Source organism: Geoalkalibacter ferrihydriticus DSM 17813 (assembly GCF_000820505.1).
Taxonomy (GTDB): Bacteria; Desulfobacterota; Desulfuromonadia; order Desulfuromonadales; family Geoalkalibacteraceae; genus Geoalkalibacter; species Geoalkalibacter ferrihydriticus.
The window spans coordinates 684,643-740,815 of record NZ_JWJD01000001.1 but is presented as its reverse complement, the minus strand read 5'-3'; the positions used below and the strand labels follow the sequence as shown (position 1 = coordinate 740,815).

Genomic DNA, 56,173 nt, shown 5'->3' with positions numbered 1-56,173 from the left:
CGCCGAATGCCGCACCTCGATCCCCGGCGTCTTCGCCGCCGGCGACGTGCGCAAAAAAATTCTCAAACAGATCGCAACAGCCGTCGGCGATGGCGCGGTGGCCGCCATCATGGCGGAGAAGTATCTGATGGACGAAGAACAATAGCCCATTTTACCGCCGAGAACGCGAAGGCCGCCGAGAAAACCCGAGAAAAACTATTGGTGCCAGGTGGTTCCTTCTTGGCCCTTCGCGTCCTCGGCGAGCTCAGCGGTGCAGGGATTTTTGCAGTTTTGCATTGAATTCATCTACTCAGCATGGGGGGGAACATCATGCTCGCCAAAGTTTTGTCCGGGGCGCTGCTCGGCATCGATGCCTATCCGGTAGACGTCGAAGTCGATATCGCCCAGGGTCTGCCCCAATTTTCCACTGTGGGGTTGCCCGAAGGCGCGGTCAAGGAAAGCAAGGATCGCGTCATTTCCGCCATCAAGAATTCCGGCTACGAATTTCCCGCGCGGCGCATCACCATCAACCTGGCCCCCGCCGACATCAAAAAAGATGGCGCCGCTTTCGACTTGCCCATGGCCGTAGGCCTGCTCACCGCCACCGGCCTGATCAAAGAGAACGCTGCGAAACGCTTTGTGATGATGGGCGAACTGTCCCTGGACGGCCGCATCAAGCCGGTGCGCGGTGTGCTTCCGGTGGCTGTGGCCGCGCGCGACTGGCAGACCCAGGGGCTCATTCTGCCCGAGGAAAACACCCCCGAAGGCGGCATTGTCGAAGGTCTCAGGGTCTATGGTGTGCGCGATCTCGGCGAAGTGGTCGCCTTTCTCAACGGCGAACGCCAACTTTCGCCCTGCTCCCTGCCGGTCCCCGAACTCTTTGCCCAGGCCCGCCAGGGAGCGGAAGACTTTGCCGAGGTGCGCGGGCAGGAGCACGCCAAGCGCGCTCTGGAAGTCGCCGCTGCGGGTGGCCATAATATTCTGATGGTCGGCCCACCGGGCAGCGGCAAGACCATGCTGGCGCGCCGCATTTCCACCATCCTGCCCGACCTGAGTTTCGCCGAGGCGCTGGAAACCACCAAAATCCATTCGGTAATGGGCCTGCTTTCGGAAAAGCAGGCGCTCATTGCGCGGCGCCCCTTTCGTCATCCCCACCACACCATTTCCGACGCGGGACTCATCGGCGGCGGCAGTTATCCGCGCCCCGGCGAGGTGAGCCTGGCGCACAACGGCGTACTGTTTCTTGATGAACTCCCGGAATTCAAGAAAAACGTGCTGGAAATGCTGCGCCAGCCTCTTGAAGATGGCCAGGTGACGATTGCCCGCGCCGCCACCAGCCTCACCTATCCCGCCGATTTCATGCTGGTGGCGGCGATGAATCCCTGCAACTGCGGTTTTTACGGCGACACCCTGCAACAATGCTCATGCACGCCGCTGATGCTCCAGCGCTACAAAACCCGCCTTTCCGGGCCGCTCCTCGACCGCATCGACCTGCACGTCGAAGTGCCGCGGGTGGCGCACAAGGATCTCGCCGACCCACGCGACGCCGAGCCCTCATCGGCAATCCGCGCCCGTGTCGAAACAGCGCGCACCATCCAACGCGAACGCCTCGCGCCCTTCGGCCTGCACTGCAACGCACAGATGCAAGCCCGCCATATCCGTAAATTCTGCGCCGTTGACGAGGCCGGCCACAAGCTGCTCGAAATGGTCACCGATCGCCTGGGCCTTTCGGCACGCTCTTATGCCCGGATTCTGAAACTTGCACGCACCATCGCTGATCTCAGGGCCGACGACACTCTCACCCAAGCACATCTTGCCGAGGCCATTCAATACCGCAGTCTGGATCGCCGGACGGGGTGAACAGCGGGATATCAGGCGCGAGGCCAACTAATTAACCGTAATTGTTGCGCTTGTGGCGCAGGGCGTGACGATATCGTTTAAACATGGCGGCTAAAGAGTCTCAAAAAAACCTTACACCGACGAATTTAATGGCTTGCTTTTCAAAAGTCGGCCGTGCTAGCATTCGATCACTTAACTAAGTTTGTGTAAGTTTTTTCGTTCAACAGATTGGCGAGGTGTCAGCTGGAACCAAAAGCACAAGCCTGTTTGGGCCTGTGTTTTTTTGTTTTATGGACGAAGCGGGATTTGCACGACACAAGACTTCCCCGATGGGAGCATGGAGAAAAAAATGGTAGAAGGCACAGTGAAATGGTTTAACGACGCAAAAGGTTTTGGTTTTATCGAGCAGGACAACGGACCTGATGTATTCGTCCATTTTTCCGAAATTCAAGGCGATGGCTTCAAGTCTCTCGCCGAAGGCGATCGCGTGAGTTTTGAAGTGACCCAAGGCCAGAAAGGCCCTCAGTCAGCCAACGTACGTAAGATCTAAGTTAAATTCTGTTTTTAATTGCAAAAGAGCCCCGCGAAAAATCGCGGGGCTCTTTTTTTTAATCAAATTCATCAACCCCGCCACAGGGTCCAAGCCAAATCGTTTTTATCCGTACTCTGAGTAAACTTTGCGTTGCATGTCTGACACTGATAATCCTGCTCCTCGAATCCGCGTGGTTTTTTGCCTTTGAAAATGCGCGGATCATCGATCTTCACCAAGGAATCATGCGGCTTTCCGTTGCGCGACTTCTTTGCCTGCTCTTCACACAGGGCACAAATTTGCATATTCGTCTTCTTTCCATCGGGTTTGCGCTCCCCCTGCCCAGCCGTTAACCTTCAGCCGGAATGCCGGAGTTATTTGCAGCGCATGGTTTTCTTGCCGTCCTCAAAAAGAACCTCGACCTTTTGTGACCCGACTACGCGCTGGACCAAACCAAGACCGAAGAGGGGATGATTGATGAGCGCCTTGACCTTGTACGCATCGGTCATGGAATAGACACGCGCCGCATCGCTGTTCATGCTCGGACGCAGAGTTTCCCACTCCTTGCGCTCAGCATCCTTGGGGTTGGCGGAACGGCGTGTGGCAGGCTTTTTGGCGACGCTGGGCGGCCGGTACTTATGTTCACGCGCGCAACTGTTGCACTGCACCGTAAGCGGACCCTCTTCAGACAGGGTAAGGATGACATGACCGACATTTTTGCGGCATTTCGTGCAGCGCGCTTCGATCGCATCGCCGGGGGAGAGCGTGGTACTTTCCATGGATTGACTCCTCTACTTGATCAAGCCGGAATTTGTCCGATGATAAACCAGGGAGATCGCTGGAATCTTCGAACAAACGCGACAATTGACATGCCGCAAACAAGCGGCGCGTGGTTTGAATCTCTTCTTTTCCGTAACGCCATCTCCGTACGGGCTAAAGGGCGGTGTTGGTTTAGGGAGGACTCTGGGTGGGATAGGATTAAACTATAATACACGTTTCACCAAATAAAAGATACTCGGTACGGGCCGTGCATACGAAATTTGATTTTCCGCGAGAATCTACCCCTCCATAAACGCCTTTGCTTTTGCGGATTATTTTTTCATTTAATAGATACGCTAGGCCTATAAACTCTCCCCCTGAGAGATTTTTTTTTGCACAAAGCCCAACACGCAGTATAATAATCCCTAATGTAGAAAGGTTAAAGGGCCGACAGATTGCTATGGGAAACAGCGGAGAGGCAAACACTGAAGGTTAGGCACGAGGGAGACATTGATGAAGGAGCCGGAGAAAAATGCCATGGTTTGCAATATTGTTGATTGGTTGCGGGGCGTCGAAGAAAGAGCTGCCCTTTTTTACGCCGAAGCCGCTGCCGCCTTTGCCGAGGACCTGGAGTTTTCCGCTTTTCTCTCCCGCCTGGCAAAGGAGGAGGACGACCATTTCAAATTGCTCAATCAGGCGGCAACCCAGATCACTCAAGGAGCAATTGCAGATAGCTGCTTCTGGGTCGACGAAAACCTGCAGCAAAACGCAGAAGCTCCCTTTGTTCGTGGTCGATCGTTGCTAAAAGACAATCAATTATCCAAAGCGGCCCTGATCGGAATTATTGCCGAAGCCGAATTCTCAGAATGGAACGACATCTTTCTTTATGCCATAGGCACCCTTAGAAAGTGCGGCCGAGAGTATCAGGAGGCGGCCGCAGAGCTCGACCGGCACCGGCTGGAACTCGAACAGTTCATTCTTTCATCGCCAGGGGGCGAGGCGCTGCTCGCGAAAACCGGGCGCATGCACCCGGTATGGACAAAATGCATTCTGATCGTGGAGGATGAGCCGGCGGTTGCCAACCTCATTAAGGCCCTGGTTTCCAGTCACGCAGAGGTGGTCCTAGCCAAAGACGGTGCAGAAGGCATCGCTCGCATTCGTGAGAGGTACTTCGACGTGATCGTATCTGACGTGGAAATGCCCAAAATAAACGGCATAGATATGTACCAGCAAGCATTGACCATAGACGCAAATCTCAATAAGCACTTCGTGTTTTTCACGGGAACCCGCAAGCCGCAGCATCATCGTTTTTTCCAGTCGGAAAACGTAATCATGCTTCCCAAGCCCACGTCCCTTGACCGATTGCGCAAAGCCATCAAAGAGGTCGCTGAGAGCGCTCGACCGGGCACGCTCAACTAAAACTCTTGTCCGTGAGGTCCAGGCAAAAGGATAAACCGCCTAGTACCCCGTGCACCTGATCCGCCGAATTTTTAGGGAAAATCCTGCACCGAGCCAGATGAGAAAAATGCAAATAGAAAAAACCGAGGGTGTAGAGAAACAGCAATCGCACCCAGGCCCATATTGCGGCGAATTTGCTGCCTGGCTCTTGAATCGAAATCATGCTATGAACATCCGAACAATATGATAACCCTTGATCGCCGGAACACTGACGACATTTTGCAGATGGAGAGAACATGAAGCGCTGGGTAGCCTATTTTCTCCTGACGCTCGCGTGCCTGCCGACGCTGTCACCGACTTTCGCCCAGGCCAAGCAGCGCCTGGTCCTGGCGACCACCACCTCGACCCAGAATTCGGGCCTGCTTGAGGTGCTGCTGCCGCCCTTCGAGCAGAAAAACAACGCGCGCGTCGCCGTCATTGCGGTCGGCACCGGGCAGGCCCTGCGCCTCGGCGAGGCCGGTGACGCCGATGTGCTCATGGTGCATGCCCGCGCCCGGGAAGAGGCCTTTGTCGCCGCCGGATACGGCCTCAAGCGCCACGAGCTGATGTACAACGACTTCGTCATCCTGGGGCCCCCTACCGATCCCGCCGGGGTGCGCGGCATGAAAGATGCGACGGCGGCCCTGGCCCGGATTGCCGCAAGCGGCGCAAGATTCATCTCGCGAGCCGACCAGTCCGGCACCCATGTCATGGAAATGGATCTCTGGCAGCAGGCCGGCGTGAAGCCTAAGGGTCGCTGGTACATCGAAGCGGGCCGCGGCATGGGCGAGGTCATCCACATGGCCACCGAACTCAGCGCTTATGCCCTGGCGGATCGCGGCACTTACCTCGCCTACCTGGGCAAAACCGATCTCGTCGTGGCCTGCGAAGGCGACGCGCGTCTGTTCAACCCCTACGGAGTGATTGCCGTCAACCCGGCGCGCCATCCCCACGTCAAGATCGAGCTGGCCGAGAAATTCATCGCCTATCTGTTCTCCGACGAAGCTCAGAGCCTGATCAAGGGGCTTGAGCGAAACCAACAGCAACTCTTCTTTACCTATCCCTGAGGCTCCTCGCCCCGCGCCGGGAAAACCGTCTCCCAAGCGGCGAACCCAATCCTGTCGCCAATTTTCAGGGGCACTCGCCTTTGCAAGGATTGCTGCAACGAATCCTGCGACGTCGCAACGACGTCGCACTGAATTCCCGCCGCGCCATCGCCCTGCCCCCACATGCATAACATATTGATTTATAATATTTTTCAATTCTTCTGAGCTCTCCTTGCATTTGGCACGTCCTTTGTTATTAGAGATGAGTGCAAGGCCTGCACAAGGCCCAGGAAACTCTCACCGGAGAAAGGAGGATGGATCATGGCAAGATGGGATCTTTTCAGGGAAATGGACATGCTGCGTCGGGAAGTGGATGAGGCCTTCCGCAGTTTCGGCATGGGGCAGGTGCTCAATCCGGCATTCATGCCCGGCATCGGCACTGGTGATTACCCGCGCATCAACCTCAGCGAGGATGACAACAGCTTCTACGTCGAAGCCCTGGTGCCCGGCCTTGAGCCGCAGGACATCGAGCTGAACGTCATGCAGGGCACCCTGACCCTGGCGGGGGAGCGCAAGGAGGGCGCCACCAACCAACGCACCTGGCATCGGCGCGAACGCGGCACGGGCAAATTTCTGCGCACCATCGAACTGCCGGCGGCCGTCGATAGCGAGAAGGTCAGCGCCGAATATCACAACGGTGTGGTCGCCATCACTCTGCCCAAGGCCGAAGCTGTGAAACCGAAAAAGATTTCGGTGCGCGCCAACTAAGGACACCTTCAAGAACTGAGAAAGGAGGATTGCATCATGGCAGACAAAGGAATGGTCACCCGTGAGGATAGATCCCTGGCCCGCGAAGGCGTACGCGCCCCCGACACCTACGTGCGGCCCGCGGTCGACATTTACGAAACCGATGAGAACCTGACTCTGGTCGCCGATCTGCCGGGCGTGGCCAAGGAGGATCTCGACATCAATCTGGAGCGCGGCATCTTGACCATCAAGGGCTCGGCCAAGGGCGGTGCTCCGGGCGAGGCGGTTTTTCGGGAGTTCTCCCTGGGCAACTACTTCCGTCAGTTTCAGTTGCCCGATGAGATCGATTCGGAAAAAACCGCAGCCGAACTAAAAAAAGGCGTGTTGACCCTGACCCTGCCCAAGTCGGCGGCGGCTAAACCACGGCGTATCGAGATCAAGCACTAAACCCTTTGCACCGCTGAGGGCGCCGAGAACGGGGAGACAATCGCAGAGAAAAAAACAGATTGATCCCGAGATTTTTCTCTGCGAACTCTGCGTTCTCGGCGGTGAAAAAAAACAACGCGTTGGGTCGCCATCAAAGAACATCCGAGGAGGTGATCTTATGGCACTGCAAGAAATGATGCCTTGGAGAAAAAAAGACCTGTCGCTGAACCGCCGCGCGGGCGACGGCCCTCTTCTGGACGGTCATAAAAAAAGGGCCGCCCTGCTTTGCGGGGCGGCCCTAAATCGTGCAAAAGTCACAAGGTCATCAACGACCGACGTTACTCGATTTTCTGGAAAAACCTGTAGAAGTCCGAATCGGTACTGATCACCAGGCGCGAATTGTCGCTGACCGATTTGCGATAGGCCTCAAGGGAGCGCACAAAGGCGTAAAATTCGCGGTCGCGATTATAGGCATTAGCGTAAATATTGGCGGCCTGCGCATCGGCTTTACCGCGGATTTCCTCGGCACTGCGGAAGGCCTCCGACTCAATGGTACGCAGTTCGCGCCCCATCTGACCAAGAATATCGGCGCGCTCGCCTTCACCCTCGGATCGATACTGGGCCGCCACCTGTTTACGCTCGGAGATCATCCGCTCGTAGACACGCTGACGCACCTGCTCCACGTAGTTGATGCGCTTGATCTGCAGGTCAATGAGTTCAATCCCGTACTCAGGCGTGCTCTGCTGCGCCTCTTCAAGCAGTTGCGCAAGAATTTGCTCGCGCCCGGCGAGGGTGTCGGCATCAACCTTTTCGCCCTCGACCTCGAACACCTCTTCTTCGGCGCCGCGCGGCGCGACGTAATCGGTGCCGCGCACCAACTCGACCAGCAAATGCCCGGACACCGCATCACGCACCACCGAGTCGAGAATATCGTCGAGGCGACTCTGCGCACCGCGCTCGTTGGCCACGGTGGTATAGAACAGCAGGGGATCGGTAATGCGCCAACGGGCGGTCACGTCAACCCAGATGTAGCGCATGTCCTTGGTGGGGATCTGGTTAGGATCGCCGTCCCACTGCATGATGCGGCGCTGAAAGCGGTGCACATCCTGCACCAGGGGGATTTTAAAATGCAGGCCGGCCTGGCGCACTTCGCCGACGGGCTTGCCGAACTGGGTGACCAGAGCCTGCTCGCCCTCGTCCACAACAAACAGGCTGCCCTTGGCCAGGACAAAAGCCACCACGGCGACAATGATCAAAAACTCCTTTTTCATCGGGTTCCTCCTTGGCGCGCCTGACTCAGGGGCAGCAGGGGCAAGGGGCTGGTCATCCCGTTCCCATCAATCACGTAGATCTCCTCCAGGATCGGCAAAATGCTCTCCATGGTTTCCAGATAAAGGCGCTGCCGGGTGACCTGCGGCGCGTTATGGTATTCGGTTAGCAGGGCGAGAAAACGCGTTGCTTCACCCTCGGCACGATTGACACGCTGGACGGCATAGCCTTCGGCTTCGAGAATGCGACTGCGCGCTACGCCGCGCGCTTTGGGCACCTCGCGATTGTACTGCTCGCGTGCCTGCAGAATCATGCTTTCTTTCTGCTGCTCGGCCTCGTTGACCTCGTTAAAAGCGTCGCGAACCGGGCCCGGCGGATTAACGTCCTGGAAACGCACGGTGACGATCCGCACGCCCATTTCGTAACTGTTGAGAATTTGCTGCAGATCCCGTTGGATCTCCAAGGCCAGGGCCGCGCGTTGCACGGTCAACACGTCGGAAACATTGGAATTGCCGACCACGCGCCGCACCACCGCTTCGGAGATGTCGCGAATGGTGGTCTCAGGGTTGTTGACCTTGAACAGGTACTTGTAAGGGTCGGAGATCTGAAACTGCACCATCCATTCGACGTCGGTGACGTTGAGATCACCGGTGAGGGTCAGGGATTCTTCTTCCAGGCGCCGCGGCGAATAGGTGGTGCGCACGCCGGCCTCCTGGGTCCGGAAACCGAACTCCTCGCGCAGCACACGCCCGGTCTTGACCAGGAAGACCTGGTCGATACCGAAAGGCAACTTGAACTGCAGGCCGGGATCGGTCATGTGTGTGAACTTTCCGAGCCGCAGCACCACGCCCGTTTCCTCGGTGCCGACCTTGTAGAAACTGGTTGAGGCCGCCCACAGAACGAGCAGCAGCACCAGGCCGCCGACGATCATGTTGGTCGGTGGTTTCTGCCCCTTGACGCGGTTGAACATCTCCACGACTTTTTCTTCCACTTGCGATTCTTTTTTTCCCCAGGGTCCGTTTTGCATCTCATGTCCTTACGGCGGTGGAAATCATTTGCGCCGGTGCTCCGCCTCTCGCAACGGCAAGTGGTGACTATAGCACAGAGAGCCAAAGGTTAAAATCTGTTTCGGGACGGCCCCTTTGAATTTCTTTTCTGGCCACACGCCGGAAAACTGCGTTAAGATCAAACCGTCAACCATCGTTATAAAAAAGGACAGCCTATGCTGACAGCTTCCGCCAATGAGTCCACGCCCGTCACCGTCCGCATGTTTGGCGCCCTGCACACCTTGCGCCGCAGCCGCGGTCTGCCTGCCACCATCGAACTCGAGGTGCCGCCCGAAGGCATGACCGCCCTGGACATCGCGCGGCAACTCGAATTGCCGCCGGAGCGCATCGAAGCGGTATTCTGCAATCACCGCACCTACGATCTCAACCACCGCGTTCATCCGGGCGACCGTATCGCTTTTGTGCCGCCCGGCGTCCCCGGGCCTCACCGCTTTTATCTCGGCATTCACCAGGCCGGAAAGAAATTCCACGCCGACGACGCCGAATAAAGTCATCAACTTTCGCCCCAAAAACCCAAATCTGCCCGCCTTTTTCACTGGGGGCAAAAAGGGGGCGGCGCTGGTCAAGCGCGTACCTACTTTTGCGCTCTTCGGAGGTTTCATGGTCCAGGAAGCACCCTCATCCGCCACTCGCTGGTGGTATTTTCTCGCCATTTTGTGCATCATCAGCGGCTTTGCCGTGGAAATCTATGCCGTGATCGTCAACAGTTGGGCGGTGTTTCGCGTCGGTCTGGCCATTTTCCTGTTGTCCATCCCCTGCGCCGCCACCGGTTGGTACCTCAGGCACCGCAACAACATCCGTCCACCGCAGTAAAATTCCTCTGATCATCCCTACCTCGGCCGCCAGCTTTCGCTGCCCGCCGCTCGATGCCTGGGCAAATGCGGCAGACGGACATCAACGCCGGCAGGTTCTCCTGAGCCGACAGAGCCCTTCCTATACCACTCCACCTTGACAACCTCCTTGTCTCTGCTAAACAGAAACAGGTCTTACACCTGATCTCTAACATCACCCTTCGAATAATCGTAACTGTTCAGCAGCCACCTCAGGGTGCAGCACTGTCGGACGTCGCAGCTGACTTGTTACGAATAATCAACCATGAAAGGGAGTTGCGACGATGGCGGAAAAACCCCTGGTGTTTCTGGTGCACGGCATGGGGGCCCATCCCCCCGGCTGGTCGGCCGCGTTCGTCAAAATCCTGCGCAAGGCGAGCAAGAGCTACGCCTTTTTCCAGGAGCGTCACCTCGCTGACCTCATCGAGTTTCACGAAGTCTGCTATGACCAGATTTTTCGCAATACCCTGGCCAACTGGGAAGAAAACTCCCGGCGCATTCTGCAGCTGGCCGCGCCCATGGACCGGGAGATGGTCGAGAAGGCGCTGGGCTGGATGGAGGGGCTTGCGGAGGAACAGGACAACTTTGTGTGGTCGCATGTCGCCGATGTCGCTCTGTGGAAGCTGGCGCCCTATCTGAAAAAAATGGTCAAGACCGAGGTGGCGACGCAGATCACCGGCCGCATCCATGAGCGCCTCGCCGCCAGTCCGGTGAAGGATGTGTCCTGCGCGGTCATCGCCCACAGCCTGGGCACCTCGGTCACCAGCGAGACCCTTATGGATCTGGCGCGCGGCAGCTGGACGGAAGGCGAGCAGGGCTTCGATCCGCGCTTCTTTCGTTTTGAATGCCTGCACATGATCGCCAATGTCGCCAGGATTCTCGAAACCCCCGCCTATCCCGTCTACCCGGGACCCGTGCGCCCCGGTCCGGCCGGCGAGGCCAACAGTTATTGTCGGCATTACTACAACTACCGCCACGACCTCGACCCCTTCACCCGGGTGCGCACCTTTCGCCCCGACTGGGATGAGCGCTCCTATCACGACAAGAATGTTTCGCACATTCACGCCCTCAACGTCCACGGCATGGAGCACTACGCCCTCAATCCCCTGGTCCATATCAGCATCCTGCGCAGCCTGTGCGGCTACCGCTGCATCAGCGGCGCCGAAGAACGCGACGCTCTGGCCGGGTTTACACAGATCAAGGGCATCAGCAAGGCCCGCATCGAAGAGCTCAGAGCGCATGCGCGGCAGGCGCAAGAAGCCCTGGGCGAAGCGCCCGACGTGATCGACATCCTCAAGGGTGTGGCCCTGTATTTCCGCGGCATGGGGGGGGAACGACCATGACTGATCCGTCTCTGGCGAAGAAAAAGGCGACATATTTCTGCTGGCTGCACTGCCTGACGCTGGCTTGCTGGCTGCTGCTCGCCCAAGCCGCCTTTGCCGCGGCGACTTTTGAAACCTGGTGGGAACAGAGCCAGGCGCAACGCAGCGAGGAGCGCCAACGGGCGCTGGAGCGCGCCGAGGTGCTGGGGCTGAGCATTATATATGAAGAAATTCATGCGGAGATGCGCGACCTGAGCAAGGATTCGGAACTCAACCAGCGCGAACGAGACTGGACCGCATCCTTTATGCAGGCCATGGAACTCTGTTGGACGCCCGACGGGCCGGCCGCGGGCGCGCTGCTGCACGCTCTGGAACATCAGGATCGGCACTCTGCGCCGGCCGCAATCGCGCAGGATCTACGCCGCAGCTTCCGCGAACATTTCACCTGCAATCCCTATGATCCGGCGCCCAGTCAGGTCGATCCAACCTTCCTCATCTTCGAACAGCGCCCGGATATGGAAATCCGCATACAGCCCGAAGAAACCAGCGAGGTGGCACAAACCCTGTGGCTCAATGCAGAAATTCTGCAAAGCCTGCTCAACCAGGAAAACCTGGTGCTCATGCAGGACACCAGCGCCGCCATCGCCGCCGCCAACCGCCGCTGGCAAAACTTTCAACGCCATGCCCTGGCCGATCAGTTTCCCTGGGAAACCCTCACCAACGGCTGGCTCGGCGAGCGTTTCGAGGCGCTCGGCGGCACCCTCGCCCATCCGCCGCGCACCCAATTGCGCCTGATCCATCCCCTGCCCCTGGCGGCGGTGACCCTCGAAGGAAAGACCGCCTTCAAGCCGCGCCTGGGTGTCGAGGCCCTGGGCCTGCGCCGCTACGAAAAGGAAACCTATGCCGCGCATTGGGGAGTTTCGGCACTGCTCATCATGCCCGGCGACCGCCAGGAGAATCTGGGTTATGGTGCGCTGCTGCTGTACCGCAAGGCATCGATCGGGATAGGCTGGCAGGATGATGAAGATGGCCGCGACGGCCTGGTGGTGGTGCTCGGCATCGATCTCGCCGAGCTGATCAATAACAAAGGCCGCAACCTGCGGCAGAAAGTCCAGCAGGTGCGACAGAGTCTGTATGAGGTCGGGGAGCGCATCGGAAATTGACGGCGAACCGCCCTGAGCCCCTTCAGGTATCAGGGCGGCCCTTTTCCTTTCAGAAAAACTCGCGCAGACTTTCGTCAATACCCATCAGGGTCTGATACCAGAACTCGCGCGCCGCCTCGCCCTGATCCGCGTCAAACCTGGCGAGCCATTCGCCCAGACGCGGATCGCTCACCTCACCGCCCTCATGCTTGCGTTTGAGAAAAGTGTGCAGAAAATCGATATTGCGCTGCGATTCCCAGAAAATCGGGCTGTTGCGGCTGTGGATGCGGCCCGCGAGAACCTCGATGCTGCGCTCGAATTGCTCCTTGCAATCGTAGAGTGAGCCCATCACCTCGGGCAGCATTTCTTCGGCCCAGCCGCGATGAAAGCGGCACATCCCCAGGTTGTCGAGGATCAGTTCCTTCTTCATGCGCTCCGCGCACATGCGCCCCAGGGTGCGCGGCGCGATGAAGTCGTCGCTGTAGATCATGTAGTACTTGCCCGCGATGGCCATGGGCGCCAGCACCCCGGACACCCAGTACTGGTTGGGCACCATCCAGCCGCGCCGGTTGAAGCCGACGTGCAGAAGGCGCTCGTGCAGCACCGTGCCGCGGGCGCGCGACTGAATGCGGCTCCACTTGCGCACCCCTTCGCGGAAATCGAGCAGGCCGCGCCGCGCGAGAATCGCTTCGATGAGCGCGCAAGCCAGGTCGGCGTTGTGCAGGGAATCCTCGACCACATCAAAATCCGCCATATCCCAGCGCGGCAACTTTGTCACGCCAAGTTCCGCAGGCGTGAGCAGCCCTTCGTCGAGCAGATCCATCAGCCAGGCCAGCACGCCGCCCAGGGAAATTGCGTCAAAGCCCATGGCATCGCCCAAGCGGTTGAGCTTTTCGGCGGCACGCTGATCGAAGATGCCGCATAGCGGCCCGAGGGTCTGGTAGGGCTCGTAATCCTTTTTGTAGACACCGTTCATTTTCTTGCACACCGCAACGCAGGGTTCGCCGCAGGTCGCCTGCTGCTTTTTCTGGATGGTCTCTTCGTTGAACTGCTTGAGGTAATGATCAAGGATGAAGCGCTGGTGCAGATCGCGGCGCTGCTCATCGCTCCAGAAAATCGTGCGGTAGTTGAAGGCCATGATTTTGCCGCCCATGCCGGCGTAGTTGACGCCGAAGGTGCCGCCGGTGTCGAATTTTTCGTCGAAGCGGTACTTGGTGGTCACCTCCATATCCTTTTGCATGAGGCGCAGTTTGTACTTGTTCTCGAACCACTCATCGACCACTTTGCGGTCACGGAAATCCTCATCCACCAGAGTGCCGCCGTAGATGACGGCGACGATGCCGCGCTCGCGCACCAGGGCGCTGCCGAAGCCGCCGCGCCCGGCCCAGGTGTCCACATGACTGATCTTGCCCTTGCTGATGGGCACCGAGAGAATGGCACCCATGTCGGTGTGCAGGGCGGCCGGGCCGGTGGCCAGGATGCGCGGATCTTTTTCGTAGCGGTCGCCGAACATCGCGTAGACATGGTCGGTAAGAGCGTAGGCGCCTTTGCGCCCGGATTGCCAGATGGCCTCCACATCGACGGGCACCACTTCGACCTCGATCTCTTCTCCGTGGTTTCGGTTGAGATAAAGCACCGAAGGCACCGGCGCCTTGCCCACCAGGCTGAGCATATTGATGCCCAGATTGTCGAACACCAGTCCCGCGCCGCCCATGGAGCTGATGTAGTAGCCTTGCCAGCAGGGCGAATAGCCCGTGACCACCATGCGGTTGGAGCCGGGAAACACCGAACCGGCGAAAATGCCGACACCGAAGTTGAGGCTGCGGTATTCGGCGGTCAGGTGAATGCCGAGATCGACGGGACCGAAATAGCGCTCGAAGCCGTACTTTTTCGTTTTATAAAAACCACTGGCGGCGTCGACGAGCAGCACGCGTTGAAACATGTCCATAAAGAATCCTTGGATTGGAAAAAAGGCAGATTGACAGAGGTGAAAGTTTATCGCGCTGTCCGAGTAAGGCAATTGGCATTGCCTGCTTTCTTTTTCGCATTTACGTTTCTCCGTCCGCCTTAAGCATGATGATCTGAAAAAGGGAACAAAAAGGGATGTTTCACACTACCTGCGGATTCTGCCCCTCTCACCCCATCCCGCGCGAAATCCGCGCCAGCCGCTTCAGGGCCAGCGCCACCAGCAAAGTGGCGGACAGGGTAAAGCACAGCATCTTGGTCGTGGTGGCAAGGCTTGCCATGTGCATCCAGAAGTCCTGCACCGGCTCCTGACGCAGCACCCGGTGCAACTGATGCCAGTGAACCAGATTTTCGGTCCAATCGGCAATCACCGTCACCGCCAGGGGCGCGAGCAGCCACGCCAGGCGGAAAGGGCGGCCCAGCCAGCCCCAGATCAAAAAAAGGGAAACCAGCAGCGCACCGCCATAGACCAAGGGAAACACAAGATCGACTTCGAGAAAACGCAACTCGGCAAGCTGTCCCTCAGCGCCCAGCCAAGCCCAGTAGGCTTGGGCCTGCTCCGCATTGTAACCGCCCAGGCGAAAATGGAGAGGCACGGATTCGGGGGCGCTGGTCTGGGGGAACTGATCCCGCGCCGTGAAGAGCAACATCAGGTAGCCGCCGCCGAAGAACAGGACCACAGGCAGGGCGAGGGCGACGAGAATTTTGATCAGGGGGACGGTCAAAATCGGATACTGTCCTTTGCTTTGGTGTTGCGGGTCCGCCGTGGGCTCGTTCAATCACGGCGCCCCGTCAGCGGCGGAACAGGCGACATGCTTTCATTAACAAAATGCCTCTGCCGTAACTATGCCGCGCGATGGCAACTTGTCAAATTACGAAAAGGAGCTCACTTCTGCAAACTTTTGGTTACATCGATCAACAAACTCGCGGTAAGACGCGAGCGCTCGACCATGCCGACGAAACGCTGCGCCGTTTAAAGATTGCCCGCGCAGGGCACCGCGTCGCTGTAAATGCTGCCGGCGCATTTATACACCGGGCCCAGGGAAAAGCCCTGAATTTTTTAATTTCTGAAAAGCGTCCATCCATCAGGATCCAACTGTTCAATGAAAACTCGACAAACGACCCTTCAATCTTGCATGGTAAGATTTTGAAGGAGAGCCATCATGTCCACTTGGCCGAAACGTCCGATCATCTACGAGATCAACACCTGGGTCTGGCTCAATGAATTGGCGAAAAAACAGAGGAAGCCGGTGACCCTGGCCACCGTCCCCGGGAAGGAATGGGACGCGATTGCCGCGCTTGGCTGCGATGCGGTCTGGTTCATGGGGGTCTGGGAGCGCAGCCCCGCCGGCATCCGGGCCTCCATGGAAAATCAGGGGCTGCTCGACGACTTCCAGCGGGCTCTGCCTGACTTCACCGCAGAAGACAATGTCGGCTCTCCCTACTGTGTCCGCAATTATGTGGTCGATTTCCACCTGGGGGGTGCGGAGGGATTGGCGACAGCCCGCAAGGAACTCGCGAAGCGGGGCCTGCGCCTCATTCTCGACTTTGTCTCCAACCATGTGGCCCCCGACCATCCGTGGGTGACGCAACAACCCGACTTTTTAATCCAGGGCAACTACGGCGACTTGGTGCGCGAACCAGGTGCATTCATCGCTGCCGGGAAGGGCGTCTTCGCCTGCGGCCGCGATCCGTTCTGCCCGGTTTGGCCCGATGTCCTGCAACTCAACGCCTTCAGTCCTGAGTTGCGCACGGCGGCCATCGAGACGGTTTCCTCCATCGCAGCGCAGTGCGACGGGGTGCGCTGCGACATGGCGATGCTGATGATGAACGCTATCTTCGCGCGAACCTGGGGCAACCGGGCCGGTGTCAGCCCGGCCGGGGAATACTGGCCGGAATTGATCGGCGCGGTGCGTACCGACCACCCCGGCTTCCTGTTCATGGCCGAAGCGTATTGGGATCTGGAATGGGAACTGCAGCAGCAGGGGTTCGACTTCTGCTACGACAAGAAGCTTTATGACTACCTGGAGCAGGGTCCGGCGGAGGCGGTACGAGCCCACCTCGGCGCCGAATGCCCCTATCAGGAGCGGCTCGTCCGCTTCATCGAGAATCATGACGAGCCCCGGGCCGCCGCGACCTTCTCCCCTGAAAAGGCGCGGGCCGCTGCCGTGCTCGCAACGACGCTACCAGGGGCCGTGCTGCTCCACGAGGGGCAGCTCGAGGGGCGCAAGATCAGGCTACCAGTCTTTCTGCGTCGGCGCCCCGACGAGTCGGACGATGTAGAGTTAACCGCATTCTATCATCGACTGCTGCCGGTCGTTGCCGCAGAGCCCTTCCGCAGCGGTGAGTGGCGGCTTTGCACCATCGATGGTTGGCCGGACAACGACAGCTGGCGCAACCTGGTCGCCTGGGGTTGGCGCAAGGGCAAGGAGCGACGACTGGTTGTGGTCAACCTTGCCGGGATCGCCTCCCAGGGAAAGCTCAGGGTGCCCTGGAAGGATCTGCCGGGGAAGTCCTGGCAACCTGCGGAGCGTCTTGATAACGGCGATTTCGTGCGTTCTTGCGATGAAATGCACGGCTCTGTGATCTATGTAGAGCTGCCACCCTGGGGCTATCACCTGCTGACCTGTGCCGCAGGGTGAGCCCTCACTCAAAAAACGCGCGCCGACTCTCATCGATGGCGGTCACAGGGAGTTCGGCGAGGGCTGCGACAGCCTCCTCGGCTTCATCGGACGGCAAGGGCACAGCCAGCTTGCGGATCACCGCCACCGTCAGTCGTTCAGAAACGCCGCCCCAGGCTCAAGTGGAAAGAGACATCGGGGGCGGTGCCGAGCACCAGGTCTTCGCTGGCGGCCAGATCGAGGGACCAGTGGCGCGGCAGGAAAAAGGTGCCGCCGAACACCAGTTGCGCCGAGGGAGAATTGATCTGCTTGCGGCAGCTGTCACGGAAAAAGGCGGTGTGCCCGTCGACCTGCGCCTTGAGGGCCAACCAGTTCCGCGCCTTCCAACCCAATCCGAGGGTGGCAAACCCAACCCATTCACGCTGAATCTGGGGCAATACATCGCCGCGCCCCAATCGCAGAACACCGGCGGAAGCATAGAGAGTGAGATTCAAAGCGCGCAAGGATTGCGCATCCGTACCCGCCAGACGTACATGCACGTCGGTGGCGCCGCTGCCGTGCAGGCGCGCGGCGTCGCCCGTGGGCAGCTTAACGCCGCCGCGCAGGGCAAGGGCGCGGCGGCGGTGCTCTGTCGCAACCACCAGTTGATAGGCCAGCAGCAGGGTCACATCCGAAAATCCAGCACCGCTGCGGTCCATTTCAAGGTACGTCACTCCGTCACGGTGATAATAGTAAAGCAGCTCGTCGCGCGGAACCTTATCGCGGCCGTGGTCGCGCGCGCCGGAGAGGTCGTGGAACTCATCGACCACGGCGTCTAAAACCCCGCCGTCATGCGCCACCAGGCCCACATCCAAGCCAAGTTCCCAGCGCGGCGCCAGCCCCTGGCGCACAGCCAGAGTCAACCGATAGGTTTCGCCGTCGAAGAATGCGTTGGCATGGTCCCGCACACTGCCGCAGAAGTGATTGGCGGCTTCGGCCACCAGGCGCAGGTCGGTGGCCCCCGGCGCCACCAGAAACCCGCCCTCGGCCGGCGGCAGCCCGAATATCTGCACGATGGGATGCAGATTGCGGGAGAAAAAGGGTCTGATTTCATCAGCATGCACCGGCTCGGCAGACCAGGCCAGGCTCAGGACCGCAAGCATCAGGCACAGTCGTGTACTGCCCCGTCGGCGAAAATTTCGGGCCATCCAGAATGCGCAATTCATGCGCTTCTCCCTGATCCGCCCTTAGCTTTCCCGAGCGAATACCAGCTGTTGGAAAACGGGACAGAAACGCAATGACCGGCCCGCAACCTGTGCCGTCTGAGCTTTACCTGAATCTTTTCATCTCTGTGTCAACCTGACAGATGTCACCCAATTCGGGGCCGGAACAACCCGCCATTTCTAATTAACAAAGCCCCTCAAGCGCTAACTATGCCGCAGGATCGGTGCTTGTCGAATGAGCCCTCTGACTCTTTCGACCGCCGCCGAACTTGTCACACTGCCTGGCGCGTGCTATATCCTCTCATAAGCATTTAAAAGGGCCGACCATGTATTCCGCCATTGAAACCAATCAAGATCAATTGCGCTCTCTGTGCCGCGTGCACCGGGTTCAGCGCCTCTCCCTCTTTGGCTCTGCCACCTCGGACAATTTTGATCCTTCCGTCAGTGACCTCGACTTTCTGGTTGAGTTCCAGCCTCTGTCCCCCAGGGAACGCGCCGAGCATTATTTTGGCTTGCTGGAGGATTTGGAAGCCTTATTCGGTATGAACATCGACCTGGTTGAACTCTCCCCCATCCGTAATCCCTATTTTCGCCAGGCTGTTGAAAACAGTCGCGTGGATCTTTTTGATGCAGCTTGAAATTCTAAAATACCTCTATGACATCCGACATGCCTGCCAACTGCTGAAACAGTTTACCGATGCTAAAGATTTGTCCGACTATCTGGCGAATACCATGTTGCGCTCTGCCGTTGAGCGCCAGTTCGAAATCATCGGCGAGGCCCTTAATCAAGCGCTGCGCCGCGATCCATCCCTGGCCAATCACATCAGCAACAGCGGCAGAATCATCGCCTTTCGCAACCGCCTGATTCACGGCTATGCATCAATCTCCGACGAGGTCGTCTGGGGCTTACTGGAATCGCAGCTGCCGATTTTGACGCAAGAAGTCTCGCAGCTTCTCGAGAAATCCAACTGATTCCAATCACTTCTGCAAACTCTTCGTCACATCGATCAACAAGCTCGCGGTGAGGCGCGAGCGCTCGACCATGCCGACGAAACGCTGCGCTTCATCCACCGCCGGCAGGCGCTCGACGCCGAGGGCCTCCATCTGCTGCAAGGCCTGGAATTTGTCCGTGCCGGTGGGCACCGCATCTGTGGCGGCGATAAAACCGGGCAGCCGCACCAGGGCCTTGGTGTCGGACTGGTTGAACCAGCGCGCCAGATCGTCGGCGCGAAAGGGCGCATTGGGGTTTTGCAGCAGCTCGGTGAGGGCGCGGGCGTCGGCAATGCCGAAAAAGCGCCCGTCGGGGTGTTCGATGAGCAGATATTTGAGAAACGGCTGGCGGGTCAGGGCCACGAAATATTCCTCGATGGCCGACCCCCAGTAGCCGCCGTGGCCGAGGCGAAACAGCAGCCCTTCGGTCTGGCGCTCCAACAACTGCGGGATCTTACTCACCGCCTCCTTGGGATCAAGCCGCACAGGCTCCGCGGGCACCCCGGTTAAGGGCGCCACCTGCAAGTCGATACTCTGCTCTGAGGCCTTGACGAAGGCCGCCTCGATCTTGAGGCCGCCCTCGCCGATCTCAAAAGTCTGCAACTTGCCGGTCACCAGCAGAAACAAGACCACCGGCACCACCGCCACGATGATATCCGTCGGTTTGACCTCAAAGCGGCTACTCTTGGCCCGTAGCAGCACCAACACGGCGAGAATGGCGATGAAACCGCCGACTGACAGAATGATGGTGGTGTCCATGGTGAGGCTCCTTTAGCTGTTGAATTATTTCGCCTTCAACCCAAGATTACCACCTTCTTCAGGGTGCGCAGGCATCCGGAGCTTCACCCGAATGCCCTCTCCCAAAAGCTGCGGAACTCCTCCTCGCCCACCGGCTCCTGCTTAGTGCTGACGCGCGCCACCCGTGCCGCCGAGGCCCAGGTGGGAATGGACGAGAATTGGGGACGTTGTTGCGCAGTTGCCTTAACTGGGACGGCCTACCCTCTTCAATTCCTTGCGGGCAAGTCCGAATCTATCAGAGAAGACGGAAAATCCCCTTTGGATCACGACCTCGTTTTCTGTGGGCGAATCCTTGGGTAAGGGAATGGAACTCACGCATCACCCGTATTACGCGTGGGACGAAGAGGCAACGCCGCAACAACGTCCCTTACACAGATGTGGTGGCGAAAAAGGCGCAATGCCCTTTTCGCCACCTGTGATTCATGATTTCAGCGGCAAAATGGCCGGACTAAGCATCGAAAAATAGGGTCAAAATGTCTGAAATCAATTCAGATTCAAGCACTTACTCAGGTCCGACCCCGCGCATCCGCGCGCCCCGGGTTAAGCACCGGGAAATGCAGACAAGCCTCCCGTTATCAATTTAAGTCTAGCCACTTGCGCGGGGTCGCCCCCGGCTCACAACTGCAGCGCCGGTCAACTTAATTTCCTAGGAGCGTCCCCCATTCCTACAGGCCGGTGTTGGGGTCCGTAACTCAACCCAACCTACCCAACCTACGCAGGCTACGCGTGCTCGATACGGCGATCAGAGCGACGGATATTGGCGATTAGTGTATCCATGGCGGTCGCGGCGGCTGCGGGTGCCATGGTGGTCGTGGACCTGGTCGGATATTTCCCTTAGGCAACCTTTTTCCGCCGACACAGGCCACGCATGCCGTTTCGCAGATTATGCCAAGTGCTCTGCCACGTGTAGACGAAACACACTTAAGGAAGCATCTTCCCCAAGAATCGTTGGGATCGTCCCAGAAGCTTGTGGCACAAATGAGGCTGCAGAAACCCGCGTAGATCCCGCCGCAGCAGATGCAGGTTGTGCATGCAACGCTTGCTAAACCGGATGGGTCTACTGAGTTTGATGGGTTAGACGCCGCGTACTCATACGCATTCAAAACATATAGCTTTCTCTGCGACGTGGAACTGTCGCTATTGTTCGTAATTTTTATAAAAGAGTGCAAAGGCTGGAATCCTCTGGCCTGCTTCTTGATCTCTAAGGCTTTGTCAAGAATCGGATCCCTCTGCAAAAACCTCCCCTTCTCACAGTCGTAATAGCGCGCCCGGTAAAAATACAGCCCCGTCTCCTCGTCCAACTGTCGCCCGGTGAACATCCAGGGGTTTTCAATGGCGCTGCGCGGCGTGCCCCAGGCATTTTCCGCCACGGGGTTAAAGGCGCCGTCGCTGATGCTGACGCATCCATAGGCGTCGTAGGTGTAGCGCTCGACGACGGCGGCGGCGCTGTTGGTGACGGCGGCGACGGACCAGAGGGTGTTCTGGTGGTAGAAAAAGAGTTGGTCGGCGCGGCGCATGACCAGCACCTCGTCGACATAGTTGCCGTAGATGTACTCGGCGAGGGTTTGCGCCAAATCATCCTGCTCCTCGATCACCCGGGCATCGTCATGAAAATACAAGGTTTCATCCATCACGCCGGATAGGTCGGTCTGTTTGGCCACACGGCGGCCGAGGGCGTCGTACTGATAACTGGCGACGATTTGACCGTCGCTGTTGCGGGTGACGCGCAGCAGGCGGTTCTCGTCGTCGTAGACATAGGTGTGGCGCTCGTCCTCGATGAGGTTGCCGTTGGCGTCGTAGGCCAGAGCCAGGCCGTCGATGGCGATCAGTTCGTTGACCTGATTGTGGCTGCGGTTCTGGGTGAGGCCATCGGTGGTCTTGCTGTTCCAGTTGCCGAGCAGATCCAAATCATACGCGGTCTGGGTCGCGGGCACCGGTACGGCGGCGCCGACCAGATCGCCGACCTGGTAATCCACCAGCCGGTAAATGGCGTCGTAGCCGTAAGCTTCGGAGCGCGGCGGGTTGTGCAATTGCTCTTCGAAGCGCTTGTTGCCTTCCTTGTCATAGTCATGGCGGAAGCCGGCGATGAGGGCCGCTCCGGCGCCGTGGTTGAGTTGGGTGATCCAGTTGTTGGCGTTGTAGCTGTAGGTCGCGAAAGCGCCGTTGACATAGCTGCGGGACACGACCCGATTGCCGGGATCATAGGCGTATGTGACCAGGGGCGGCGGCGAGGCGAGATCGTTGATCTGCTGCAGGCGCCCGCGCGGGTCCAGGCGCTCTTCGATGAGCAGGCCGCCGGGATAGGTCAGGGTGCGCGTGCGTTCGGGGATGTCGTAGGCGTACTGGATCACGCGCCCGTTCTGGGTGGTCTGGGTGACGCGATTGGCCCCGTCGTAGGCAAAGCTCACCAACCACCCGCCCTTTTCCGCGCTCAGCATGCGCCCGGAGAGGTCATAGGTGAACAGGTCGGGGGCATCGCCGGGATAGCTGCGCTGAATGAGGAAATAGAGGTCGTTGTAGGTGTAGGTCGTGGTCTGGTTTTTCTGGTCGGTGCGGGTCACCAGGTTGCCGACGCAGTCGTAACCGAAGGTGCGGGTGCCGCCATCGGCGTAGGTTTCGTGAGTCAGTCGGTTGATCGGGTCGTAGACGTAGAGGGTGGCGTTGCCGCGGGCATCGATGAGGCGCACCAGGTTGCCGACGCCGTCGTATTCAGAGCGCGTCACGCCGCCGATGGCGTCGATGGTTTCCACCCGGCGATGGACGGCATCGTAGACATGGCGGGTGAGCTTGTTCTCGCGATCGCGCATCGTCATCAGATTGCCGAAGGCGTCGTAGGTGTATTCGGTGGCCTCGCCCATGGCGTCCACGATGCGCACCGGCCGATGGAGCGGGTCATACCCATAGGAGGTTTCGTTGCCGTTGCCGTCGGCCTCGGACAAGCGATTGCCGACCGGGTCGTAGTTGAAGGTCGCGACGATCCCCTCAAGATCTTCACTGCGCACCACCCGATCCAGAGCATCGTAGAGGTAGCTGGTGATATTGCCGTTGGGCTCCGCAATCGACGTGATATTGCCCACTGCGTCGTAGCCGGTCAGGGTGGCTTCACCCGCGGCATTGGTTTCCACGATGAGTTGATGCAGGGCATCGTAGCTGAAGGTCGTGGTGTTGCCGTTGGGCTCAATCAGGCTCAGACGGTTGCCCTCGGCGTCGTAGGTGTAGGCGGTCACCGCGTCGTCGGCATTGATGACGTCCTCGGTATCTCCGACCTTGCGGATCTCCTTGAGCAGCCGACCAAGATCGTCATAGCGGAAATAAGTGACCTTGCCCAAGGCGTCGATCTGCTTGGCCGGCAGGCTCGAACCGAGGGGCGCTCCCGAACAGGCCGTGCAACCGGGACCATTGAGTTCGGCATAAGCGATCCGGGTCTCGCATCCCAGCGGGTCGGTTTCGAGAATCTGCCGGTTGAGGCAATCGTAGGCGAAAGTGGTGGTGTGGTTTTCCGCGTCGGTTGAGGAAACAAGATTACCCACCCCGTCGTAGGCCATGGCCGTTGTGTGGCCCAGGGCATCGGTGGTTTTGATCAAGCGGTTCTGCGCATCGTAGGCGAATCGGGTGCTATTGCCGTTCTGGTCCGTCAGGCGAATGCGGTTGCCGTTGCCGTCGTAGGCTTGGGTTTCGACCTGCCCGAGGGCGTCGGTGATCCGGATCAGCCGGCCGCGCAGGTCATAGGCGTAAGTGGTGGCGTTGCCCTTGGCATCGATGACCTGGGTGCGGTTACCCGCCCCGTCGTAGGCATACTGCGTGACCTGACCCAGGGGGTCAGTTTCCGTGATGAGCCGATTCAGCGCGTCGTAGGCATAGCTGGTGACACGCTCCAGGGCATCTGTGTGAGTCAGCACATTTCCAGCCAGGTCATAGGTCAGGGTAGTCACATTGCCCAGGGCGTCGGTGATTTTGATGCGGTTGCCAAAGGCGTCATAGTCGTGGCTGGTGGTGTTGCCGTTTCGGTCCGTTATCGTAAGAACATTGCCCCTGGCGTCATAGGTCCAGAGGCGGTCGTTGCCCAGGGGATCGGTTTCCCTGACCAGATTGCCGCGCGCATCGTATTCCCTGGTGGTCACCCGCCCGTCGGCATCGGTCAGGCTGGTGAGGCTGTTGAAGATCGGTTCGTAGGTATACTCCGTCAGGTTGCCCTGGCAGTCTGTCGTCCTGATGAGGTTGCCGCGGCTGTCGTAGGCGTAATGCGTGACATGTCCCAGGGCGTCGGTAACACTGGCCAGGCGCACGGTGAGGGGATCGTAAGTGTAACTCGTGGTCGCGCCGTCGGGGGCGATGAGCCTGGTGATGTACCCCTGCCGGTTGTATTCGTAGCGCCAGAGGTTCCCGCGCGCATCCTTTTTGGTGGTGGTGCTCGGCACCATTTCTATTTGCAGGTCACGGGCCAGGGCGGTGCTATCGGTGGCCCAGTTGACGGGATTGCTCAGGTGCAGGATGGACCTGCCCTCGCCGTCCCTGATTTCGACGGGCTTTCTGTTCCGGTAGATGTAAATCAGTTCCCGTCCATCGGGATCGACCTTCCCGGTCAGTTGCGAAAACATGTTGTATGCATAGCTGGTGATCCGGCCGTCGGGATCGGTGATGCGCGAAAGGTTGCGGCCCGTGTCGTCGTAGGCGAATTCCGTCCTGCGGTCCAGGGGATCGATCACCGCCCTGAGCTTGTTCACCCCGTCGTATTCGAATTCCAGGCTGCGGCCGTAGGGGTCGACAACCTCGACCAAAGTGCCCCCGGCATAAACCAAGGTTGTGGTGTCGGCGTTGCGGTCGGTGATGCCGGTCAAGCGAAACACCGGGCCGCCGACCATGAAGGGGGTGTCTGGGATGAAGGCAAAATTGAGAACCGTACCGTCTTCCCTGGTCAGGGTAAATGAGCCGTCGGCATTCTGCGCGAGGGTTTCAAAATAGCCCGTTATGGGGGTGAAAGTGCCTCCGGGGCCGCGCCGATATTTGACGACCCGCCCTTCTTCGTCGCTGCGAAACATATGGCCGCGCTGACTGTAGAGAAAGGTGTTGAAGCTGTGCGTCCAGCCGTATCCCAGCACCGTGTCGACCCGACCCCAGGAGGAATCGGCATTGGCGCTTTGGTAGGTGATTCCCAGGCACAGCGTCGGAAGGCAGGCGATATCCCTTCGCTCCTGCAGATTGCCCTCGGTAAAGCTCAGCGCACTATCACCCTCGAATTCGCAGGTGCAGGGGCCGACGGACGGGCAGCATGGATTTGAATCGCAAGCCGGTGGAGGGGGCGCGCCCAGGTACTTTGCAAAGCCCGGCCCGGCAAAGGACAGAAGCAAAAATCCCGTCAGGGCACAAAGGAAAAAACCTCCCAGGAAAAAGCCGTTCTTTCTTCCCTCCACTTTGGCCTTTCGCCCTCGCTTGAACAATAAAGCCCCGATCAAACCCGCCAGCAACAGAATAAAAGTCGAAGGCTCCGGCACGTTGGCGGCATAGGATTCCGAATCGCCTTCGGCATAAAGAAAGTACGGGGTGTCGTAGTCAAGGGTCAGCGTGGAGAACAAAACATCCGAGATGGGGCTGGAATCGATGGAATTGGGGCCTATTTCAAGAAAGTCATAGAAAAAGAGCAACGGCGCCCCATCAAGTTCGAGCCCGAAAATGGTTTCGGTTTTTGCGAACACCCCGAATTCATCGGTGAATACGAACATGGACCCCAGAAGGCTTGCGGAAAAATCAACGTCGACCGTCCCTTCGCCCCCGGTAATCATAAAAAAACCCGAGGTACCGCCTCGCCCTAACGATTCGGCATAGCCGACATCAGTACCCGGAATATGAACCCGGCTTTGGGCCGCACCGGTGTTACCTGAGCTGCTCCCTTGGCCAGAGGCCCAGGTGACCGCCGCGGAGGAAGCCGCGCTGTCCTCGGAAAAGCCAAAACCAAAGTCCATCTCGCCCAGGCTGTTGGAGGCCCAGGCAAAGGTTTCCATGAACCAGGGATCGAGTAAGGTCAAATTGCCGGCGGCGGGAGAGATATTAAAACTGAAAGAGAGAGAACTCTCGGCGATGGCCGTCGCCCAGGTGGGTTTGGGAATGAAACAGAAAAATAGCAGCCAGGTAAGCAGGAAAAACTTGAAGAAACGACTTGGCGCGGTCATGCGACACCTCCCTCGGCAAAAGTGAACGATATACCTGCGTCTGCAATGAGCCCCTGCTCATCATCAGAAACGGCAGGTCACTGGCCAAAGCCGCCGGGAGAGGAATTGAATTTTTCAAAAGTGCCAGAGGCGGAGTCGTGAGCTCAGCCCGTCATCAACGCGCCCTGTCGCTGCTCGGGCGGCAAACCCCCAGACTTTCGCCTATGGATTTTCGGAACATGACAACTTAAAGAAAGTGCAAGCAAAAAGATGTCCAAAAAATTAAACGCCTTATTTTGGGCTTTTTTAAATATATACAGGGAAAACTGTTAATGAATCCGACAAAGGGTTTGGTCTCAAGGAAGGCAAAGCTCGGTGGACTGTGTGGGAACAGACTCAATGTATACGGCTAGTTTCCGCTACTTCTCGGCGCCAAAAAAGCGGGTTTGCCCCGGTTGGGTTTTCCGACGCGTTGTCGGGATTTCTTACAAAGGGTTCGATATCGAATTTATTCTTTGCTAGAGAAGAGGATTTTTATATCCCCAGATATTCCAATGAAAGATTGAAGCCCTGCCCCTCTTTGCTATGCTTGCAAGGCATGGATGTGAACAAAAAAACCGCTTCGGAGGACAACATGAAAAAGCTTCTGCTTTACTGCCTGCCCCTTCTCTGTTTTATTCTTCCGCCTTTAACCGCTATGGCCGAGCCCACCGCCGTCACCGTGCGCGTCATTTCCAACGACGCCAAGTTTATCGGCACCGGCATGGGCGGCATTCGCGTGATCCTGCGCAACGCCGACACCGGGGAAATCCTCGACCAGGGCCTCATCGAAGGCTCCACCGGCGATACGCCAAGCCTCATGCGCGAGCCGCGCAAGCGCCACGAAGCCCTGTCGCGCGAAGGCGGCGCCCACTGGGTGGGGCAGATCGACATCGCCGAGCCGACCCGCGTCGAGGTGCAAGCAAGCGGGCCGCTGGCGGCCGGCAGCAATCAGCAGACCACCACCCTGACCTTCTGGGCGCTGCCCGGGCAGGACATCGAAGGCGACGGCATTCTGCTCAAATTCCACGGCTTCACCGTGCATCCCATCAGTCCCGGCCCGCACCAGAATTTCGCGCCCGGCGACGAGGTGCAGGTGGAGGCCCATGTCGTGACCATGTGCGGCTGCCCGGTGGAACCCGGTGGCCTGTGGGATGCCGATCGCTTTGAAATTAAGGCCCTGGTGCGCACGGCGCAGGGTGTGGTCAAGGAATTCCCCCTGGAATTCACCGGCACCACCAACCGTTTCGCCGGCAGCTTCAAGGTCGAGGAGATGGGCTCGTACAAAATTTTTCTGACCGCCGCCGATCCGCGGGAGAACAACTACGGGGTCGGCATTACCAGCATCGTGGTGCGTTAAACATTTTTCTCAAGGGAGGACAAAATGAAGGACGGATTTTTTCGGATAGGCATCCTGCTGACGGCCCTGGTGCTGCTATTTTGCGCGACAGCGGCAAGCGCCGACGACAAACAGTCGCTGCTGCTTATTCTCACCAGCGGCGACACCCAGACCCAGGGCATGGCCCTGGTCTTGTCCAATGAGGCGCAGCGGCAGGAGGCCGAGGTACGGGTGCTGCTGTGCAGCGAGGCGGGAAAACTGGCCCTCAAGGAACATGAGGCGCCGACCCTCAAGCCGCGCGATGTTTCGCCCAAGCAGATGCTGGAGAACCTGATGCGGGGCGGTGCGAAGGTCGAGGTCTGTGCGCTGTTCCTGCCCAATCTAGGTAAGGCGCAAGAGGATCTGCTGGAAGGGGTGGGCGCCGCCAAGCCGCCGGAGATCACCAAGTTGCTGCTCGACAAGAAGGTGCGGCTGTTGAATTTTTAAAAAATCTAGTTTCCAGGGATAGACAGGATAAACAGGATAAAAACAGGACAAAATAAGATTCTGTCCATCCTGTATATCCTGTCTATTTGCCCAAAGGATTTTTTCAGGACAGGGCGCTCATCAGGTGGTCATGCCCAGCTCAAGCATGCCCAGGTTAAGAATCGCCAGGCCGAAGCCGATGAGAATCAGGCCGCTGACCAGGCGCACCGCCAGGGGATAGGCATTGACCAGGCGTATTTTCTGGCGCACGGCCTGGGAGGCATAGCCCGCCAGCAGCATGGGGAGGGCAAATCCCAGGGAGTAAAACGCCAGCAGCACCATGCCCGAAGCCACCGAGCCCTGGGTCGCCACCAGGGTCAGCACCCCGGACAGCATGGGGCCGACGCAGGGAATCCATACCAGCCCCAGGGTCAAGCCGAGCAGCAGACCCGACCAGCGGCCCTTGCCGCCGCTGCCGATGCGGCTGAAGAAATGCAGGTTCTTGAATAAGTTGATGCCGAACAGCATCAGCACGCCGAAGGCGATGATGAGTACGCCCGCCACCTTTTCGAACACCGGCATGGCCGGCGCGATTGCGCCGCCAAACACGGCCGTGGCGGCGCCCATGGCGATGAACCCCAGGCTCAGACCGAAAACGATGAGCAAAGGGCGATGCCGATGATCCTCGGCACTGCCCGTCATCACGATGGGGACCACCGGCAGCACACAGGGTGAGGCGATGCTCGCCAGACCCGCCATCACGGCCATGGCGGCGGAGGCCAGAGACAAATCCAGAGGCGTCATGGCGCTAATTGACGCTGTGAATCAGGTTGCGGATTTCCCCGGCGCTTTTGACGCCCGGCGCCAGACGCCCCAACTCGCGTCCGGACGCGTCGGCCAGCAGCAGGGCGGGCAGGCCGCGAATGCCGTACTGGCCGAAAAAGGGACGATCCTCGGGCACGGTGGTCTGGACATAACGTAGCGCCACGCGACCATCCAACTCCGCGCCCATACCGTCCAGAATCTGCGCCTGCATGATGCAGGGGCCGCCCGTGGGATCGAGGAAAAAGACCAGAACCTTGTCGATGTCCTGGGCGTTGGCGGGCACCAAGCCCGCGCTGCCGGAATTCTTGCCCTCGGAGCAACCGACGGCCACCAGACAAACCAGAACCAGGAATATTTTGCGCAACATCAGAACCTCCTCAAAAAAAAATATTTAAACCGCAATATATAGAATTACCCATAGAAGGTCAACCCCTCTTCCCACCAAGGCCAAGGACATGAACGGTCATTTCGACCTGCTCGCGCCCATCTACGACCGGCTGCTGGGCCCACCCAATCCCGCCGTGTGGCGCGCGCTGCTCAAGCTGCCTGTCCAGGGTTGCCTGCTCGATGCCGGCGGCGGCACCGGTCGGGTCTGCGCCGCGTTGGCCGATCAGGCGACGCAGACGGTGGTGTGCGATCTCTCGCGCAAAATGCTGCGCAAAACCACCCGGAAAGGACACCTGCTGCCGGTGCAGGCCGACGTCGCCCACCTGCCCTTCACCGACCATCATTTCCAGCGCATTGTCGTCGTCGACGCCCTCCACCATTTTCCCCACCAACAGGCCGCCGTGGCTGAACTGGTTCGCGTTCTCGCCCCCGGTGGGCGCCTGGTCATCGAAGAATTCGACATTGCGCGCCTGCCCATCAAGGCTCTCGCGTTGCTGGAACGCTTGCTGCTCATGGGCAGCTACTTTCCTCCCGTGGAGGAGATTGTTGCCATGATTGAGACGTGCGGGCTGCGTGGGGATATTCGGCGCGACGGGCTGGCGGTGCGGGTGGTTGTGGACAAATGACGCTTAGCAGCGTCACCACACTCACCGCAGAAGCCGGTAGTATTTTTACAAAACTTTGATAGCTTATTTATCAATGAAATTTCCGCCGCAACACGCCTCTGCCGCTGAAGGAGTGCCGCCATGCCGACCATCAACGAAGTCTGGGAGCAGGCCCTGCTCATCAATGCCAACCTGGCGACCCTGCACAATGATCAGGTGGATCTGAAAAACTGCTGCGCCCTCAGCAACCAGCGTCTTGCTGCCCTGGACGCCGGAAGCCACGAAACCAACGACTGGCTTGAGGATATCCGCCAGGTGCTGGGCGAGGGCTTCACGGCCATGGCGACGGGCATCAGCGGTGTGCAGGCGCGCCAGGACTTGGCCAATCAGCTGCTGCTGCATCTCAGCGAGCAGCAGCGTACGGTCATCTGCCTGCTTGAGCAGATCGCCGACAACACCTGTCAACTGGTCAACCAGGGCCAGCGCCAGACCCTCCTGCAGAACGGCATCCACGAGGGCATGCAGGCCGTGGCTCACATGTACGCCAGCGCCAACCCCGATGCCGCCCTGCACCACCAGCGCGCCGAAGAACAGCGGCGCAAGCTGGAAAAGTGCTGCCCGCCGCGACCGGTGGAAGATCCCTGTCGGCCCGCGCCCTGTGCGCGGCCGTCGGCCATCGACCTGCCTACGCCCAAAGAGTACGAGGGCTACCGCGCCGATCCGCCCAAGGTCAAGCGCCGCCCGCGCCAGGAAAAGTTGAAATAGGGCGCGACCCGGCCCTGGACCATTCACGCGGAGGCGCGCTGCAATCATGACTGTTCGCATTCGGGAAGCTGATTATGTCACCGCCGGCGGCACCACCTATCCGGTGCGCGCCGACCTGGTGCGCGGCCATCTGATGATCATCGCCTCGGGCGGCAGCATGGAGCTGGAGCCCTCCTTCGGCGACAGTCCCGACGCCCTCGACTCGGCCTATTCCATCGTTCAGTACGACCCCGGCCCCCTGGATCTGACCAGCAACGCGGGAAAGGTGCGCCAGCGCCTCAAGGACATGGTCGATGAAAGCGCCAACAACCGCATTATCGGCGTCGACGGCCATACCATCTGGTCCGACGGCACCACGGTGGAAACGACACCGGCCTATGCCCTGGGCGACACCCTCTTCTACGACACCTCCAATTCCAACGGTGCCGGCCGCTGGATCATCGGCATCAACGGCAACCAGGAATGCACGAACCCCACCGTGATCCTGTTTCACGAGCTGGCCCATTCGTTTCGCAATCACGGCCTCGGCAGCGTGGCCGACGAGGAACGGGAAGCCATCGAGGACGAGAACTGGCTGCGCGAGTCCCTGGGCCTGGTGCCGCGCGACCCCGAGCGGCTCGACGGCGGCGTCGGCTGTCCCGACGACGGCTGCTGCATCGTCGCCACCGTCGCCTGCGGTTCGCCCTACGCCGCCGACGTCAATCGCCTGCGCCGCCTGCGCGACGACGTCCTGCGCCGCTCGACCCTGGGGGCGCGCTTTTTCGATGCGCTGTTTCGCGAATACTATGCCTTCAGCGTGGAGATCGCGCGGATTCTGGTGCGCGACGCAGCGGCGCGCGGCCAGGTCGAGCAGTGGCTGGTGCGACCGTTGGTGGGCATTCTGGAGGTGATGAAGAACTATCGCCTGGCGCCTGGGGATTGGCAAGGCTTGGGGCGGGATCTCCTGGCGCTGCTGCGCGAGAGCCCGTTTGCCACCCCGGTACAGGCCCGGGAGGCGGGTCGCCTGCTGGAAGCGCTGGCCGCGGGCGAAACAGCGGATGAGAATGGCGGAGTGAGCGAGACGACTTGGCGCATCCGCGCCCTTCTCGCTTTTTGGCTGCCGCGCTCGCCCCATGTGCGGTGGGGCATTCTCGAACCTCTGCGCATCCATGGCGCGGCGTTGACGCGCTTTGCCGGCGAAAACGATGCCGAAACGGCGGGACTCTGGCTGTCCGAACAAATCGATGCCTGGCTGCGAAAGCTACCCCTGCACGCGCTGGGCGAACTGACACCAGCGCTCATCGATGAATTCGCCGCCGACCTGCTCAAGGAAGAGCGCGCCTACCAGGAATTGAGCGCGGCCTGGCGCGCCCGCTGCACCCCCGGCGATGCGCCCCTCGCCCCACCCCAACCCGGGAGCCTGCCATGATCAGCGCTCAGCACCCCCTGCGCCTGCGTGCCCCATCCGCGACCTTTCGCCATGCGGAGGACAAACTCGAGGTCGAGGTACTCCTCGTCAACGAGGAAGAGCGACCGCTCTTCGTCACCATCGGCATCCGCCAGATCCTCTATGACGCCCCCAGCCGCACCCTGAATTTGTGGCTCACCGATCACGCCCGTTCCGCCGAGGCGCCCCATGGGCGCTGCGGCACCATCAGCGTGCCCCGCACCCAGGTCATCGAGGCCGGGGCGCGCCATCCGCTGCATCTCGACGTGCCCCGCCGCCTCACCCGCCTGGTGCCCCATGAAGACAAGAGCTTTCACTTCGAAGATCTCGACCTGTCCCAGGCGCAACAGATCAACGTGCATGTCGGCTGTAGCGAAAAGCCCTTCTACTACAATCCCAAGGGACCGGCGGTTCTTGAGCAACTCAAGGCCTGGTGCGCGGTGGTGGAGGTCAGCGCCCACGCGGCCAAGCCGCCCAAGAAGGAAAAACCGGCGGGCCGGAAGAAATAAGGCGTGCTTTTTACAAGCTCTGGCTCGCAATATCCAGCGCTGATTTCCACTTGAGGCGGGCGCCCGCCTGGGCACAGATTTGATACATATCTTTTTTGCCGCTGGCCGCGCGGCGGGCGATATTGCGCAGTTCGCGTCTGAAATAGGCGCTATCGGCGATTCCCGGTCTGGGCACATAGTTCATGGCTTCACTGCAACGTTCCGCCCCCTGAACCATCTGCGCCGCCAATTCAAGAACCTTCGCGTTCATGCGCCACCTTGACGCGTCTTGAAATCCAAAAACGTTCTCCAGGATGATGCGCAGATCCTTTTGTTCCGATTCGCTCAGTTCCATGGTCCCCTCCTATTTTCTCAAGACGGCCGTTGCAAGAAAGGTTTGAAAATCATCAAATTTCATTCCTTGCGCGGCTATATGCAGGAAAAGCGTGTCGCGCCCCTGATCATGCACGGAGGCATAATGCCCAAAAGGCGGTGCCGGTGATTCATAAAAATAAATGATCACGTCGCCCCGTTCCATGCAAAGGACGGGGTTGGATTCACCGAAAATGTCCGCCCGCAATGCCATGGCCTCCTGCCAAATGGTCTCCTCCAGTGCTGACTCCGGTATAGAATCCTTGGGCGTTTTCACGAAAGGCAGTTGTCCGAATCGAGAGATGGAAATGCTGCTCTGCTCGGGAAAACCCTGAGGATGCCCTGGAAGGCGGAGATCCTCGGCGGACACGGGATCAAAGTGCAACACGCCGCCGTTTCGGGCGAACACCAGCAACCTGTCGCCGACAGTCGATATTCGTCGCACTTCGACAAAGGACTGAAAAAGAAAATTTTCCACCAGGATGTCGAAAAGACTTTCCTCCGACAGCTTTGGCCACTCGATGGGGTCTGCGACGCGTATGTGATTTGGTGAGGAATCTTCAGATGGGGATGCGGCGACGACGGGCAGGAGAAGGAGCAACGCCAGCGAACAACAAGTCAAGAAGACAATAAGAGTAAATTTTTTCACAGAACCCTCCCTTTAAAAACAATGAAAAGTCATTTTCCGGCGAACTATAGTCTGGCCTCTGGCAGAATGCAATTAGTAAACAGGGATGCTCTTTGTGCCTTGTTGTTTGGCCTGAATTTCCAGATTTGCTTATTTTTTTTGCTAGGGTTTAGGCAGCGTCCAACAACGAAGTCGTCCTTGTGTCGTCAATAATCGGATCCCAGAGCATGGACTCTCGACTTGCAATTATTCTGCGCGAACTTCGCCGACGCCTTCAGGAACTCTATGGTGAGCGCTTGGTGCGCTTCGTTTTCTTTGGCTCTCAGGCGCGCGGTGATGCTGACCTCGGCTCCGACATCGACGTCATGGTCATCCTGCAAGATACGGTTTCGCCAGGTCGCGAAATCACCAGGACGCATCCTCTCGTGGCAACGATGTGTTGCGCGGTGTGGCCTTGAACTAAAGTTGGGCCCGTAGGGGACTGCGGCGCGATTCGCTCCGGAGGTCAGATGAAAGAGAACAAAAGGTCGCCCGACAGCATCTCCCGCCATATGTGACAGCTTTGCCAAGTTTGACGGATTCCGCTGACGTATTTTCCCGTGTCACCCCCTCCTAGCTCTCACTTTCCCTTTTACCATCAACACCTTAACCAAAAGCTGTGCGGCGGCACGTTCATTGCCATTGGATATGTTGGATGGCTGTGCGTGCGCGAGGCGTTTCGCGCAAGACGCAGCACGTGAAGATTTCTAAACAGAAACCGGAGAAAAGGAAATGAAAATGAAACCCTGGATGTTGCTGAACACGTGTCTGGTCACCTTGTTCATGGTTGTTCTGGGCGGCTGCGCCGGCAAGGCGCCTGTCCCGGAAAAGCAGATCACCCTGGCCACCCAGTCGATTGTCCAAGCGGAAAGCTCTGGAGCGGTGGAGTTCGCCCCGGTGGAACTTAAAGCGGCGCGGGACAAATTGAGCCGGGCCAAACTTGCCATGGACAAGAAAGAAAACCTCGCGGCCAAGCGACTCGCCGATGAGGCCATGGTCGATGCCAACCTGGCGGAAGCCAAGGCGCGCTCCGCCAAGTCGCAAAAGATTGTGGCGGAATTGAAGGAAAGCATTCGCGTTTTGCGCGAAGAAATGAACCGCTAGGCCAAGTCCCTGAGTCGTTTACCGTCATTTTTTAAAAGGAGAACACCATGAAGTCGTTTTTATCCCCCTTAATGTTTCTGCTTGGGGTGTCAGTTGTTGGCATGCTGCTATCTGGTTGCAGCCCGACAGTCCGCGAAAATGCCTTGCTTGAACAGTCCCGATCGGCGTTTGCCGAAGCCCAGGCCAACCCTGATGTACAGAAGAATGCGCCAGTCGAACTGCAAAAAGCGAAAGGTGATCTGGATCGCGCGGATAGTTTGCTGCAAGGGGGCGCGGAGGCTTCGGAAGTGGAACACTTCGCCTATCTTGCCAAGCAACGTACCGCCATCGCCCGCGAAGTCTCCAACGTGAAACTGGCCGAGCAAGCCCTGGATGCGGCCAGCGCAGAGCGCAACACGGTCCTTCTGCAAGCCCGTACCCGGGAAGCGGAGCAGGCCCAGCAATTGGCCGAAGCGCAAAGAAGGAAAGCGACGATTTCCGGTGAGCAGGCAGATGCCGCCCGTCTCCAGGTCGGAGCAATGACTGCCGAAGCGGAAAGAGTCAGGGCCGAGTCCCTGGCCGCCGGCGAGCGAACGAAAAAGCTGGAAGCGCAGATCGCCGAGTTGCAGGCCACCAAATCGGAACGGGGTCTGGTCATCACTCTGGGTGATGTTCTGTTCGACGTCAACAAAAGCGAGCTCCGTTCAGGAGCGCAGTTCACCATCGACAAACTTGCTGCGTTCCTGGCCGAATATCCCACGCGCAATGTCTTGATTGAAGGCTTTACCGATAGCACCGGTGCCGTTGAACACAATCAGCGTCTGTCGGAACGCCGCGCCGATGCGGTGCGAAGTGCCCTCGCAGCCAAGGGGATCGACTCCCGCCGGCTCATGACCCGCGGTTATGGCGTCGCGTTTCCCGTTGCCGGTAACGAAACGGCCGAAGGCCGGCAGCGTAACCGGCGCGTCGAAGTCATCGTTTCGGATGTGGATGGGCGCATCCTGGATCGAAAGCATTGAAAATGCAGAAGGTTTGTGACTACTAGCGGCACCACCAAGACAACAACTAATTAAAGGAGGCACACTATGTTAGGAACGGTTTTGTTGATCATTCTGATCTTATTGCTCATCGGCGCCCTGCCGACCTGGGGCTACAGCAAAAGTTGGGGAGCCTATCCCAGTGGCGGCATCGGACTGATCCTCCTGATCGTGATCATCCTGTTGCTTACGGGGCGAATCTGAGTGGCCTTGAGGCATAAGAGCAATGCGAAGTTAACTGAATGAATTTTTTCAGATGCTCAAAAAAGACAAGGAGGAAGTAAAGGGGATTCTAAAACAATTTATTCCAAAAGCTCAGGGAGGAGAAAGGCTATGCGTCACTTGGAAAAAGGAAAGATTGGGTGGATTTTACTTTGGCTCCTGGGAGTCCCGATCCCGGTTCTACTGGTGTTTTTTCTCCTGCGTGGGTGCACCTGATACAGATTTTTAGCGCTAAATACTGCCGCCGTTAATGGCCTGCAGTTCAACACTAAGGGGATAGAGCATGAGCAAAGACAAGACATCGCGTCACGCTGAGAAACGCACAAAGGATAGGGGTTCGGCACGCAGAGGAGACTCATTGACGGCTGACGGCGGCGAGTTGCACCAGATCGCCGGAGGGGAGCACCCTGCGCTTACCACGAACCAGGGCGTGGCAATTTCCGATAACCAAAATTCGCTCAAAGCGAACCCGCGCGGGCCGACGCTGCTGGAGGATTTCATCCTTCGCGAAAAAATCACCCACTTCGATCATGAGCGGATTCCAGAGCGTATCGTTCACGCCCGAGGGACGGGCGTGCATGGGTTCTTCGAGCTGACCGAGTCGTTGGAACAGTACACCACCGCCAAAATACTCACCGAGGTCGGCGAGAAAACCCCCTTGTTCACGCGTATATCGACCGTCGCCGGCGGCTCGGGTTCGATCGACACGCCGCGCGACGTGCGCGGTTTCGCTGTCAAGTTTTATACCAAGGAAGGCAACTGGGACCTGGTCGGCAACAACATCCCGGTGTTCTTTATCCAGGATGCCATCAAATTCCCCGACCTTGTCCATGCCGTAAAAATGGAACCCGACCGCGGCTTTCCGCAAGCGGCGACTGCCCACGACACCTTCTGGGACTACATTTCGCTCACGCCGGAATCGATGCACATGGTGATGTGGATCATGTCCGATCGTACCATTCCGCGTTCGCTGCGGATGATCGAGGGCTTCGGGGTGCATAGTTTTCGACTGATTAACGATGCGGGCGAGTCGACCTTCGTCAAATTCCACTGGCGCCCCAAGCTCGGCTTGCAGTCCACCATCTGGGACGAGACCGTCAAGATTGCCGGAGCCGATCCGGACTTCCACCGCCGCGACATGTTCGAAGCCATTGAATCGGGTAATTTTCCCGAGTGGGAACTCGCGGTTCAGTTGTTCACCCAGGAGGAAGCGGACACGTTTCCGTTCGATCATCTGGACTCCACCAAGCTGATCCCCGAAGAGTTGGTGCCCCTGAAAGTGATCGGTCGCATGGTGCTGGATCGCTGGCCGGATAATTTCTTCGCTGAGACCGAACAGGTTGCTTACTGCCCAGGCAATATCGTTCCGGGCATCGATTTCTCAAACGATCCCCTGTTGCAAGGCCGTTTGTTCTCCTATATCGACACGCAACTCTCGCGCCTGGGCTCACCCAACTTTCATCAGATCCCGATCAACGCGCCCAAGTGCCCGTTCGGCAATCATCAGCGCGACGGACACATGCAGATGGGGCAACCGGGGGGCCGTGTTGCCTATGAGCCAAATTCCCTGTCAGAAAACTCACCACGCGAAACGCCGGCCAAGGGCTTTCACAGCGCAAACATCTTTGAGAAGGGGGATAAAGGCCGCATCCGTCCCGAGAGTTTTGCCGACCACTACAGCCAGGCCAGACAGTTTTATATCAGCCAAACCGCACATGAACAGGCGCATCTTGCTTCAGCTTTAGTGTTTGAGCTCTCCAAAGTCGAACATGTTCACGTGCGGGAAGCAATGGTCGGTCATCTGCGACATATCGATGAAGATCTCGCCTGCCGGGTCGCCGCGGGTCTTGCAATGGGCAAGATGCCGGATGCGCCCGAGGCTGCCGCGCCTGTGCAGGAGTTGGAACCTTCGCCCGCGTTGCAACTCATCGGCAAAATGAAAGACACGCTCATGGGGCGCGCTGTCGGCATCCTGGTCGCGGATGGTTCCGACGGCGCCATCATCAAAAGTATTAAAAAGGCCGCTACCGATGCGGGTGCCACCGTGAAGATCGTCGCTCCCAAGGTGGGGGGCACGAAGCTTGCCGATGGCGCGATGCTAGCGGCTGACGGGCAATTAGCGGGTATGCCGTCCGTGCTGTTCGACGCCGTCGCCGTGATTCTCTCCGACGAAGGCGCACAGATGCTGTCGAAAGAAAGCGCCGCGATCGATTTCGTGCGCGATGCGTTCGGTCATCTCAAGGCAATCGCCGTCGACAAGGGCGCCCAGGCGCTCTTGAAAACAGCGAATGTTGGACAAGATGCGGGCGTCGTTGATGCCAACAACAAAGACGCCTTTATTGCCGCGGCCAAGACCCGCCAATGGGACCGGGAAAAGTCTGTGCGGACATTGGCATAACAATCGTCAAGGAAAGGAGGCGGACGTTGCAGCGACGGGAACCAAGTCGAAAGTGACGTTAAGTGCGGATCATTTTGAGGACTCTGAGCTGCTGGTCCCGTGCTACCGCCTGAAGGAAGCGGGCGCCGATGTCACGCTAGCCTCACTGAAACGCGGCACCATCACCGGCAAAAAGGGGTATGAGGTGACCGTGGACAAGTCATTTGGCGAGGTTCACCCCGCGATGACTATGCAATTCTGGTCCTGGCCGGGGGGAAGGCGCCGGCAGTAAACCGGTAGCCGCCATCTGTCACCGGCCGCAGATATTGATCAGCGCCGGTGCCTTGAAGGGTATGCGGGCCACCTGCTACCTGTCGGTGGCTGATGAGCTGAAAGAGGCCGGCGCGCGCTACGGCTTCGACCATGAGGGGGGGCGTCGATGGGGATGTCTTCAAGCTGGATTCCGCTCTCATTTCCGCTCGGCACTTTAGACAAGGGAGAGGCGACGGCCGCCTATTGTAACAGCTTCTATCGCGCAAGTATTGCGACGAGCATTTTGAAACAATAAGGGTTCGACTGCGTCTGCAACGTCCCGGGCAGCTGGCAAGCCTGGAAGAATGCGAGGTACCCGGTCGAAAAGGAGATCAAGAAGGAGAAGGGTTGAGTGCTGGGGCAACTTTGGCAAAGCGCTGCTACTGCCCATGAAAAGGAGAGCAAGAGAATGACCACGATTACGACGAAAGACGGTACGCAGATCTATTACAAGGACTGGGGTCGTGGGCAGCCCGTGGTTTTCAGCCATGGCTGGCCGCTGAGCGCGGACGCCTGGGAAGACCAGATGCTGTTTCTGGCCGCACGCGGATTCCGCTGCATAGCCTATGATCGCCGCGGCCACGGACGATCCAGTCAACCCTGGGATGGCAACGACATGGACACCTACGCCGCCGACCTCGCGGAACTCGTCAAAGTGCTCGACCTGAATAACGCGATTCATGTCGGCCACTCCACGGGCGGCGGCGAAGTTGCCCGCTATATCGGCAGCTTTGGTACAAAACGTGTCGCCAAGGCCGTGCTGATCGCCTCGGTGACGCCACTGATGCTGAAGACGGCTGCCAATCCCGATGGCTTGCCGATTGAAGAGTTCGACCAGATTCGTGCCGGCGTACTCGCCGACCGCTCGCAGTTTTTCAAGGATCTCACCTCGCCGTTTTATGGCGCCAACAGAGAGGGCGCCAAGGTCTCGCAAGGGCTGCGGGATTCGTTCTGGCTCCAGGGGATGCAGGCCGGTTTCAAAGCTGTGGTCGATTGCATCAAGGCATTTTCCGAGACGGACTTCACGGATGATCTCAAGAAGTTCGACGTACCGACACTGATCATGCATGGCGACGATGACCAAATCGTACCGCTCGCTGCCTCGGCCCTGCTCTCGGCTAAGATCCTCAAGGGTTCAAAATCAATAATCTACGCGGGAGCCCCGCACGGCCTATGCTCGACCCACAAAGACCGTGTCAACGAAGATCTGTTTGCTTTTATTAAAACGTAGGCGAGTAAGGGGGAAAAACACCATGGCATACACTGCAAAATACTTCCCCATCGTTTGCGTCGGAGGTTCAGCTGGTGGCCTCGATGCCTATATTCGTTTATTAAAGCATCTGCCGGCCGATATGGGCGTGGCCATCGTCATCGTCAATCATCTGAGAAGCGTCGCCACCCTGCTCCACAAAATTCTCCCGCAGTACACGGAAATGCCGGTGGAATTGATCACGGAAAGATTGGACATCGAACCCAACCATGTGTTCGTCATCCCGGAAAATCGAGATTTGCACGTCCTTGACGGAGAATTTCGTCTTAAACCGATATCAAAGCCCAGGGGATGGCCTGACGTGATTACGGTTTTTATGCGTTCCCTGACAGAGAACTGGGATGGCAAACTTATTGCCATCATTGTTTCCGGCCTTGATGGTGATGGTTCCGCAGCGTTGCCCGGGATAAAAGAGGTCGGCGGTATTACCTTTGCGCAGAAGCCCGAAACCGCCGGGGAACCGGATATGCCTGAGAGCGCAATAGCAAGCGGGTATATCGATTTTATCCTTTCACCTGAGAACATCGCGAAAGAAATTGTACGAATTGCGCACGAAGGCTGAAGGGTGACTGATGGACTTGAAAAGCGGATATCCGTTCTGGGCGGTCAAGAATGGCCTGATGTATGCCTTCCAGAAGCTTGACGCCGACCTGCGTTGCGATGTGGCGGTGGTGGGTGCCGGCATCACCGGCGCGCTGATCGCGGATGAATTGGCCGGCCATGGTCACGATGTCGTTGTGCTCGATCAGCGCGACGTCTGTTGGGGCAGCACAGCGGCCAGCACCGCCTTGCTGCAGTATGAAATCGATACCCACGCGATCGATCTCGCCAAGCGCTACGACCAGGCCTCAGCGCTGCTGGCGTATCAATCCAGCTTGCGCGCGATCAGCACGGTCGGCGCGGTCGCCCATGGGGTCGGCGATGTCGATTTCGCCGAGTGTGACAGCCTGTACTACGCCAGCAATCGCGCTGATCATCCGCGCCTGGCCGACGAATTTGCCTGGCGGAAACAGCACGGTTTTCCGGTGCGCTGGCTGAGCCGCGCAGCACTCAAGGACGCGTACGGACTGACTGCGCCGGCCGCCATCCTCAGTTCAGTAGCGGCGCGAGTCGATCCCTACCGGCTCGCCTCACGACTGCTGCGCAGGATGCAGCGACAGGGCACGCGCGTGTTCGATCGCACGCAGGTGAAAACCATCACGGCAACGACGCGTTCGGTCCAGCTCACCACCGCCCAGGACCTGTCGATCAAGGCGAAGTACGCTGTGATTGCCGGCGGCTACGAATCGCAATGCTGGTTGCGCCGGCGCGTTGCACAGAACCTCAGCAGCTACGCCTACATCAGCGATCCCGTCGATCCTGCCGAGATGGGCTGGTTGGCAAACACACTGCTCTGGGAGTCCTCACGGCCGTATCTGTATCTGCGCAGCACCGGCGATGGACGGCTGTTGGTGGGTGGTGAAGACGATGATCGCGACATTCCGGCGCGCCGGGATCGGTTGGTCGACCGCAAGGCCGCGACTCTGCAGCGTAAGGTCGCCAAGTTGTTTCCGCACCTTCAGGCGCAACCGGCGTTCGCCTGGGCGGGCACCTTTGCTGAAACCAGCGACGGGCTGCCCCTGTTCGGTCGTCATCCGCAGTACGGGCCGCGCGTCCTGTTCGCGCTGGCCTACGGTGGCAACGGCATCACCTACAGCATGCTCGGCGCGGAATTGCTGCGCGCGCAGATTGAACGCCGCCCGCATCCATTGACCACGCTGTTTTCCTTCGATCGGCTGGGATGAAGCGTCCACCGGAAGATCGCTGCTAACCATACGGGGGAACAATCTGATGACATACTGTGTCGGCGTAATGCTGGAAAACGGCCTGGTCTTCGCCTCGGATTCACGCACCAATGCCGGAATCGACAACTTTGCCAGTTTCTGCAAAATGAGTCTGTTCGAGCGGGGCGGAGACCGGGTTATTGTCCTGCTGAGCTCGGGCAATCTCGGCGGCACCCAGGCCGTCATCAGCATTCTCAGGCAAAACGGGAAGCACCCTGACTGCCCCAACCTGTGGAACACTGAATCCATGTTTGACGCCGCATTGCTGGTTTCGGATGCCATGCGCTTAGTGGACAAGCGCGACGGCGAGCACTTGACAAAAGATAACACCGGCTTTTACGCCTCTTTCATTCTCGGCGGCCAGATCAGGGGGGAACCGCCACGTCTCTTTCGCCTTTATGCCGAAGGCAATTTTATCGAGGCAGAAGACCAGACTCCCTATTTTCAGACCGGTGAAACCAAATATGGGAAGCCGATCATTGACTGGGTGATAACCCGCTCAACCAGCCTCAATGACGCCGCGAAATGTGTCCTTGTGTCTTTCGAATCGACGATGCGCAGCAATCTGTCCGTCGGCATGCCCATCGACCTGATCTGCTACAAACTCGACAGCCTCGCAGTCACCATGCGCCGGCGCTTCGAACCGGGCGATGTCTATTTCACAACACTGGGCAAAAAGTGGATTGCAGGCACCCGTGAAGTCTTCACACAGTTGCCCGCCCTGGAGTGGTAGCCTTGTCGGCTGGAAGGAGGCTACATGTCTCAAATAAATAGCCTGACCTCGGCAGCGACGGCTCTGATCATTACCTGCGAGCATGGCGGCAACCAGGTTCCCGCGCCCTATCACCATTTGTTCCGTGACTGTGGCCCATTGCTGGAAAGCCATCGCGGCTTCGACCCGGGGGCCTTGGTGATGGCCAGGGCACTGGCCGGAAATTTCGGCGCGCCCCTGCTGTCCTCGACGATAAGTCGTCTGGTGGTGGATCTGAATCGCTCCATCGGTCATCGAAACCTGCATATGGAAGCGATTCGCAAGCTGTCTGCCGCAACTCGGCAAAAGATAATAGAACTTTATTATCAACCCTATCGAACGGAAGCCGAGAGACTTGTTGCCCGCGGGATTGCCCGGTGCGGCAGAGTCATTCACATTTCCTGCCACAGTTTCACCAACAACCTCAATGGCGTGGTCCGCGACGCGGACATCGGCCTGCTCTATGACCCATCCCGACCCGGAGAAAGCGCCCTGTGCGCGAACTGGAAATCCGCGCTCAAGGCTTCTGCCCCCGATCTGGTCGTACGACGCAACTTTCCCTATAAGGGCCGCGACGATGGTTTAACCCCAGCGCTGAGGAGGAAATTCCCGTCCGACGCCTATCTGGGCATCGAGCTGGAACTCAACCAGAAAAATCTTCTGCCCCCCGCAAGGCAATGGAAGACCCTGCGGGAGTCGATCATCACCTCTTTGGATACAGCACTCGGTGGCTGTTCGATGACAGTCCAACCCGCCAAACAGCACGGCGCAGGGCTCGCACTATGAAAATCCGCATTGGCTACGAACTGGTATTTAACTGCCCCCAACCGACCCCGATGATCCTCATGCTGAAGGTGCACTCCACCCGCGTCGCGGATCTGCTTGTTCCCGACCATGTGGTTGCAGACCCACCGATCCCTATTTCCGACTTTCACGACAGCTACGGGAACCGTTGCTCCCGCCTCGTCGCTCCCGCAGGCACCCTGCGTCTCTCCACGGACGCCGTTATTAACGATAGCGGGTTGCCTGATGCAATGAATCTGCAGGCAAGGAAAACCCCGGTTGAACAACTCCCAGGCGAGACCCTGCAATACCTGCTCGGCAGCAGGTACTGCGCAACAGACCCACTGGTAGATACAGCCTGGCGACTCTTCGGCAATCATGTCACAGGCTGGTCTCAAGTCCAGGCAATATGCGATTACGTTCATCACCATATTGAGTTTGGCTACCAGTATGCGCGAAACACAAAAACCGCGTGGGAAGTTTTTCAGGACAAACAGGGTGTGTGCCGCGATTATGCGCATCTCGCCATCACCCTGTGTCGCTGCCTGAACATCCCCGCCCGCTACTGCACCGGCTACCTGGGCGACATAGGCATGCCCCCGCCCTACGCAGAAATGGATTTCGCTGCCTGGTTTGAAGCCTACCTCGACGGCCGGTGGTATGCATTTGACCCGCGCAACAACACGCGCCGCATCGGGCGTATTCTTATTGCCCGCGGCCGCGATGCCACTGATGTCGCCATCAGCACAGCTTTTGGACCCAACAGCCTGGACTATTTCAAGGTGCACACTGGCGAGATCCGTGAGAGCTGATCCAGGCCATTGGCATAGAAGTGACCCGGAGCCCCGGCGTTTTCCAAATTCTTAGCACACCCTTTTTCAGGCCGGCTGGGAGATCAATGACTGAGAGACAAAATCTATGTTTTGGACTATCGCAATCACTGCGCTGGCCACCAGCCTGATCCTGGTGTTGTTAAAGAACTTCAAGACGCCTGAAAAGGTGGTGGAGCGCAGGTTCGAGCATCACCACGCTGTCTCCGACTCGCAGTTTCGGCGCGAGATGTCCGTCCTGATGGGTCCGACGATTGTGCACGGCAATCGTGTGACCGCGCTGCACAACGGCAACGAGATTTTTCCGGCTATGCTGCAGGCCATTCGCTCCGCGCAGACGTCGATCACGTTCGAGACCTTCATTTATTGGTCTGGTGATATTGGTGAAGAGTTCGCACAAGCGCTCTCTGAACGGGCCCGAGCGGGCGTCCCGGTTAACGTCATCATCGACTGGGTGGGCAGCGATAAGATGGAACAGTCGCTGCTGGATTCGATGCAGGCGGCCGGTGTGCAGTTGCATCAATATCGGCCGCTGCACTGGTACAACGTCGGCCGCATGAACAACCGCACCCATCGCAAACTGCTCGTGATCGATGGCTGCATCGGGTTCACCGGAGGGGTAGGCATTGCGGACCATTGGACTGGCGACGGTGGTGATCCCGAACACTGGCGCGACACGCACTATCGGGTTGAAGGGCCCGTCGTGGCGCAGTTGCAAGCGGCTTTCAACGACAATTGGATCAAGACCACCGGTCGCGTGCTGAACGGCCCGAGCTACTTCCCGCCCCTGCAAAAGATGGGCGAGGTCGACGCACACGTGTTTGTCGCCTCGCCCTCTGGCGGCAGCGAGAGCATGCACCTGATGTATCTGCTGGCTATCGCGGCGGCCGAGTCAACAATCGACCTGGCGGCGTCCTACTTTGTGCCCGACAGGCTGTTGATCGAGGCCTTGATCGCTGCCCGTGATCGCGATGTTCGCGTGCGCATCCTGTTGCCTGGACCGCACATAGATTCGTTTACCGTCAAGATCGCCTCCAAGGCCGACTGGGGCGAGTTGCTGCAGGCAGGTGTAGAGATTCACGTCTATCAGCCGACCATGCTGCATACCAAGCTGCTGGTCATCGATGCCGAGTTTGTTTCGGTTGGGTCAACCAACTTCGACATGCGTTCGATTCGGCTCAATGACGAAGCGAGTCTGAATATCTACAGCAGCGACTTCGCCACTCAGATGACAGCGGTGTTCGAGGCCGACCTGCTGGCGGCTGAGTCGTATTCCCTTGCCCGCTGGAAGAGCCGTCCGTTGCGCGAAAAGGTTTCTGAAAAGGTACTGCTGCCAATCAGGTCGCAGCTCTGATTAAAGATAACACATTTTACATGATCACAATTAATCACTATGATTCAATCAGAATCGATAAGCGCTAAGAAGCTTATATCACAGAAGTAAGGGGAGATCAGTCATGGCACAAACAAAAACCAAAGTGCTTACTGCACACGTCCCACTGCCGATGGCCGAGAAGGTCGATCAGATCGCCGCTCGACTTGAGCGCTCACGTGGCTGGATCATAAAGCAGGCATTGTCGGCGTGGATCGACCAAGAAGAGGAACGCAGCCGTCTTACGCGAGAGGCATTGGCTGACGTGGATGCCGGTCGCGTCATCGACCACCAGGCCGTGCAAGCCTGGGCCGAAAGCCTGGATACCGACACCCCGTTGCCCGTGCCGCGCTGATGGAACTGAAGTGGACAGACAAGGCGGTCTCCGACACGGCGAGGCTTTATGAGTTTCTGGCCCCGGTGAACAGGGGCGCGGCTGCGCGCACTGTTCAGGCGCTAACCGCCACTCCGACCAGCCTTTTGTCCAACCCGCGCATCGGCGAAAAGTTTGAAGAATTCGAGCCGCGTGAGGTTCGCCGAATTCTCGTCGGGCACTATGAGATGCGCTACGAAATTCAGGAAGCCACGATCTACGTGCTACGTCTATGGCATACGCGCGAGGATAGATAGTATGGCTTTACCACCAACCGATGGAGAATCCCATCCCGGAACAGATAGGCCCACGATGATTTCAGTAAGACCCGTCGTTTCGGGCCCAGATATTCAAAAGGTGAGTATTATCCCTCCTGCTTAGGGTTTGAGACCCACCATCTGGTATTGTTTGGAAACCGCCTCTCGTTCTGATCTGCGGTTGTAATGCGGGGTTGTGAGGTGCGGGGGAGATTGGTTCCCAGGTGGCAGACCGGGCGGGTTACTGTCGGCCAGGGGATTGGAGAAGACCCCGCCACAGAGAGAAGGCCCTCCCCTCCAAGGTGGAGAGATAATTCCCGAGACAGGCGGGTGTAGCGATTGTGTTCACTCAAGCCGCTGCTTCAACTGAAGCGCTCACTTACACTCCTCAGGTTTTCCCCGGGGGGCTCTCGGGAACCTCCTTGTTTGCGGACGGCGAGTGCTCCTCGATCTCCTCAGTCTTTCCGGCGAACAGTGCGCGGGTTTTGAACGCATTGACGGTCATGGCAATCGCCGCCACCTCTTCCATTTCCGCTTTCGTTGCCCCAGCCTGCCTCGCAACTGCGAGGCCGAAGTCCGTTCAGGGATCACAACCGGCGGCAAGTGCTGCTCCCAAGGCGACCAGTTGTTTGGTTTTATGGTCGAGGACGCCGGGGGCCAAGGCGGCCTCCATGAACTCCTGAAACTTATTCAGCGGATCTGCCATGTCGCGCTCCTCGCAAGGGGTATTGGGCGATGCCCCGGCCGTCGGGCCTTTTTTCATGGTGACGCAATACAAATCGCGCGGAAGACTTCCCTCCTCCAGGCGGTCAACTCCCAGGATGGTATAGCCCTTGGCCAGTCCTCGGATCTTTTCCGTGGTGAAGAAGTGGACGACGAAGTCGCCGATCTGGTAGATATCCTCGCCCAGATGTGTACCAACCCGGTAATGCTTGTCTCGCTCGCTGCGCACAGAATAGACGGCAAGGCCGCCAGGCCGCAACACTCGGAGAATCTCGCCGAGGATGAAGTCAATCTCTGCGGTCGATAGCTCCATGCACAGCAGCATGTGGGAGAAGCAGGCATCAAAGGAGGCATCGGGGAAGGGGAGTCCTTGCCTGACATCGTGAGCCTGGGAGACGACCATCGATGACACACCGGCCGTTGCAGCCTTCTCCAGGGTGGTGGCCACGGCGGCATCCGAATAGTCCAGTGCCGTTACGTGAAGACCATTGCGCGCGAAAAAAATGGTATCTCGTCCCTGGCCGCATCCAAGCTCCAGCACCGCGCGCACAGCCTCGTGCCGGAACAGTTCCAGGGACTTTTTCGCAAAGTCACTGGGCTCCTGTCCGAAGAATGCTATCTCCTCTATGAACACCTTGTTCCATTGGGATTTCTGTTTGGTTTTCGGTCTCTTTTCTGACGTCATGTGTTGGCAGCCTCGCTGTCAGAGAGTTTACAGCTTGAGACTCAAATGTCACCAATTGTTGAAGTGGGAAGAGATGAAATGTTGAATTTTTGACCTCCATTTGTGTGTTCGGCGAGGGGCATTTGCCCTGACGATTTTTTTGAAAGCCCCCCTCGTTTCGAAAGCGTGGAAATCTGAAAAGTCGCTTGTTTTGAGCCCAGGTTGTGTATTCCTGTCGGTTGGGTGCTTTTTTTCGCAAGATTTACGGCAACACGCATTAAATCGGAGTCTGTTAGTCCTTGCGCGAAGTCAATATCCATCAAAACGGACAGGCTTTTTGTTGGAGGTCATAGAGTGGGCCCTTAAGCAGACGAACAACAATAAATCCTCTGCCGCCCGGTTGCTGAAGGCCTCCCGCAAGCTGTTTTATTGATTCTGACCTCCCTGCGAACCACCAACTGTCCCCATCGGGACAACATGTCCCCTGCCGGACAATTCTTTTTTGTTGAATTCATCTAACTTAATGAAATCACACAGTCTACATATCTGGCATGGATTTCGCGCTATCTATGTGCGTTAGCCAATTATCGGACGATGGTGTCCGGATTTGGACAAGCCCGTATTGCAGGAGGATGTTAACCCTGCAAGCGGTCCATTTAGGGACAGCTTGTCCGAAACAGGACAATCAGTCTCCATTGCCCAAGATTAGCTTGCTGGAATTATTGAAATCTAACCTTTGGCACAGTTTTCGCTTTCACTATACTTTGCAGCGGATACACCGCGACAGGTGCCGAACTGACCGAGTTCTGCAAGGGACAGATCGCAACATACAAGATCCCGAAATACTGGAAGTTTGTTGATGCATTTCCCACCACAGTGACCGGAAAGATACGCAAGGTGGAGATGCGGGAGATTTCAGTCAATGAACTGGGACTGAATCTGAAGGAGAACGAAGGGAACCTTGAAATTTTGGACGAGTAGCTGGGCTGGATGGTTTTTCCTTCATCAACCGGGAAAAGTAAGGGATGCGGCTGGAGTTGATCAAGCTGCTTCGGGGAGCGAATGGCAGGTGGCCTGATGGAGACCTGCACAGCAGTCCTGTCCGACGGTCGGGTCAATCCAGCAGGGCGAGAAACAGGCATTTATCCAAGACTTTCAGTTGCTTTTCATTTTTTGGGGTCGGAAATCCAAAAAATAGGGGATACCCATGCGATATTTCAAGCAGTTGACCGTATTATCACTGTATTTATGTATCAGCTTGCTTGCTGCCTGCGGTGGCGACTCTCCGGAATTACTCAGCCTCGATGAACAGTATATTAACGCCGTTGACGACGCCCGCATCGCCGAACCACACGAAATATCTTACAGCCTGACTCCGATTAACAACGAGAACCCCGATCTGATCTGGGAGAACGATGAGGTGGGGTCACGCATATTGGTTGTGACCTGGCTGGGCGATGCCGGAGAGTACTACAAATGCACCAACCCTGATGGCTGTAGTGGTAACACCTCGTGCATCGAGGGGGGCGAATGCCCAAACTATAGATTCGACTCCTGGGTGACGGTGGTACCTGAGATGAAAACCTTTTTCGGCGATATCGTGCCGGAACCGCTGCGTGTTGCCCAGTTGTTGGGGTTGCCTCCTGAAGTGGCCGTTGCAGGCAGTTCGAGGGAGTACAAATACATGTTGGAAATGTGGGTTTCTCCACAAGACCTCTTTCGCCCCTGCCCTGATCCGGAAATTTTTGATACCGCCTGCGAACTAAATTTCCCAACCGATCCGTTACATATGCATGATCCGAATGATCAGGTCATGGCCACTGCCGGGCCGGACTACGGGGTTTTTATGGTTTATCCCGATTGGTTCGCTCATCAGGCTAACTACTCGTACACCCTGAATGATTTCCCCTACCCCTGGACGCGGCTCGGTTATACCTACGACTGGGGGAGCAGCAATCCTGTCGGCTTAAGTGAGTTTGTCCTGCACGGCAGAAAGGTCGATGGCTCGACCATCTCCGTGGGGATCAAGTCGGTCAAGACGACGGCTGAATACTTTATGGAGTAAGCGCTTTATATCTGATTTGATGCTTTCAAAAAAAACCCGTACAAAACCAGCGGTCTGCTGCTCAATTCCCATGCTTTTGAACAGGAAGTTGTTGACTATTTCGCGCCCCGGTTTGGTTTCGACGACGGTCATTGGGGCTTTGTCACCGCTAGCGGCACTGACGGCAACAACCACGGCATGTACTTCGGCAAAAAGGTCTTACAGGCCCAGTCCGACCTGCCGCCCATCGCCTACGTTTCAGAAGAGGCCCATTACTCCATCAAGAAGTTGGCCGACGTACAGTTTATTTCCTCCCAGTCATTGCACAATTGACCAGTATTTGTGGTCGTATTATGGAGGTCTGAACAGGTGACAATTCTGCTGTTGTGCATCGGCCTGCTCGTCCTGGGTTACTTTACCTACGGCAAGGTGGTTGAGCGGGTATTCGGCCCGGATCCGAACCGCCCGACGCCCTGTTCCAGCATGGCCGACGGGGTGGACTACGCCTCGATGCCGACATGGAAGGTCTTTTTCATCCAGCTTTTGGACATCGCCGGGGTTGGACCGATCTTTGGGCCGATCCTGGGCGCTTTGTACGGCCCGGTAGCTCTGGTCTGGATCGTCGTTGGCGCAATTTTCGCGGGCGCTGTGCACGATTACTTCAGCGGTATGCTTTCGGTACGTAACAGGGGAGCGTCCATTCCGGACGTGGTGGGCGGCTTTCTGGGCCTGAACGCCCGCAGGGTGATGCGTTTCTTTTCCCTGTTGCTGCTGCTGCTCGTGGGCGTGGTGTTTGTTCTCAGCCCGGCCGAGCTATTAAGTAACCTCACAGGTCTGAACGTCCAGTTTCTGGTAGTCTGCATCTTCGGCTACTACTTCCTGGCCACCATCCTACCCATCGATAAGCTTATCGGCCGCTTGTACCCATTTTTCGGAGCGCTCCTGATGTTTATGACCCTGGGCGTGCTTGTGGGCATGGCCCTGGGTGATGCCCCGGTTCTGCCGAACTTGGACGTGACGGTGAACACGCACCCACAAGGCCTGCCCATCTGGCCGTTGCTTTTTGTTACCCTGTCGTGCGGGGCCATCAGCGGTTTTCACTCCACCCAGTCCCCGCTCATGGCCCGCTGCATTCGTAATGAATCCAGCGGACGCCTGGTGTTTTACGGGGCCATGATCGCCGAGGGGATTGTCGCCCTGGTCTGGGCCGCAGCCGGAATGAGTCTGTTCTATGGACCGGACGCTTTATTTCAGGTCATTCAAAGCGGCACGCCTTCTCTGGCAGTAGACCAGATCTGCCGGACCCTGCTCGGTCCGGTGGGTGGATTTCTCGCCATCCTGGGCGTGATTATTCTGCCCATCACATCCGGGGACACGGCCTTTCGATCCAGTCGCTTGATCCTGGCGGAAACATTCAACCTGTCCCAGGTCCGGCCAGCCAAAAGACTGTTGCTGGCAATTCCGCTGTTTGTCTTGGCCTTCATCATCAGTACCCAGGATTTTGATCTCATTTGGCGTTATTTCGGCTGGAGTAACCAGGCTCTGGCCATGCTGGTTCTTTGGACCGCCGCGATTTATCTGCGACAAAGCGACAAGTTTCATTGGATCGCAACGATTCCGGCCATGTTCATGACCGCAGTGACCGTTTCTTTTATTCTCCAGGCAACCATAGGGTTCAATCTCTCTCCCGAGTTTTCCAACCCGGTTGGCGTGGCTGCGGCGGTATTGGCCCTGGTTGTTCTGCTGCGGGTCAAGCCGTTCACCTCGCACACGCCATGAATAGCGACTTAATCGCCCCACTTGGGGTTTTTGAACGAACTGTCGACAAAGGACTTTTTCAATACTCAGTATACTGACCATCCAGAGGGTCTGCTGGCATTTTTCTTGTTCTTCCCTCTCAATGACCTGCAAGTTGTCCCCAAAGGGACAATTTGTCCTGAACGGGACAGCTCCTTCTCGCCGCATTATGTTAAATCACTGAAAAAATAAAGCCTTAACGTTTGGCACGGATTTCGCCAATTCAATGTTCTGAAGATACTTGTACGGACAATATTGTCCGAATCTGGACAGATGGCTTTTGCGGGAGATTATCATGTCTCAGGAAGCGGTAAAGTGCATCGTCGCGCTATAAACTAGCAAATGTCTGTATTTTAGACCGGAGATATACAAATGACCCTCCAACCAATTCTCGGCCTTGGCGTCTTCATTCTCTTTGCCTAGTTGATCAGTGAGCAGCGCCGCCGTTTTCCGCTGAGGCTGGTCATTATCGGTCTGGCTTTGCAACTGCTGCTGGCCATCCTCTTGTTTAAGGTTCCATTGTTCCAGAGCCTGTTTCTGGTGCTGAACAAAGTAGTCCTGACGCTTGAGAATGCAACGGATGCCGGTACCAGCATGGTCTTCGGCTATCTGGGTGGAGGCAGCTTACCGTTTTCAGAACCGTTTCCAGGTAGCGCTTATATCCTCGCCTTTCGCGGTTTGCCATTGGTGCTGCTGATCAGTGCCTTGTCATCCCTGCTGTTTTATTGGCGCGTGTTGCCGCGCATCGTGCAGGGATGCTCGGTTTCTGCGCCATCAATACCATCCCTTCGTTCTTCGGTTTTGATCTGCATACGCTGATGGCGAGCGGTGGTATTTCCAGCGGTTTTGACGCGGTGGAATTCATGTTGCTGGGTGCGCCACTGGTGCAGGTGGGTACTGAAGTGATGCTGCGGGGATTCGGTCTGGTGGACCGGATGCAGCAGGAGTTGCGGGAGTTCATGGGGTGGCATGGCTTTACCACTCCGGCTGATTTCATCGGTCGCTGTCGGGACAAGGCCACCAGTTTTGAGAAACTATTGAGCACCAACGATAGCCGTCCGCATCTGCTGGCAGAGCGCTGCACCAGTTGCGGCCTGTGTCACATCGCCTGCCGCGATGGTGGCTATCCGGCAATTAGTTGGAACGGTGGACTGCCTGAGATTGATCACGCAGCCTGCACCTGTTGTTCGCTCTGCAGTCATGTCTGCCCGACCGGAGCGATTTTTATGAATTTCGCTACAGAGTGAACGGTACAACACGACTAAGGAGGATATCACCATGGATAGATTCATGCAGGCCGCAATTGATGAAGCACAGCAGGGTCTTGCCGAAGGGGGTATCCCCATCGGCTCTGTGCTGGTGCATAACGGGACAATCCTGGGGCGAGGGCACAACCGGCGTGTACAAAAAGGGAGCGCGATCCTCCACGGTGAAATGGATGCCCTGGAACATGCCGGCCGCCAACCAGCTCAGGTCTATCGGGAATCGGTACTGTACACGACCTTATCGCCTTGTCCTATGTGCAGTGGCGCCATTGTGCTGTACGGCATCCCGAAAGTGGTGATTGGTGAAAATCTCACTTTTATGGGAGAAGAAGAATGGCTCAGATCCCGTGGGGTCAATCTGGAAGTTCTTGAGGATCAACACTGTATCCGGATGATGACCGATTTTATAGCCGAACGGCCAGATTTATGGAATGAGGATATCGGGATCTGAACAGGGGTGAGGCTTGGGCAGACATCATCCTTTATGTCAAAGGAGGGAACGATGTCGAGTTGGACCATGGGCGTATTTCCCTCAATTTTAACTTCTCCCCTGAAGAATTCTCCCTCGCTGCCGTTAATCAGCAGGTCAAAAAGTGGGCCTTTAAGCAGACGAACAACAATAAATCCTCTGCCGCCCGGTTGCTGAAGGCCTCCCGCAAGCTGTTTTATTGATTCTGACCTCGCTCCAAGCCTCTGCCAATTGTCCCCATTTGGACAGCATGTCCCCTGCGGGACATTTCTCTTTTGTTTAATTCAGCTAACCTACTGAAATCACACCTTCGACATATCTGGCATAGATTTCGCTCTATCTATGTGCGCTAGCCAATTATCGGACAATGGTGTCCGGATTTGGACAAGCCCGTATTGCAGGAGGGTGACATGTCCCAAGAAGCGGTAGAACGCGTATTAGGAAGGCTTTTAACCGATGAGCGATTTCGTGGTTCAGCTAAAGAGTCACTGGAGTTGGCTTGTATGCAGCAAGGTTATGTGCTGACCACAACCGAACTGAGCCTCCTGTCCGGCCTGAAATTACAGGCCATCAACGAGGTTGCAGCACAACTGAATCCCGGTCTCTGTCGAGCATAGCTCGCGCCAAAATAAACTTAAATTGCAACAAAAGGAGATCAACATGTCAGACAAGGATCTAACAAAGAGCATTGAATCACCATTCAACGTCAAGGTGACACGCCGCGACTTCATCAAAGCTTCCGCCGGAACCGTCGCATGTGTTTCGCTAAGTTCGATGTTTTTTGGCTGTGGCAGCAGTAGTGGTAGCGCAAGCGTGGTCGCCAACTATCCGATTGACTCAACGGTGGTCAAAACCGACGAGCGAATGATTTCGTTCTCCTATCCTTCTGATTTGGGCGAAAGCCCCAATGGTGGTGAAGCACTCAAGATGGAGGAACTACGTCAGATTCAAGATTATGACAAACTGGGATACGGTCAGTGGAAATACCTGGATCGGCCGCTCCCGATCGTGGAGCGGATAGATATCATGCCGGATGATTACGATCCAGAATTAGTCGACAAGGAGGCAAAGCTGCTCAATTTCTTTGCCATGACCGACATCCATTTGACCGACAAGGAAGCACCGAACCAGTTTATTGATTTGCAGAGATCAAATTCGGCATCCAGCAGCAACACTTCCATCTATTCAGGGGTCATGCTCTACACCCCGCAGACCTTTGATGCCGCCATTCAGACGGCAAACGCCCTGCACCAGCAAGATCCTTTTGATTTCTTTATCTCATTGGGTGATGTCAGTAACACCGGCATGTACAACGAAGTCAGGTGGTACATCGACATTATTGACGGTAAAGTCATTATCCCCAGTTCCGGCGCCCATTTCGGGGACGACACTGTTGATTTTCAAAAGCCGTTCAAAGCCGCAGGTCTTGACAAGAGCATCCCCTTCTACCAGACCCTCGGCAACCACGATCATTTCTTGATCGGTTCGTTCCCGGTTCATGAGAATGGCCTTGCCGAAACGTTCACCAGCGATACGGTCTGGTCAGCACCGAATGAACTGTTGATTCCTGATCTCGCCACCTTTCCGAACCTGATAAATATCAACAACATCCATAATCAGACCTATCAACACTACTATCAGGGGGTTATTGATGGCACATCTCCCTTTGGCAATGTAATAAACTTTGGCGAAGTGGAAGATTTCAGTTATCCACCACAGATTGTGGCCGATCCTGACCGGCGTTTTTTAGGCAGAGTCGATTGGATTCAGGAATTCTTGACCACCACCACCTCCAGTCCCAAGGGGCATGGGTTCAACCTGGTTGCATCCAACTCTAATTTCTATCTGGTTCCCGATGCTGAAAAGGCCGGTTTTGCCTGCTACAGTTTTTTACCCAAGTCAGACGTGCCGCTTAAAGTCATCGTGCTGGATGATACCCAGCGCGAAGACGATGGTTCTTACAATATTCATGGCCACGGTTTCCTGGACGCAACACGCTGGGCCTGGTTACAGGCAGAGTTGGCGGATGGTCAGGAGAATGATCAACTCATGATCATTGCCTGCCATATCCCCATCGCCGTTTCCGGTATCGGTACTGAACTGGAATGGTGGCTTTCTGATGAAGATCCCAATGCCAGGATCGACAATGCCTGTACGATCACTGAATTGGTTACGAAGCTTCAGGACACACCCAACCTGCTGATGTGGATTGCCGGGCATCGTCACTTTAATACCATCAAGGCATTTGTCTCGCCTGACGCAAATCAGCCTGAAAAAGGATTCTGGCAGGTTGAAACCTCCTCCTTGCGTGACTTCCCGCAGCAGTTCCGCACCTTTGAAATCTTTATGAACAGTGACTACAGCATTTCAATCGAAGCGGTGAATGTTGATATTGCGGTGAAAGAGGGTACCCCTGCGGCCACTTCACGGAAATATGCTATTGCCACCCAGCAGATAATCCGCAATGATCTGAAACCAAACTTCAAGAACTATCAAACATACTATGGCAGGGATTTGGGCCCCGCAGACCCGACCCGACCACGTGACGGGGACCCGCTTAATCCAGACTCAGGCACAACCGACCCATCCATCCAGCATGTTGATCTTCAAGACATTCCCTACCATGCCTCCTACAATGCCCGACTGTTCAAACAGCTGAGTCCGGCCATGAAGGCGAAAATGCAGGCGCTGTTCCCCACGCTGTAAATGGCGCGCCGGCAGTATGTACGAGATTGCCAGTACCCTGTAACTCGAAGGATTTCTTAAGATTGCGCAGAAATTTTGTGTGCCGGCAAGGCATGATGTTCGCAGCCTAGCCATAGTTAAACAGCGGACATCACAACGCAGCTGGCGCGCAAAATAACCAGCAAGATGAGAAAGATTATGGGTTACAGGGTACTAGGGAGAATCGGATCTTTATCCTCGTTGGCTGTGGCAGCAAGGCGGGAGCGACTTTGACGGGAAAATCACATCAGCCATTTCCACTCAGACAGGCTAATTGTTTGACTTTGCGGTAATTTTTTCTATTTAGGCAAGGCTTGATTTGCCTAGAGTTATCGACTGCTATCTGTCTTAAATGTTTTCCTCAGATATACAGGTATTAAAACGATATAGTCACAGATTTTCTCTCGCAATTATCTACTTATACTGGTCAAAAAACTTCCGCGCTTCCCAAGTGCATAACGGTGCCTCGTATGAACTATGGTAGTTTTTGTAATAGGTTGCCGGG

Annotated in this window: 57 protein-coding genes and 3 pseudogenes (2 of these 60 running past the window's edge); 45 read left to right on the top strand and 15 right to left on the bottom strand. The window is 57.3% G+C overall.

Features of this window, described 5'->3' with window-relative positions:
* The 3 genes from trxB to GFER_RS03565 form a co-directional block, all read left to right on the top strand.
* Nucleotides 1-145, top strand: the end of a protein-coding gene (gene trxB / locus GFER_RS03575) for a thioredoxin-disulfide reductase (RefSeq protein ID WP_040096121.1). It extends 788 nt beyond the left edge of the window; the window shows 145 of its 933 coding nt (coding positions 789-933); its start codon lies off the left edge, out of view; it ends in the stop codon at nucleotides 143-145.
* 164 nt (nucleotides 146-309) lie between these two features.
* Nucleotides 310-1,839: a YifB family Mg chelatase-like AAA ATPase gene (locus tag GFER_RS03570; protein ID WP_040096120.1), complete on the top strand. Its 1,530-nt coding sequence runs from the start codon at nucleotides 310-312 to the stop codon at nucleotides 1,837-1,839.
* A 328-nt stretch (nucleotides 1,840-2,167) separates the two neighbouring features.
* Nucleotides 2,168-2,368 carry a cold-shock protein gene (locus tag GFER_RS03565; RefSeq protein ID WP_040096118.1) on the top strand — a complete coding sequence of 67 codons (201 nt, stop codon included), beginning with the start codon at nucleotides 2,168-2,170 and terminating at the stop codon, nucleotides 2,366-2,368.
* Nucleotides 2,369-2,721: 353 nt separating this feature from the next.
* Here the strand turns inward: GFER_RS03565 and GFER_RS03555 are convergent, their stop codons facing one another.
* The gene (locus GFER_RS03555; protein ID WP_040096113.1) at nucleotides 2,722-3,126 is read right to left on the bottom strand and encodes a hypothetical protein; all 405 of its coding nucleotides are present in this window, start codon (nucleotides 3,124-3,126) and stop codon (nucleotides 2,722-2,724) included.
* A 493-nt stretch (nucleotides 3,127-3,619) separates the two neighbouring features.
* Between GFER_RS03555 and GFER_RS03550 the strand changes: the two genes are divergently transcribed.
* From GFER_RS03550 to GFER_RS03525, 4 genes are all read left to right on the top strand, one after another.
* On the top strand, nucleotides 3,620-4,525 hold the full coding sequence (locus GFER_RS03550; protein WP_040096111.1) for a response regulator: 906 nt from the start codon (nucleotides 3,620-3,622) through the stop codon (nucleotides 4,523-4,525).
* 275 nt (nucleotides 4,526-4,800) lie between these two features.
* Nucleotides 4,801-5,610 carry an ABC transporter substrate-binding protein gene (locus tag GFER_RS03540; RefSeq protein ID WP_040096105.1) on the top strand — a complete coding sequence of 270 codons (810 nt, stop codon included), beginning with the start codon at nucleotides 4,801-4,803 and terminating at the stop codon, nucleotides 5,608-5,610.
* A 300-nt stretch (nucleotides 5,611-5,910) separates the two neighbouring features.
* Entirely contained in the window at nucleotides 5,911-6,357 is a 447-nt protein-coding gene (locus GFER_RS03530; RefSeq protein WP_040096100.1) for an Hsp20/alpha crystallin family protein, read from the top strand.
* Between the two features lie 36 nt (nucleotides 6,358-6,393).
* Entirely contained in the window at nucleotides 6,394-6,783 is a 390-nt protein-coding gene (locus tag GFER_RS03525) for an Hsp20/alpha crystallin family protein (RefSeq protein WP_040096097.1), read from the top strand.
* Nucleotides 6,784-7,100: 317 nt separating this feature from the next.
* Here GFER_RS03525 and hflC read toward each other — a convergent pair whose 3' ends face one another.
* Nucleotides 7,101-8,033, bottom strand: a complete 933-nt coding sequence (gene hflC / locus GFER_RS03520; protein WP_040096095.1) for a protease modulator HflC — start codon at nucleotides 8,031-8,033, stop codon at nucleotides 7,101-7,103.
* The gene (gene hflK, locus GFER_RS03515) at nucleotides 8,030-9,058 is read right to left on the bottom strand and encodes an FtsH protease activity modulator HflK (protein WP_052445916.1); all 1,029 of its coding nucleotides are present in this window, start codon (nucleotides 9,056-9,058) and stop codon (nucleotides 8,030-8,032) included. Before hflK ends, hflC begins: the two co-directional genes overlap by 4 nt.
* Before the next feature lie 195 nt (nucleotides 9,059-9,253).
* Between hflK and GFER_RS03510 the strand changes: the two genes are divergently transcribed.
* The 4 genes from GFER_RS03510 (at nucleotide 9,254) to GFER_RS03495 (ending at nucleotide 12,413) form a co-directional block, all read left to right on the top strand.
* Complete coding sequence (locus tag GFER_RS03510; protein WP_040096093.1) at nucleotides 9,254-9,586, top strand: MoaD/ThiS family protein; 333 nt, start codon at nucleotides 9,254-9,256, stop codon at nucleotides 9,584-9,586.
* A gap of 112 nt (nucleotides 9,587-9,698) precedes the next feature.
* Nucleotides 9,699-9,911, top strand: a complete 213-nt coding sequence (locus GFER_RS03505; RefSeq protein WP_040096091.1) for a hypothetical protein — start codon at nucleotides 9,699-9,701, stop codon at nucleotides 9,909-9,911.
* Nucleotides 9,912-10,212: 301 nt separating this feature from the next.
* Nucleotides 10,213-11,271, top strand: coding sequence for a hypothetical protein (locus GFER_RS03500; protein WP_040096090.1), 1,059 nt, complete (start codon nucleotides 10,213-10,215; stop codon nucleotides 11,269-11,271).
* Nucleotides 11,268-12,413, top strand: a complete 1,146-nt coding sequence (locus GFER_RS03495; protein ID WP_040096084.1) for a hypothetical protein — start codon at nucleotides 11,268-11,270, stop codon at nucleotides 12,411-12,413. The genes GFER_RS03500 and GFER_RS03495 overlap by 4 nt, the downstream gene beginning before the upstream one ends.
* A gap of 49 nt (nucleotides 12,414-12,462) precedes the next feature.
* On the opposite strand, the gene GFER_RS03490 is transcribed toward GFER_RS03495, so the two are convergent.
* Together GFER_RS03490 and GFER_RS03485 are read right to left on the bottom strand one after the other, a co-directional pair.
* Nucleotides 12,463-14,340 (bottom strand): aldehyde ferredoxin oxidoreductase C-terminal domain-containing protein, encoded by a 1,878-nt coding sequence (locus GFER_RS03490; protein WP_040096082.1) that lies wholly within the window; start codon nucleotides 14,338-14,340, stop codon nucleotides 12,463-12,465.
* 187 nt (nucleotides 14,341-14,527) lie between these two features.
* Entirely contained in the window at nucleotides 14,528-15,082 is a 555-nt protein-coding gene (locus tag GFER_RS03485) for a hypothetical protein (protein WP_139172027.1), read from the bottom strand.
* Nucleotides 15,083-15,520: 438 nt separating this feature from the next.
* On the opposite strand from GFER_RS03485, the gene GFER_RS03480 reads away from it, so the two are divergent.
* Nucleotides 15,521-16,999 (top strand): alpha-amylase family glycosyl hydrolase, encoded by a 1,479-nt coding sequence (locus GFER_RS03480; RefSeq protein WP_040096078.1) that lies wholly within the window; start codon nucleotides 15,521-15,523, stop codon nucleotides 16,997-16,999.
* A 4-nt stretch (nucleotides 17,000-17,003) separates the two neighbouring features.
* On the opposite strand, the gene GFER_RS19495 is transcribed toward GFER_RS03480, so the two are convergent.
* Both GFER_RS19495 and GFER_RS03475 read right to left on the bottom strand, forming a co-directional pair.
* Nucleotides 17,004-17,126 (bottom strand): hypothetical protein, encoded by a 123-nt coding sequence (locus GFER_RS19495; RefSeq protein WP_268746193.1) that lies wholly within the window; start codon nucleotides 17,124-17,126, stop codon nucleotides 17,004-17,006.
* A 10-nt stretch (nucleotides 17,127-17,136) separates the two neighbouring features.
* Nucleotides 17,137-18,183: a DUF3187 family protein gene (locus GFER_RS03475; RefSeq protein ID WP_052445915.1), complete on the bottom strand. Its 1,047-nt coding sequence runs from the start codon at nucleotides 18,181-18,183 to the stop codon at nucleotides 17,137-17,139.
* A gap of 323 nt (nucleotides 18,184-18,506) precedes the next feature.
* On the opposite strand from GFER_RS03475, the gene GFER_RS03470 reads away from it, so the two are divergent.
* On the top strand, nucleotides 18,507-18,818 hold the full coding sequence (locus GFER_RS03470) for a nucleotidyltransferase family protein (RefSeq protein ID WP_040096076.1): 312 nt from the start codon (nucleotides 18,507-18,509) through the stop codon (nucleotides 18,816-18,818).
* Nucleotides 18,808-19,152: a HepT-like ribonuclease domain-containing protein gene (locus GFER_RS03465; protein WP_040096074.1), complete on the top strand. Its 345-nt coding sequence runs from the start codon at nucleotides 18,808-18,810 to the stop codon at nucleotides 19,150-19,152. The genes GFER_RS03470 and GFER_RS03465 overlap by 11 nt, the downstream gene beginning before the upstream one ends.
* A 6-nt stretch (nucleotides 19,153-19,158) precedes the next feature.
* On the opposite strand, the gene GFER_RS03460 is transcribed toward GFER_RS03465, so the two are convergent.
* Nucleotides 19,159-19,929, bottom strand: a complete 771-nt coding sequence (locus GFER_RS03460; RefSeq protein WP_040096073.1) for a CBS domain-containing protein — start codon at nucleotides 19,927-19,929, stop codon at nucleotides 19,159-19,161.
* An 803-nt stretch (nucleotides 19,930-20,732) separates the two neighbouring features.
* Nucleotides 20,733-26,135, bottom strand: coding sequence for an RHS repeat-associated core domain-containing protein (locus GFER_RS03455; RefSeq protein WP_040096071.1), 5,403 nt, complete (start codon nucleotides 26,133-26,135; stop codon nucleotides 20,733-20,735).
* A gap of 613 nt (nucleotides 26,136-26,748) precedes the next feature.
* On the opposite strand from GFER_RS03455, the gene GFER_RS03450 reads away from it, so the two are divergent.
* Entirely contained in the window at nucleotides 26,749-27,513 is a 765-nt protein-coding gene (locus tag GFER_RS03450) for a hypothetical protein (protein ID WP_040097344.1), read from the top strand.
* 24 nt (nucleotides 27,514-27,537) lie between these two features.
* The gene (locus GFER_RS03445) at nucleotides 27,538-27,978 is read left to right on the top strand and encodes a DsrE family protein (protein ID WP_052445913.1); all 441 of its coding nucleotides are present in this window, start codon (nucleotides 27,538-27,540) and stop codon (nucleotides 27,976-27,978) included.
* Between the two features lie 120 nt (nucleotides 27,979-28,098).
* Here GFER_RS03445 and GFER_RS03440 read toward each other — a convergent pair whose 3' ends face one another.
* Nucleotides 28,099-28,761, bottom strand: coding sequence for a cytochrome c biogenesis CcdA family protein (locus GFER_RS03440; protein WP_052445912.1), 663 nt, complete (start codon nucleotides 28,759-28,761; stop codon nucleotides 28,099-28,101).
* 4 nt (nucleotides 28,762-28,765) lie between these two features.
* The gene (locus GFER_RS03435; protein WP_040096070.1) at nucleotides 28,766-29,149 is read right to left on the bottom strand and encodes a thioredoxin family protein; all 384 of its coding nucleotides are present in this window, start codon (nucleotides 29,147-29,149) and stop codon (nucleotides 28,766-28,768) included.
* A gap of 88 nt (nucleotides 29,150-29,237) precedes the next feature.
* Between GFER_RS03435 and GFER_RS03430 the strand changes: the two genes are divergently transcribed.
* The 4 genes from GFER_RS03430 to GFER_RS03415 all read left to right on the top strand — a co-directional run bounded on the left by GFER_RS03430 (nucleotide 29,238) and on the right by GFER_RS03415 (nucleotide 32,474).
* Nucleotides 29,238-29,795 (top strand): class I SAM-dependent methyltransferase, encoded by a 558-nt coding sequence (locus GFER_RS03430; protein ID WP_052445911.1) that lies wholly within the window; start codon nucleotides 29,238-29,240, stop codon nucleotides 29,793-29,795.
* 120 nt (nucleotides 29,796-29,915) lie between these two features.
* The gene (locus GFER_RS03425) at nucleotides 29,916-30,539 is read left to right on the top strand and encodes a hypothetical protein (protein WP_040096068.1); all 624 of its coding nucleotides are present in this window, start codon (nucleotides 29,916-29,918) and stop codon (nucleotides 30,537-30,539) included.
* 46 nt (nucleotides 30,540-30,585) lie between these two features.
* Nucleotides 30,586-31,947 (top strand): CFI-box-CTERM domain-containing protein, encoded by a 1,362-nt coding sequence (locus tag GFER_RS03420; protein ID WP_040096067.1) that lies wholly within the window; start codon nucleotides 30,586-30,588, stop codon nucleotides 31,945-31,947.
* On the top strand, nucleotides 31,944-32,474 hold the full coding sequence (locus GFER_RS03415; RefSeq protein WP_040096066.1) for a hypothetical protein: 531 nt from the start codon (nucleotides 31,944-31,946) through the stop codon (nucleotides 32,472-32,474). The genes GFER_RS03420 and GFER_RS03415 overlap by 4 nt, the downstream gene beginning before the upstream one ends.
* A gap of 10 nt (nucleotides 32,475-32,484) precedes the next feature.
* On the opposite strand, the gene GFER_RS03410 is transcribed toward GFER_RS03415, so the two are convergent.
* On the bottom strand, nucleotides 32,485-32,808 hold the full coding sequence (locus GFER_RS03410; protein ID WP_040096065.1) for a hypothetical protein: 324 nt from the start codon (nucleotides 32,806-32,808) through the stop codon (nucleotides 32,485-32,487).
* Nucleotides 32,809-32,817: 9 nt separating this feature from the next.
* Nucleotides 32,818-33,474 (bottom strand): hypothetical protein, encoded by a 657-nt coding sequence (locus GFER_RS03405; RefSeq protein WP_040096063.1) that lies wholly within the window; start codon nucleotides 33,472-33,474, stop codon nucleotides 32,818-32,820.
* A gap of 206 nt (nucleotides 33,475-33,680) precedes the next feature.
* On the opposite strand from GFER_RS03405, the gene GFER_RS03400 reads away from it, so the two are divergent.
* The 15 genes and pseudogenes from GFER_RS03400 (at nucleotide 33,681) to GFER_RS03335 (ending at nucleotide 45,982) form a co-directional block, all read left to right on the top strand.
* Nucleotides 33,681-33,911: a nucleotidyltransferase domain-containing protein gene (locus GFER_RS03400; protein ID WP_052445910.1), complete on the top strand. Its 231-nt coding sequence runs from the start codon at nucleotides 33,681-33,683 to the stop codon at nucleotides 33,909-33,911.
* A 319-nt stretch (nucleotides 33,912-34,230) separates the two neighbouring features.
* Complete coding sequence (locus GFER_RS03395; RefSeq protein ID WP_040096061.1) at nucleotides 34,231-34,596, top strand: DUF4398 domain-containing protein; 366 nt, start codon at nucleotides 34,231-34,233, stop codon at nucleotides 34,594-34,596.
* Between the two features lie 47 nt (nucleotides 34,597-34,643).
* Nucleotides 34,644-35,594: an OmpA family protein gene (locus tag GFER_RS03390; RefSeq protein ID WP_074669495.1), complete on the top strand. Its 951-nt coding sequence runs from the start codon at nucleotides 34,644-34,646 to the stop codon at nucleotides 35,592-35,594.
* Nucleotides 35,595-35,660: 66 nt separating this feature from the next.
* Entirely contained in the window at nucleotides 35,661-35,816 is a 156-nt protein-coding gene (locus GFER_RS18115) for a DUF3309 family protein (RefSeq protein ID WP_074669494.1), read from the top strand.
* A gap of 388 nt (nucleotides 35,817-36,204) precedes the next feature.
* Nucleotides 36,205-38,232: pseudogene (locus GFER_RS03385) on the top strand (catalase); the annotation flags it as partial.
* 52 nt (nucleotides 38,233-38,284) lie between these two features.
* Nucleotides 38,285-38,624: pseudogene (locus GFER_RS19680) on the top strand (DJ-1/PfpI family protein); the annotation flags it as partial.
* 308 nt (nucleotides 38,625-38,932) lie between these two features.
* Complete coding sequence (locus GFER_RS03375) at nucleotides 38,933-39,754, top strand: alpha/beta fold hydrolase (RefSeq protein ID WP_040096053.1); 822 nt, start codon at nucleotides 38,933-38,935, stop codon at nucleotides 39,752-39,754.
* A 22-nt stretch (nucleotides 39,755-39,776) separates the two neighbouring features.
* Nucleotides 39,777-40,355: a chemotaxis protein CheB gene (locus tag GFER_RS03370; protein WP_040096052.1), complete on the top strand. Its 579-nt coding sequence runs from the start codon at nucleotides 39,777-39,779 to the stop codon at nucleotides 40,353-40,355.
* A gap of 10 nt (nucleotides 40,356-40,365) precedes the next feature.
* Nucleotides 40,366-41,577, top strand: coding sequence for an NAD(P)/FAD-dependent oxidoreductase (locus GFER_RS03365; protein ID WP_040096051.1), 1,212 nt, complete (start codon nucleotides 40,366-40,368; stop codon nucleotides 41,575-41,577).
* A 46-nt stretch (nucleotides 41,578-41,623) separates the two neighbouring features.
* Nucleotides 41,624-42,349: a peptidase gene (locus GFER_RS03360; RefSeq protein ID WP_040096047.1), complete on the top strand. Its 726-nt coding sequence runs from the start codon at nucleotides 41,624-41,626 to the stop codon at nucleotides 42,347-42,349.
* Nucleotides 42,350-42,373: 24 nt separating this feature from the next.
* Entirely contained in the window at nucleotides 42,374-43,153 is a 780-nt protein-coding gene (locus GFER_RS03355) for an N-formylglutamate amidohydrolase (RefSeq protein ID WP_052445907.1), read from the top strand.
* On the top strand, nucleotides 43,150-43,962 hold the full coding sequence (locus GFER_RS03350) for a transglutaminase-like domain-containing protein (protein WP_040096046.1): 813 nt from the start codon (nucleotides 43,150-43,152) through the stop codon (nucleotides 43,960-43,962). The genes GFER_RS03355 and GFER_RS03350 overlap by 4 nt, the downstream gene beginning before the upstream one ends.
* Nucleotides 43,963-44,068: 106 nt before the next feature.
* A complete protein-coding gene (locus GFER_RS03345) occupies nucleotides 44,069-45,334 on the top strand; it encodes a phospholipase D-like domain-containing protein (RefSeq protein WP_040096045.1) in 1,266 nt (421 codons plus the stop codon).
* Between the two features lie 103 nt (nucleotides 45,335-45,437).
* Nucleotides 45,438-45,707, top strand: a complete 270-nt coding sequence (locus GFER_RS03340) for a CopG family ribbon-helix-helix protein (protein WP_040096041.1) — start codon at nucleotides 45,438-45,440, stop codon at nucleotides 45,705-45,707.
* Nucleotides 45,707-45,982 (top strand): type II toxin-antitoxin system RelE/ParE family toxin, encoded by a 276-nt coding sequence (locus GFER_RS03335; protein ID WP_139172025.1) that lies wholly within the window; start codon nucleotides 45,707-45,709, stop codon nucleotides 45,980-45,982. The genes GFER_RS03340 and GFER_RS03335 overlap by 1 nt, the downstream gene beginning before the upstream one ends.
* A 388-nt stretch (nucleotides 45,983-46,370) precedes the next feature.
* Here GFER_RS03335 and mduS read toward each other — a convergent pair whose 3' ends face one another.
* A complete protein-coding gene (mduS, locus tag GFER_RS03330; RefSeq protein WP_341844890.1) occupies nucleotides 46,371-47,390 on the bottom strand; it encodes a methyltransferase domain-containing selenoprotein MduS in 1,020 nt (339 codons plus the stop codon).
* Nucleotides 47,391-48,113: 723 nt separating this feature from the next.
* On the opposite strand from mduS, the pseudogene GFER_RS19675 reads away from it, so the two are divergent.
* The 10 genes and pseudogenes from GFER_RS19675 to GFER_RS03300 form a co-directional block, all read left to right on the top strand.
* Nucleotides 48,114-48,350, top strand: a pseudogene (locus GFER_RS19675) (AMP-binding enzyme); the annotation flags it as partial.
* Nucleotides 48,351-48,576: 226 nt separating this feature from the next.
* Complete coding sequence (locus GFER_RS03325) at nucleotides 48,577-49,434, top strand: hypothetical protein (RefSeq protein WP_052445906.1); 858 nt, start codon at nucleotides 48,577-48,579, stop codon at nucleotides 49,432-49,434.
* Between the two features lie 177 nt (nucleotides 49,435-49,611).
* Nucleotides 49,612-49,746: a hypothetical protein gene (locus GFER_RS19480; protein ID WP_268746190.1), complete on the top strand. Its 135-nt coding sequence runs from the start codon at nucleotides 49,612-49,614 to the stop codon at nucleotides 49,744-49,746.
* A 36-nt stretch (nucleotides 49,747-49,782) separates the two neighbouring features.
* Complete coding sequence (locus GFER_RS03320; protein ID WP_040096033.1) at nucleotides 49,783-51,192, top strand: carbon starvation CstA family protein; 1,410 nt, start codon at nucleotides 49,783-49,785, stop codon at nucleotides 51,190-51,192.
* A gap of 441 nt (nucleotides 51,193-51,633) precedes the next feature.
* Nucleotides 51,634-52,029 (top strand): Na+ dependent nucleoside transporter N-terminal domain-containing protein, encoded by a 396-nt coding sequence (locus tag GFER_RS03315; RefSeq protein ID WP_040096030.1) that lies wholly within the window; start codon nucleotides 51,634-51,636, stop codon nucleotides 52,027-52,029.
* Nucleotides 51,966-52,457, top strand: a complete 492-nt coding sequence (locus GFER_RS03310; RefSeq protein WP_082047801.1) for a 4Fe-4S dicluster-binding protein — start codon at nucleotides 51,966-51,968, stop codon at nucleotides 52,455-52,457. The genes GFER_RS03315 and GFER_RS03310 overlap by 64 nt, the downstream gene beginning before the upstream one ends.
* 31 nt (nucleotides 52,458-52,488) lie before the next feature.
* Complete coding sequence (locus tag GFER_RS03305) at nucleotides 52,489-52,926, top strand: nucleoside deaminase (RefSeq protein ID WP_040096027.1); 438 nt, start codon at nucleotides 52,489-52,491, stop codon at nucleotides 52,924-52,926.
* Between the two features lie 59 nt (nucleotides 52,927-52,985).
* Complete coding sequence (locus GFER_RS18860) at nucleotides 52,986-53,147, top strand: hypothetical protein (protein WP_153304547.1); 162 nt, start codon at nucleotides 52,986-52,988, stop codon at nucleotides 53,145-53,147.
* Nucleotides 53,148-53,354: 207 nt separating this feature from the next.
* A complete protein-coding gene (locus GFER_RS18550) occupies nucleotides 53,355-53,561 on the top strand; it encodes an Os1348 family NHLP clan protein (RefSeq protein ID WP_074669492.1) in 207 nt (68 codons plus the stop codon).
* 43 nt (nucleotides 53,562-53,604) lie between these two features.
* Nucleotides 53,605-55,650, top strand: coding sequence for a TIGR03768 family metallophosphoesterase (locus GFER_RS03300; protein WP_040096024.1), 2,046 nt, complete (start codon nucleotides 53,605-53,607; stop codon nucleotides 55,648-55,650).
* 432 nt (nucleotides 55,651-56,082) lie between these two features.
* Here GFER_RS03300 and GFER_RS03295 read toward each other — a convergent pair whose 3' ends face one another.
* On the bottom strand, nucleotides 56,083-56,173 hold the end of the coding sequence (locus GFER_RS03295; RefSeq protein WP_040096021.1) for a lipase family protein. It continues 1,205 nt past the right edge of the window; the window shows 91 of its 1,296 coding nt (coding positions 1,206-1,296); its start codon lies off the right edge, out of view; its stop codon occupies nucleotides 56,083-56,085.

Bases quoted from the DNA above. Each gene is read 5' to 3' on its own strand.
- GFER_RS03300 (WP_040096024.1), top strand. From the start codon at position 53,605: ATGTCAGACAAGGATCTAACAAAGAGCATTGAATCACCATTCAACGTC.
- GFER_RS03450 (WP_040097344.1), top strand. From the start codon at position 26,749: ATGAAAAAGCTTCTGCTTTACTGCCTGCCCCTTCTCTGTTTTATTCTT.
- GFER_RS03555 (WP_040096113.1), bottom strand. From the start codon at position 3,126: ATGGAAAGTACCACGCTCTCCCCCGGCGATGCGATCGAAGCGCGCTGC.
- GFER_RS03565 (WP_040096118.1), top strand. From the start codon at position 2,168: ATGGTAGAAGGCACAGTGAAATGGTTTAACGACGCAAAAGGTTTTGGT.
- GFER_RS03420 (WP_040096067.1), top strand. From the start codon at position 30,586: ATGACTGTTCGCATTCGGGAAGCTGATTATGTCACCGCCGGCGGCACC.
- GFER_RS03350 (WP_040096046.1), top strand. From the start codon at position 43,150: ATGAAAATCCGCATTGGCTACGAACTGGTATTTAACTGCCCCCAACCG.
- hflK (WP_052445916.1), bottom strand. From the start codon at position 9,058: ATGCAAAACGGACCCTGGGGAAAAAAAGAATCGCAAGTGGAAGAAAAA.
- GFER_RS03435 (WP_040096070.1), bottom strand. From the start codon at position 29,149: ATGTTGCGCAAAATATTCCTGGTTCTGGTTTGTCTGGTGGCCGTCGGT.
- GFER_RS03550 (WP_040096111.1), top strand. From the start codon at position 3,620: ATGAAGGAGCCGGAGAAAAATGCCATGGTTTGCAATATTGTTGATTGG.
- GFER_RS03360 (WP_040096047.1), top strand. From the start codon at position 41,624: ATGACATACTGTGTCGGCGTAATGCTGGAAAACGGCCTGGTCTTCGCC.
- GFER_RS03345 (WP_040096045.1), top strand. From the start codon at position 44,069: ATGTTTTGGACTATCGCAATCACTGCGCTGGCCACCAGCCTGATCCTG.
- GFER_RS03325 (WP_052445906.1), top strand. From the start codon at position 48,577: ATGCGATATTTCAAGCAGTTGACCGTATTATCACTGTATTTATGTATC.
- GFER_RS03310 (WP_082047801.1), top strand. From the start codon at position 51,966: ATGCTCGGTTTCTGCGCCATCAATACCATCCCTTCGTTCTTCGGTTTT.
- GFER_RS03525 (WP_040096097.1), top strand. From the start codon at position 6,394: ATGGCAGACAAAGGAATGGTCACCCGTGAGGATAGATCCCTGGCCCGC.
- GFER_RS03495 (WP_040096084.1), top strand. From the start codon at position 11,268: ATGACTGATCCGTCTCTGGCGAAGAAAAAGGCGACATATTTCTGCTGG.
- GFER_RS03370 (WP_040096052.1), top strand. From the start codon at position 39,777: ATGGCATACACTGCAAAATACTTCCCCATCGTTTGCGTCGGAGGTTCA.
- GFER_RS03410 (WP_040096065.1), bottom strand. From the start codon at position 32,808: ATGGAACTGAGCGAATCGGAACAAAAGGATCTGCGCATCATCCTGGAG.
- GFER_RS03455 (WP_040096071.1), bottom strand. From the start codon at position 26,135: ATGACCGCGCCAAGTCGTTTCTTCAAGTTTTTCCTGCTTACCTGGCTG.
- GFER_RS03415 (WP_040096066.1), top strand. From the start codon at position 31,944: ATGATCAGCGCTCAGCACCCCCTGCGCCTGCGTGCCCCATCCGCGACC.
- GFER_RS03470 (WP_040096076.1), top strand. From the start codon at position 18,507: ATGTATTCCGCCATTGAAACCAATCAAGATCAATTGCGCTCTCTGTGC.
- GFER_RS03570 (WP_040096120.1), top strand. From the start codon at position 310: ATGCTCGCCAAAGTTTTGTCCGGGGCGCTGCTCGGCATCGATGCCTAT.
- GFER_RS03355 (WP_052445907.1), top strand. From the start codon at position 42,374: ATGTCTCAAATAAATAGCCTGACCTCGGCAGCGACGGCTCTGATCATT.
- hflC (WP_040096095.1), bottom strand. From the start codon at position 8,033: ATGAAAAAGGAGTTTTTGATCATTGTCGCCGTGGTGGCTTTTGTCCTG.
- GFER_RS03335 (WP_139172025.1), top strand. From the start codon at position 45,707: ATGGAACTGAAGTGGACAGACAAGGCGGTCTCCGACACGGCGAGGCTT.
- GFER_RS03480 (WP_040096078.1), top strand. From the start codon at position 15,521: ATGTCCACTTGGCCGAAACGTCCGATCATCTACGAGATCAACACCTGG.
- GFER_RS03440 (WP_052445912.1), bottom strand. From the start codon at position 28,761: ATGACGCCTCTGGATTTGTCTCTGGCCTCCGCCGCCATGGCCGTGATG.
- GFER_RS18115 (WP_074669494.1), top strand. From the start codon at position 35,661: ATGTTAGGAACGGTTTTGTTGATCATTCTGATCTTATTGCTCATCGGC.
- GFER_RS03540 (WP_040096105.1), top strand. From the start codon at position 4,801: ATGAAGCGCTGGGTAGCCTATTTTCTCCTGACGCTCGCGTGCCTGCCG.
- GFER_RS03490 (WP_040096082.1), bottom strand. From the start codon at position 14,340: ATGGACATGTTTCAACGCGTGCTGCTCGTCGACGCCGCCAGTGGTTTT.
- GFER_RS03375 (WP_040096053.1), top strand. From the start codon at position 38,933: ATGACCACGATTACGACGAAAGACGGTACGCAGATCTATTACAAGGAC.
- GFER_RS03425 (WP_040096068.1), top strand. From the start codon at position 29,916: ATGCCGACCATCAACGAAGTCTGGGAGCAGGCCCTGCTCATCAATGCC.
- GFER_RS03390 (WP_074669495.1), top strand. From the start codon at position 34,644: ATGAAGTCGTTTTTATCCCCCTTAATGTTTCTGCTTGGGGTGTCAGTT.
- GFER_RS03340 (WP_040096041.1), top strand. From the start codon at position 45,438: ATGGCACAAACAAAAACCAAAGTGCTTACTGCACACGTCCCACTGCCG.
- GFER_RS03460 (WP_040096073.1), bottom strand. From the start codon at position 19,929: ATGGACACCACCATCATTCTGTCAGTCGGCGGTTTCATCGCCATTCTC.
- GFER_RS03475 (WP_052445915.1), bottom strand. From the start codon at position 18,183: ATGAATTGCGCATTCTGGATGGCCCGAAATTTTCGCCGACGGGGCAGT.
- GFER_RS18550 (WP_074669492.1), top strand. From the start codon at position 53,355: ATGTCCCAAGAAGCGGTAGAACGCGTATTAGGAAGGCTTTTAACCGAT.
- GFER_RS03395 (WP_040096061.1), top strand. From the start codon at position 34,231: ATGAAACCCTGGATGTTGCTGAACACGTGTCTGGTCACCTTGTTCATG.
- GFER_RS03500 (WP_040096090.1), top strand. From the start codon at position 10,213: ATGGCGGAAAAACCCCTGGTGTTTCTGGTGCACGGCATGGGGGCCCAT.
- GFER_RS03430 (WP_052445911.1), top strand. From the start codon at position 29,238: ATGAACGGTCATTTCGACCTGCTCGCGCCCATCTACGACCGGCTGCTG.
- GFER_RS03365 (WP_040096051.1), top strand. From the start codon at position 40,366: ATGGACTTGAAAAGCGGATATCCGTTCTGGGCGGTCAAGAATGGCCTG.
- GFER_RS03505 (WP_040096091.1), top strand. From the start codon at position 9,699: ATGGTCCAGGAAGCACCCTCATCCGCCACTCGCTGGTGGTATTTTCTC.
- GFER_RS03510 (WP_040096093.1), top strand. From the start codon at position 9,254: ATGCTGACAGCTTCCGCCAATGAGTCCACGCCCGTCACCGTCCGCATG.
- GFER_RS03530 (WP_040096100.1), top strand. From the start codon at position 5,911: ATGGCAAGATGGGATCTTTTCAGGGAAATGGACATGCTGCGTCGGGAA.
- GFER_RS03400 (WP_052445910.1), top strand. From the start codon at position 33,681: ATGGACTCTCGACTTGCAATTATTCTGCGCGAACTTCGCCGACGCCTT.
- GFER_RS03445 (WP_052445913.1), top strand. From the start codon at position 27,538: ATGAAGGACGGATTTTTTCGGATAGGCATCCTGCTGACGGCCCTGGTG.
- GFER_RS19480 (WP_268746190.1), top strand. From the start codon at position 49,612: ATGTACTTCGGCAAAAAGGTCTTACAGGCCCAGTCCGACCTGCCGCCC.
- GFER_RS03465 (WP_040096074.1), top strand. From the start codon at position 18,808: ATGCAGCTTGAAATTCTAAAATACCTCTATGACATCCGACATGCCTGC.
- GFER_RS03305 (WP_040096027.1), top strand. From the start codon at position 52,489: ATGGATAGATTCATGCAGGCCGCAATTGATGAAGCACAGCAGGGTCTT.